Consider the following 55,030-nt stretch of genomic DNA (forward strand, 5'->3'; position numbering starts at 1 on the left):
GCCAAGAAGTTTTGCCGCCTTGCCTGTGCTTATGGTGTTTTCCATGAACACCATTATGGACTAATTTGCACTTTTTGTAATACGAGAGTTAGCTCCTTCAATCCTCATCTTCCCGCCCTCTGGCGAGCCCTTGGGCGTAAAGCCGGTTCTTGGACGCGCCAGTCAATTCCACCGCCAGCCGCACCGCCTCGCCGAACGGCACCCCGGCCTGCGTCAGGCGCGCGAGCACCCTCCGCCCCTCTTCCTCGCGCGCGGCCTGCGCCTCTCCCGGACCCAGAATGAGGACGAACTCGCCGCGCGTGCGCTCGGGGCGCTCCTCGAGCCAAGCAGGCATCTGCGCAAGTGGCAGGCGCACCGTTTCCTCGAAGCGCTTGGTGAGCTCGCGCGCAAGGAAGAGTTCGCGCGTCCCGCCCAGCACCTCCAGCATGTCGGCCACGCTCTCCCGCACCCGGTGCGGCGCCTCGTAGCACGCCACCGGCACTTCCTCGGCCGCGAGCGAAGCCAGGAGCTTGCGCCGCGCCGCCTGCTTCGGCGGCAGAAACCCGATGAAGCGAAACCCCGGCTCGACGAAACCGGCCACCGACAGCGCCGCGATCACGGCGCTCGGCCCCGGCACCGGCACCGCCGCGAAGCCGGCCGCGCGCACGGCGGCGACGATGCGCGCGCCCGGATCGCAGATGCCGGGCGTGCCCGCATCGGAAATCAGCGCCACGTGTTCGCCACGCGAAAGCCGCACCACGATCGCCTGCGCCGCGGCCTGCTCGTTGTGCTCGTGCGCCGGCAGCATCGGCGTGCGGATGCCCCAGGCATCGAGCAGCCGCTGGCTGTGGCGCGTGTCCTCGGCCGCGATACAATCGACCCCAGCAAGTACCGCGCGCGCCCGCGGACTCAGATCGGCCAGATTCCCCAAAGGGGTAGCCACCACGTAGAGCGCCGGCGCGGCCTGACGCCACGCCCCCTGCGCGATCACTTCCGGATCCATCGCTCACGCCCATGACACGAAAACCCGATTTTGCGCCCAATCCCGCCCCCGCCACAAGCGCCCGCGCCGTCGGCACCGCGTACGAGGCGCTCGCCGCCGCCTGGATCGAACGCCAAGGCGTGCGCCTGCTCGCGCGCAACGCCGCCAGCCGCCGCGGGGAGATCGACCTCATCGGCCTGCACCACGGCACGCTCGTCTTCTTCGAAGTCCGCCACCGCCGGCGCAGCGACTACGGCGGCGCCGCCGAGAGCGTCACTGCCGCAAAACAGCGGCGCATCCTCGCTGCGGCCCGCTACTGGCTCAACGGTCCCGCAGGGCGACACCATATGGACCGCCCCTGCCGCTTCGACGTGCTCGCCTTCGACGGCGAAGCGCAGATCCCCGAGTGGATCCAAGGCGCCTTCGACCTCGGCGCGGCATGGTGAGCGACACGCCATGTTAGACTAAATCGATGGATCTGATCGAACACCTCACCGAGCCCTTCCTCTTCCAGGCCGCCCTCTTGCAGGAGACGGCACCGGCGCTCGCCGCCCCCTGCGCCGCGGCCGCCGAGATTCTCGCGCAGAGCCTGCTGCAGAGCGGCCGCATCCTCGTCTGGGCCGAGGGGCCGGAACGGGCGCTCGCCGAGCTCTTCGTGCAGCGCCTGTGGCATGGGCTCGACCGCGAGCGCCCGCCGGTGGCGGCACTGCGGCTCGAAGGCGAAGGAGAGGACGTGCTTCGCCCCTTCACGGCGCTGGCGCAGCCGGGCGATACGCTCGTCTTGCTCTTCGCCCGTCCGAATCCGACCGCCACGGCGCTGCGCGAGGCCGCCCACGAAAACGGCATCGCCCTGGTCGCGCTCGGCACCGACCCCGCGGGCACATGGTTCGCCGAACTCGCCGGCAGCGACGTCCCGCTGGAGCTGCCGGAACTGCCGCCGTCGCGCCACGGCGAACTCATGCTCTTCACGCTCGATCTTCTCGTCGAAGCCCTCGACGCCGTTCTCCTCGGAGATTTCGCATGACCCGCATCCCTCTGCGTTCCACCCTCGTCCTGTTCGCGATCGCTGCCGCGACGGCGCTGCCGCTTGCCGGCTGTTTTCCCATCATGGCGGGCGGCGCGGCGGTAACCGCCTCGGTCGCCTCCGACCGGCGCACCAGCGGCGCCATGGTCGACGACGAGGCGATCGAATGGAAAGTCGGCGACAAGATCGCCCAGCGCCTGGGCGATCGCGTCCACATCAACGTCACTTCCTACAACCGCATCGTGCTGCTCACGGGCGAAGCCCCGCGCGAGACAGACAAGGCGCTGGCCGAGCAGCTCGCCCGCGAGACCGACAACGTGCGCGACGTGGTCAACGAGATCCAGATCGCCAACCCCACCTCGCTCGGCTCGCGCGCGAGCGATTCGAGCATCACGGCGCAGGTCAAGGCCCGCTTCGTCAACCAGAGCAAAGGCGCCTTCGCCGCCAACCATGTCAAAGTCGTCACCGAGAACGGCGTCGTCTACCTCATGGGGCTCGTCACCCGGCGCGAGGCCGACGCCGCCACCCAGATCGCCCGCACCACCAGCGGCGTGCGCAAGGTCGTGCGCGTCTTCGAATACATCCCCGAAGAAGAAGCCCGCCGGCTCGACCGCCAAGGCGCCGAACCCAAGGATACGCCGAAAGGCAACCCCTGATTCAGGCTTTCACGTCGAGGTGCGAGACGGTGCCGACGCTGCCCGACTCGCGCAGATAGATTCCCGTGCTGCGCAGCATCCCCAGAGCCTGGCTGCCGTCGGTCACCGTCAGCGGCGTCGCCGCCCGCGCCAGGCCGATCGCGCCGACGTCCGCCTCGGGCAGCGCGATCAAGGCATCGCGACGATACGGATGCCAGACGTAGAGCTGCGACCACGCCGGGTCGCTCTCGTCGATCCAGCCGTTGCCGTCGGTATCGAGCGCAGCGAGTTCGCCGAAGCCGTCGCCGGTGCTCGGACCGAAGAGCTCCCGTCCGTCATCGACGCGGCCATTGCCATCGCGATCGAACACGAGGAACCCCTTGCCGCTCGTCGGCAGCGGCAGATTCACCTCCGAGCCGTCGCCGTGCAGATCGAAGCGAAAGCCGAAGTCGCGCAATTCCGCCTCCGTGTCGGCGAAATCGAGCACCAGCGGATCTTGCGCCTCCGCACCGAACGCCGCCCGCACCTCGGTGGCGGTGGCGCGCGTGAGCGCCAAGCCCAGAGAAAACTCGATGCTGCGCCCGTCGGCCGTCTGCACGCGGCCACTCGCCGAGAAGGAGAGCTGCTCCACCGTCAGGGTACGCACCGTCAGCGTCCCGCCCAAACCGGTGCCGCTGCTGGCTGAACTACTGGCGGAATCTTCGGGCACGCGAGCGGCCGCCGGCACTTCCGCCGATGGCGTCTCGATCTGACGGACTTCGACCAGATCGATCGAACGCCCCAAAGCCCACTCGAGCAGGCGTTTCAACACCTGTAAAGACGGGGACAAATCCCCCTCCTCCTGCACCGGCTCGGTCGGAATCGCGGCGGAAGTCTGCATCTGCCGCCCCGCCTCCTGCAGCCGCGCGGCGGCCTCATCCCTGCTTCCGCTCGCCCCCTCCTTCCGCCACGTCAGGCGTAGCGACGCCTCTTGCCGTTGCCACGACGCAGACTGCGATTCCATCGCCACCCGTGAATCCACGATCTTCATGGCCCCTCTCCCCCGGAACGTCTTGGGTGTGTTTACGGCAAATGCCAAAAAAACTTGAGGCCATAAAGGGTTGTGTGCCAGTTCAAGCCCCCCTGCCGCGGACCCGCTCAGTACACCACGATCTCCGCCTCCAAGCTGCGCCAGAGATACCACGTCGCCGCCGTGCGCCACGGACGCCAGCGCTCGCCGGCTTCGAGCCACACCCGCCGCGGTGCCTTCTGCGGCAGCCCTGCATGGCGCACGAGCGCCCGGCGCAGACCCAGGTCGTCGATCGGCCACACGTCCGGCCGCCACAGATGGAAGATGAGGAACATCTCCGCCGTCCAGCGACCGACGCCACGCACGGCGAGCAGCGTGCGCAGGATCTCCTCGTCGCCCATCTCCCGCCAGCGCCGGGGATCGAGCCGCCCGGCGATGAAATGCTCCGCCAGACTGACGAGCCAGGACGCCTTGGCGCCGGACAGGCCCGCCTCGCGCAGGCGCGCCGCCCCCGCCTGGAGCACGGTCTGCGGTGAGATCGCCCCGAGTCCTCCTTCGAGCCGCTCCCACACCCGGCGCGCCGCCTGCACCGACAGCTGCTGCCCGACGATCGCCCGGGCGAGCGTGGCGAATGCATCGCCGGAGGGCGCCACGGCGGGCGGCCTTGACCGCGCGATCAGCGTCGCGAGCAAGGCGTCGCGCGCCCCCAGCGCCGCGCAGGCTTCTTCCCACCACTCGGGAGCCATCCCCCCTTCGCTCATGATCCTCCCTCGCGTGCGGCGAGCGCCGTGAGCAGCCGCTCGTGGATGCCCTCGAAACTGCCGTTGCTCATCACGAGGATCGCATCGCCCGGGCGCGCCTGCGCGACGATTCCGGCCACGAACGCCTCGATCTCCTCGCCCACCGTCGCCCGCACCCCGAGCGGGGCCAGCGCCTCGCGCGCATCCCAGCTCAGACCCCTGGCGTAGCAATGCACCCGATCCGCTCCGGCGAGCGCCTCGGGCAAGGCGGCGCGCATCACGCCCAGTTTCATCGTGTTCGAACGCGGCTCGAAGACCGCGATCAAGCGCCCCGGCACGCGCGGACGCAGCGCGGCGATCGTCTCGCGGATCGCCGTCGGATGATGGGCGAAATCGTCATAGACCGCCACGCCGGCCACGACCCCGCGCCGCTCCAGCCGCCGACGCACGCCGCGGAATTCGGCCAGCGCCGCGAGCCCATCCTGCGGACGCACCCCGACGTGGCGCGCCGCGGCGAGCGCCGCGAGCGCATCGAGGGCGTTGTGCCGCCCCGGCACCGGCAGTGCGATCTCGCCCAGCGGGCGCCCCTCGCAGAAGAACTCGGCCGAAGCGCCGTCTTCCGCGACCGCCACCGTCCATTCCGCATCCGGACCCGGCACCAGCCCGAAGCGCTCCACCTGCGACCAGCAGCCGCGGGCGAGCACCCGTTCGAGTGCCGCTTCGCCGGCGAGCGCCACGATGCGCCCCGAGCGCGGCATCGTGCGCACCAGATGGTGGAACTGCGTCTCGATCGCCGCCAGATCGGGGTAGATGTCCGCGTGGTCGAACTCCAGGTTGTTGAGAATCGCCGTGCGCGGCCGATAGTGCACGAATTTCGCCCGCTTGTCGCAGAAGGCCGTGTCGTACTCGTCGGCCTCGATCACAAAGAACGGCCCCGCCCCCAACTGCGATGAACGCGCGAAATTTCCCGGCACTCCACCGATGAGAAAACCCGGAGCGAGCCCGTTCGCCTCGAGAATCCAGGCGAGCATCGAACTCGTGGTCGTCTTGCCGTGCGTTCCTGCCACCGCCAGCGTCCACCGGCCGGGCAGGATGTGCTCGGCCAGCCACTGCGGCCCGGAGACGTAGGGCAGCCCCCGGTCGAGGATCTCCTCGAGCAATGGGTTGCCGCGCGAGATGGCATTGCCCACCACGAAGACATCGACCGGCAGATCCGCCTGCTCCGCCCCGTAGCCCTCGATCCAATCGATCCTCTCGGCCTCGAGCAGCTCGGACATGGGCGGATACACATTCGCGTCACAGCCGCTGACCTCGTGCCCGGCCTGCCGCGCCAAAAGCGCGAGGCTTCCCATGAAGGTGCCACCGATCCCCAGCACATGGATGCGCATCGCCTCTTACCCCTCGAGCGGAAAAACGCCGATGGTAAAATGCCCCACGATCCTGCACAACCCGTGGAACGCCCATGCCCAGCAGCCGCACCTTCGAGTCGCTCGACGCCCGCGAAGAGATCGCCGAGCTTGCCGCGCGGCTCATCTACGACGAAGGCATACGAGACTATGCGCTCGCCAAGCGCAAGGCCGTCAAGCAGCTCGGGTTGTCGCCGCGCACCATGCTGCCCACCAACGAAGCGATCGAAGAAGCGCTCGCGCGCCGCGCCGCCGAATACCAGGACGAGGACGACGCCGAGCGGCTCGGGCGCATGCGCCGCGCCGCCGCCGAAGTGATGCGCTGGCTCGAGCCCTGGAGCACCTACCTCGTGGGCCACGTGCTCGAGGGCACCGCCGGGCCGCTGTCGGTCGTCGACATCGACCTCTACGCCGAGAGCGCCAAGGAAGTCGAGATCTTCCTGCTCAACCACCCCTGGCTGCGTTTCGACGTCCACACGCCGCGCGCCGGTGGCGCCAAAGAACCCGAAACGGTCTTCGAGTTCGACTGGCACGGCGTGCCGGTGAGCCTGCGCATCTGGCCCCTGTCGAGCGAGCGCAACCTCAAGCGCAGCGAACACCGGGCGCGGCTGCCGGCCGTCCTTGCCCTGCTCGAACCGCCCGCCTCTCTTTCTCCGGCCGAGCCCGCGCGATGACCTCCGCCGACCAGGAAGAGGCATCCTCCCCATTCCTACGGCGCCGGCGGCTGCTCGCCGCCCTCGCTGCCCTGGGGTTAGGGGGAACCCTCCTGTGGCTCGCCCGCCCCCAGGGCGACCCGGCGGCGCACGCGGCGCTCTCCCGCCTCATCTATGCCAAGCTGCAAGAGCCCGACGGAACCCCCAGGCGCATCGCCACCGACTGGCGCGAGCGCGTGCGCATCGTCAATTTCTGGGCCACGTGGTGTCCTCCCTGCCGCGCCGAGCTGCCGCTGCTCGCCGCCGCGAGCCAGGCGTGGCCGGAAGAAAAAGTACAATTCCTCGGCCTCGCGCTCGACGACAAAGAGGCCGTGCGCCGCTATCTCGAACGCACCCCCTTGCCCTATCCCGTCCTCCTCGCCCCGCCCGCGCTCCTCGATCTCACCGTCCCCCTGGGCAACCGCCGCCGGGTCCTTCCCTTCACCCTGGTGATCGACCCCCACGAGGAACAGGTCGCCGCCCAGGTCGGACCCGTGACCCGCGCCAAGCTCGACGGCTGGATCCACGCCGCCCTCACGGACGACGCCGCGTCCCGTTGATTTCCAGCAATTTCCCGTTGCACCTTCTCATCCAACGCCTTGCCCGGGCGCATGCTATGATGAAAATAGACACTTTTTCCTCGGAGACTGCCATGTCCCTCTCGTTGCGGCATCTTTTTCTGTTGTTCTTCCTGTGCTTCGGCGTGAGCCTCGCCCATGCCCAGGGGACGGTCTCGTGCCCCGAGTGCGGTGTCGTCGATTCGATCCACGTCGTCAAGCGCGACTCACCGGGCGTGCTCGGCGCGATCGGCGGCGGTGTCGCCGGCGGCCTCGTGGGCAGCCAGATCGGCTCCGGCTCGGGCAAGACGGCGGCCACCGTCATTGGCGTGGTCGGCGGTGCGCTCGCCGGCCGCGAAATCGAGCGACGCCTGCGTTCCGACGAGGAATACGAGATCGTCGTGCGCATGGACGATGGAACCTACCGTTCAGTACGTACCGACAAGACCCCCACCGTTCGCGCCGGCCAAAAAGTTCGCGTCCTCGGCGATACCGTCGTGCCGCGCTGAGCCGCATCCTGCGCGTGCGCGCCGGTAGATTTTGTCGGCGATTTGCGGCAAACTTCGGGTTTCGATCACGAAACCCGGAGCGGGCACGATGCAAGATCCTTCCGGCCCCGGCACCGACGAACGCTCGGTGCCGCGCATTCTCGTCCTTCACGGCCCCAATCTCAATCTGCTCGGCGTGCGCGAGCCTCAAATCTACGGCCGCACCACGCTCTCCGACATCCACGCCCGGCTCGAAGCGCGGGCGCAGGCCGCCGGTGCCCGCCTCGAATCCTTTCAGAGCAACCACGAAGGCGAGCTCGTCGACCGCATCCAGGCGGCGATGGAAGAAGGCGTAGACTTCATCCTCATCAACCCTGGCGCCTACACCCATACCAGCGTGGCGCTGCGCGACGCCCTCGCGGCGGTGAGCATCCCTTTCATCGAAGTGCACCTCTCCAACATCCATGCCCGAGAGCCCTTCAGGCATCACTCCTACCTCTCCGACCAGGCCGTCGGCGTCCTCTGCGGCCTGGGTGCCTACGGCTACGAGGCGGCGCTCGAATACGCCTTGCGTGCACTGAACGCCGCCGACTGACCTCTCAACCTCTTCGACGCGGAAACTCCATGGACCTGCGCAAAATCAAGAAACTCATCGACCTCGTACAAGAATCGGGCATCGCGGAGCTCGAAATCACCGAAGGCGAAGAAAAGGTGCGCATCGCCAAGCACCCGCCCACCAACTTCACCATGCCCGCACCTGCCGGCCCTACGGTCGTCGCCTCTCCCGTGCCGGTGGCCCCGCAGGCCGTCGCCGCCCCCACCGAGCCGGCCCCTTCTGCCGAATCGGCACTGCCCGCAGGGCACATCGTCAAATCCCCCATGGTCGGCACTTTCTACCGCGCCCCCTCGCCCACCGCGGCGCCATTCGTCGAAGTGGGAAGCAAGGTCAAGCCGGGCGACCGCCTGTGCATCATCGAAGCGATGAAACTCATGAACGAGATCGAATCCGACGTCGCCGGCACCGTCACCGCCATCCTGGTGGAGAACGGCGAACCCGTCGAATACGGCCAGCCCCTCTTCGTGATCTCGTAAAGGATTTCTCCCCGATATGCAAGCTCCTCCTTTCAAGAAAGTGCTGATCGCCAACCGCGGCGAGATCGCGCTGCGCGTCCTGCGCGCCTGCCGCGAGCTGGGCATCCGCACCGTGGCCGTGCACTCCGAGGCCGACCGCGAAGCGAAGAACGTGCTGCTCGCCGACGAGTCCGTCTGCATCGGTCCGGCCCCTTCGGCCCAGAGCTACCTCAACATCCCGGCCATCATCGCCGCGGCCGAGGTCACCGACGCCGAGGCGATCCACCCCGGCTACGGTTTTCTCTCGGAGAACGCCGACTTCGCCCAGCGGGTCGAGGCTTCCGGCTTCGTCTTCATCGGTCCGCGGCCCGAGACCATTCGCCTGATGGGCGACAAGGTGAGCGCCAAGGCGGCGATGAAAGAAGCCGGCGTACCTTGCGTACCCGGCTCCGACGGAGCGCTCCCGGAAGACCCCGATACCATCCTTGCGCTCGCGCGGCGTATCGGCTACCCCGTCATCATCAAGGCGGCCGGCGGCGGCGGCGGACGCGGCATGCGCGTGGTGCACACCGAAGCGGCGCTCCTCAACGCCGTGGCCATGACGCGCAGCGAGGCCCAGGCGGCCTTCGGCAACCCTACCGTCTATCTCGAAAAATACCTCGAACGCCCGCGCCACATCGAGATCCAGGTACTCGCCGACGAACACGGCCACGCCGTGTGGCTGGGCGAGCGCGACTGCTCCATGCAGCGCCGCCACCAGAAAATCCTGGAAGAGGCCCCTGCACCGGGAATCGACCGCAAGAAGATCGCCGCGCTCGGCGAGCGCTGCGTCGACGCCTGCCGACGCATCGGCTACCGCGGTGCCGGCACCTTCGAATTCCTCTATGAAAACGGGGAGTTCTACTTCATCGAGATGAACACCCGTATCCAGGTCGAGCACCCGGTCACCGAGATGATCACGGGCATCGACCTGGTACAGGCGCAGATCCGGGTAGCCGCCGGCGAGAAGCTCTGGTTCCGGCAAAAGGACGTCGTCCTGCGCGGTCACGCCATCGAATGCCGCATCAACGCCGAGGACCCCTACAAATTCACCCCAAGCCCCGGGCTCATCACCCACTGGCATCCGCCCGGCGGCCCCGGCGTGCGGGTCGATTCGCACGTCTACACCGGCTATCGCGTGCCGCCGCACTACGACTCGCTCATCGGTAAGCTGATCGCGCACGCCGATACGCGCGAAGGGGCGATCGCCAAGATGCGCGGCGCGCTGCAGGAGCTCGTCATCGACGGCATCCACACCAACGCCCCGCTGCACTTCGAGCTGATGAACGACGGCCCCTTCCGCGACGGCGGCGTTTCGATCCACTATCTCGAGCAATGGCTCGAAGCGCGGCGCACCGCGGCGGAGCGCAGCCGATGAGCGCAGCCGAGCCGCGCTGGCTCAACGTCCGCCTCACTGCCCCGGCCGAGCTCGCCGAGCGGCTCTCCGAAGCCTTGCTCATCCACGGGGCGCTCTCGGTCGGCATCGAGGACGCCGACGCCGGCACGCCAGCCGAGCGGCCACAGTTCGGCGAACCCGGGCTGCACCCGGAGCGGCTGTGGGAGCGCTCGGTAGTGCTCGCCCTCTTCGAGGCCGAAGCCGACTGGCGCGCGAGCCTCGCGGCCGCCGCGCGCAGCATTGGGCTCGCCCAGGTACCCGAACCCATCGTGGAACCGCTCGCCGATGCCGACTGGGTGCGGCTCACGCAGAGCCAGTTCGACCCCATCCCCATCGACGGCCGGCTGTGGATCGTCCCCTCCTGGCACGAATCGCCCGATCCCAGTGCGATCACGCTCACCCTCGATCCGGGACTCGCCTTCGGCACCGGCTCGCACCCCACCACCCGCCTGTGCCTGCGCTGGCTGCTCGCGCACGTGCGCCCGGGCGACACGGTGCTCGACTACGGCTGCGGCTCCGGCATCCTTGGCATCGCGGCGGCCAAGCTGGGCGCGGCGCGCGTGGTTGGCGTCGACATCGACGACAAAGCGCTCGAGACGGCCCGCTACAACGCCGAGCGCAACGGCGTGGCGCTGGAACTGCACCACGCCCGCGACCTGCCGCCCGGCACCTTCGACCGGGTCGTGGCCAACATCCTCACCAAGCCGCTGTGCGTGCTCGCCCCTCTCATCGCCCAGGCCGTGCGTCCCGGAGGGGAACTCGCCCTCTCCGGCATCCTCGCCGAACAAGCCGAGGAGGTCGTGGCCGCCTACGCCCCGTGGATCGCGCTCACCGAGGGCGCCGAAGACGAAGGCTGGATCCGCCTCGAAGGGATGCGCCCCGCATGAACGCCCTGCGCCGCGTCCGCTGCCCCCATTGCCAGACCGTCTTCCGCGTCGACCCGGCCAAGCTCGAGCGCTCCCGCGGCTGGGCACGCTGCGGCCACTGCCTCGAGCCGTTCGACACCGCCCGCCATGCCCTCGATGCCGCAGCCGAACCCGCCCAACGGCTCGATTTCGACCGCCTGCTGCACACCCCCGCGCCGCCCGCCCCCGAAACCAACGCGGCGACGCTGCCCGAACTCGACCAACCGACCGTCTTTAGCCCCGCCTGGGAAGCCATTGCCAGCGGTGATCGCCAGCAGAGCGAACGGACGCCCGCAACCTCGTCCGCCGCTGCGCCCGCCAACGAACCGCACCGCGAGACGGACAGGGAGCAAGCGCCTAGTTTCCCGGCCGAACCGCTGCTGAGCGAACCGCCGCTCGTGCCCACGACCTTCCCCTTCGAGCGGCAACCCCCAGGCCCCTCCCCCTTCGCACTCCTCGCCGTGCTGCTCCTGCTCCTCGCGGCGCTCGCCCAAGTCGCCTACCTCTGGCGCCAGGAATGGATCCAGCGCTTTCCGCAGACCTTCTCCTACTGGGAACAGATCTGCCAGGAATTGGGCTGTACCGTCTCCCCGCCCGTCGACCTGCAGCAACTCGTGCTGGAGCATTCCGAGCTCATCCGCGAGCCCGCGCCGGGGCGCTGGACGCTCACGTTTGCGCTGCGCAACCGCGCTGCCTACCCCTTGCCCTGGCCCACGCTGGAACTGACGTTGAGCGACGCCATCGGCCGTACGCTCTTGCGCCGCCCCATCCCGCCGCAGGAATGGGGGGCGACGGGCCCCTACTTCCCGCCCGGAGAACGGGTGGAACGCACCCTCGCCCTGGAAACTTTCGAAGCCGGCATCGTCGGCTATGAACTCAGGCCGATCGCTCCCTGAGCCTCAGCGCGCCACCCGCGTCGTGCCGCCGTCGTTGACCACCCGCACCCGCTCGCCGACGCGAAAACCTTCGCCCTGATCTTCCTGCACCACCGCGATCACCCGTCCGTTTTCGAGGCGAACCGTCACTTCCACACCCGGTTTGCGCGTGGCCACCTCTTCCAGCGCGGCCCCGGCGAGGCCGCCGGCCACCGCGCCCACCGTCGCCCCGACGATCTCGCCGCGGCCCCCACCGACGCCGCTGCCCGCCACGCCGCCGACCACCGCCCCGGCGCCCGCCCCCAAGGGGGATTTCGTGCCTTCGAGCTGCACGGGACGGACTGCCTCGACCACGCCGTACTGCACCGTCATCATCCGGCGCGCTTCTTCCCGGCCATAGGTTCCTCCGCCCAGACCCGAAGCGCACCCGGCCGCGGCAAGCGCCGCCGCCAGCGCCAGTGCCGCCCCCAAGCCTTGCATCTTCCCGCTCACTGCCATGGCCAATCCTCCTGATAGGTTTCCTCATAACGCCGCGCGAGTTCCTCGTGCCGCAGCGTGTAATTCTGCGCTCCGCGCGAGGCGATCTTGATTGCGCCGAGCACGGCACCCAGACGCACCGCCCGGATCCAGTCGCTGCCCGAGGCGACTGCATGGAGAAGGCCGGCGCGGAAGGCATCGCCACAGCCGGTCGGATCGACCACCGCATCGGGGCGCACCGGCGGCACCTCGAAGCGCTCGCCCTCGACGAAGACCCAGGCGCCCAAAGCCCCCCGTGTCACGACGAAGGCCTCGACCCGCGCGGCCAAGGCCACCAGCGACAGACCCGTGCGCACCTCCATGAGCTGCGCCTCGTAATCATTGACGGCGCAGACCCGTGCCGGTTCCAGGCACTGCAACAACTGCTTGCCGGAAAAAAGGGGCAGGGCCTGCCCCGGATCGAAGGCAAAAGGAATGCCAGCCTCGGCGAGCGCCGCACAATGGGCGATCATCCCCTCGAGACCATCGGGGGCCACGATTGCCCACTGCCCGTTCATTTTTCCTGCCACCGGATTGCGATGCGACGAAGCCATCGCCCCCGGATGAAAGGCGGTGATCTGGTTGTCGTCGAGGTCGGTGGTGATGAAGGCCTGCGCCGTGTATTCCCCCGGCAGCACGGCGATCCCCTCACGCGAGATCCCCAGCGCCCCGAGCCGGTCGAAATACGGCTGCGCGTCCTCCCCCACGGTGGCGACGATTACCGGCTCGGAACCCAGCTGCTTCAAGCCGTAGGCGATGTTGCCGGCGCAGCCGCCGAACTCGCGCCGCAGCCTGGGTACGGTGAAGGCCACGTTCAGCATGTGGATCTTGTCCGGCAGAATGTGCTCGCGGAAACGATCCTCGAACACCATGATCGTGTCGTAAGCCATCGACCCGCACACCACGATACGCGCCATCGCCGCTCCCTTCATCGCCTTGCCGAGTAGAGGGCGATTATACGGGAGCGACGAGGATGCAGGCGGTAAATCCACCCGGGAGCGGCGCCAAAAAAACCGCCTCATGCACACCCCCTGAGCGAGGCCGGCGGAAATCCGCACGACGCCGCCACGCAGCCGCGGCGCAGCCCGTCCGCGGCGTCCCTTTATCCGCTACCATGCGCCGGTCACCCACTCGCACCGCCGATCGCCATGCCCCGTCCCGTTCCCCGACCGATCCGGGCGCTGCGCTTCGCCCTCCTCGCTCTGCATCTCGCCACCGGGCTCGCCACCATCGTCCTGCGCTTTCCTTTCGCCGATGCCGCCACCCGCGCCCTATTGCGGCGGCGCTGGTCGCAACGCCTCCTCGCCCTGTGCGGCATCGAGGTGGAGCGGCACGGCGAATTCGCCGCCGGCGCCTTGCTCGCCCTCAATCACGTCTCCTGGATCGACGTCTTCGTCGTCCTGTCGCAGACCGACGCCACCTTCATCGCCAAGGCGGAAGTGCGCCGCTGGCCGCTCATCGGTTGGCTCGCGGCGCGCAACGGCACCATTTTTTTGCGACGCGGCAGCCGGGGCCACGCCGCCGCGCTCGCCCGCGAGCTCGTGTCGCATCTGCGGCAAGGACAGAGCGTGGCCCTCTTCCCCGAAGGCACCACCACCGACGGCCTGTCGCTGCACCCCTTCCACGCCGCGCTGCTGCAGCCAGCGATCGACGCCGGCGCCCCGGTTCAGGCCGTGGCCATCCGCTACTATGACGCGAGCGGCCGACGCACCACCGCCGCGGCCTTCTACGGCCAGATGACGCTCATGCAATCGCTATGGCGCATCGTGAGCGAACCGCGGCTGCGTGCCCGCATCGACGTTTCCCTGCCCTTTTCCATCCACGGTATCGACCGCAAGGCGCTCGGCCGTGCCCTCGAAGCCTGGATCCGCGAGCGCGTGCAAGAAGACCTCGCGTGATCCCCCTCTCTTCCGCCCCCGGATCGTGCTTGGCGAGTCGGGGCAACGGAACAGACGCGGCGTTGCACTTCCCCCTCGTGTCGCCGATCCCAGGCTTTCAGGGCATAATGCGCTCCATGCGCTTCCTTGGAAAGCTCGCCATGCATGGTTCCATCCACGAGATCAAAGTCACCCTGCTGCGCCTCTTGCGTCTGCGGCAACGTGATGCGGCGCGTGGACACCCTCGCCTCGCCGTCAATACCAAAGTCATTGACGATGAGGGATTGCGCCGTCTGATGGCCGAAGGAACGCTCTCGTGGAACGGGGGCAAACCTCAACCCAAGGTGCCAGTTACGCTGTCTTCTGGCGGCACCCCCGTCAGCCAAGGGGTGATCGAGGGACGGGGGTGATCCTCTTCTGCGACACTTCTGCTCTGGTCAAACTCTACGTCGAGGAAGTTGGCAGCGCAGCGATGCTTGCCGCCGTTGCTCAGGCCCGGCTGGTTGCCGTCGTGCGCATCGCTTGGGCCGAAGCCATGGCGGCGCTGGCGCGACGCCTCCGTGAGCGTCCTGCCGATGCGGTCGCCATCGACACCGTGCGCGCCAGGCTGCGGGACGATTGGTCGAGCTACGCCATCGTCGAAGTCACGCAACCGCTCGTCGAGCTCGCCGGCACTCTTGCCGACGCGTTTGCGCTACGCGGCTACGACAGCGTCCAGTTGGCGGCCGCGCGGACGGTGCAGCAAGCCAGCAACGATGAGTTGTGTTTCGCCTGCTTCGATGCCCGGCTCACGCAAGCCGCAACACTGCTGGGCATGAGCCCGTTACGCATACGATCGTCCCAATGAGCCCTCGCCCCGAACAAGGCCAGTAATCGGCTCACGTCCCCGGCGGTGAGCCTTTCGTAGGTCCAGCAGGCGTGCTCGAGCAACCCTGTCATCAGCCTGTTACAAACCGCCTCTAGACTTCTCGCCACCGAGATCCGCCCTAGAGGAGCACCCCATGAAAGCGATGAAAGACAACGCCGCACCGCGCGAGGTACACGGCAATACCTTCGACGAAGTCATCGACCAGGCCCGCCGCCGGCTGCTCCAAGGTGCGGGTGGGGCTGCGTTCCTGGGCTTTTTCGCCTCGCCGGCGGCGCTCGCCCGCTCGCTCGATGAACCGGTTGCCGCGTCCTCGTCCTTGCTCGCCGCCTTCCCCCGCTCGATCCCTACCCACAGCGACGATCGCGTCACCGTCATGGACGGCTACGTGGTGCGCGCCATCCTGCCCTGGGGCGATCCGCTCATCGATTTCTCTGCCTACTGGCGCCCCGACGCCTCGTCCAGCGCCGAAGAGCAGGCGCGACAGATCGGCGACAATCACGACGGCATGCACTTTTTCCCTTTCGGTCCCAATGGGTTCGAGCAGGGTCTGCTCGCGCTCAACCACGAATACACCAACTATGAATACCTCTTCGGGAAGGAATACACCGAGCCCTGGACGCGCGAAAAGGCGATGAAGGCGATCAACGCCCATGGGGTGTCCATCGTCCACCTGCAGCGCGACGGTCAGAGCGGCTGGCGTCCGGTGATCCCGTCGAGATACAACCGCCGCATCACCGGCGACACCCCCATCGAGCTCACCGGACCGGCCGCCGGACATGCGCTGCTGCGCACCTCGGCCGACCCCAGCGGCACCCGGGTGCGCGGCACGCTCAACAACTGCGCCAACGGCTTCACCCCCTGGGGCACCTATCTCACCTGCGAGGAAAACTTCCACAACTACTTCGGCGGCGGCAGCAGCGATCCGCTGCACCAACGCTACGGCATCGGCAAGGACGGGGGCTATCGCTGGTTCGAGGTGATCGAGCGTTTCGACCTGCGCCGCGAACCGAACGAACCCAACCGCTTCGGCTGGGTGGTCGAGATCGATCCCTTCGACCCGCAGAGCACCCCCAAGAAACGCACGGCGCTTGGCCGCTTCAAGCATGAAAACGCTGCGGTCACGCTCGCCCCGGATGGGCGCGTCGTGGTCTATATGGGCGACGACGAGCGCTTCGAGTACCTCTACCGCTTCGTGAGCCACGGCCGCTACGACCCTGCCAACCCTGCCGCCAACCGCGATCTGCTCGATGCGGGCGATCTCTACGTCGCCCGCTTCACCGCCGAGCCCGCCGCCGACGGCACCCGTCTGCGCGGACAGTGGATTCTGCTCGACAAGGCGCGCAACCCGCTGCTCGCGGCCGACGCGCGACTCCCCACGCAGGCAGACGTCCTCATCCACGCGCGGCTCGCCGGCGACATCGTCGGCGCCACCAGGATGGACCGCCCCGAGTGGGTCGCCATCCACCCCGTCTCGGGCGAAGTCTACGTCACGCTCACCAACAACGACAAGCGCAAACCCGGGGAAGTCGACGCCGCCAACCCCCGCGCCGAGAACCGCTGGGGCCAGATCCTGCGCTGGCAGGAAGCAGGTGGCGACCCGAGCGCCGACGAATTCGCCTGGGATCTCTTCGTGCTCGCAGGCAATCCGCTCGCCTACCCCAAAGGGGATCCGCGCGCCGGCTCCGCCGCGATCACGCCGGAGAACATGTTCAACTCCCCCGACGGGCTCGGGTTCGACGCCGCCGGCCGTCTGTGGATCCTCACCGACGGCAACTACAGCAATACCGGCGCCTACCAGGGTATGGGCAACAACCAGATGCTGGTGGCCGACCCTAACGTCGGCCTCATCCGCCGTTTCCTCGTCGGGCCTTCGGGCTGCGAGATCACGGGGCTTACCTGGAGCAACGACGGGCGCACCATGTTCGTCAACGTCCAGCACCCCGGCGAGGCCGAAGGGCACCCGCGGGCACCGCGCATCCCGCCAGGGCAGGATCTCGCCACCTTCCTCGCGGCCCATCCCACGGTCTTCTCCGAATGGCCCCATTCGCAGTTCCATGAGCTGGGCGGCGGCCGACCCCGCGCAGCCACCCTGGTGATCGAGCACGCCAACGGCGAGCCCGTCTTCGCCGCGCGCTGAGGGCCAGGCATCGATGGCGCGCCCGCTTCGCTCCTTTTCCCTGTCGCTGCAGGCGCGCTACTGGACGATGGTCGCGATCGCGATCGGGCTCTTCTCGCTCGTGATCGCGCTCGCCTACCACACCATCGCCGCGCAGACCGAGACGATGCGCGCCGCCTACGCCGGCCAAGTCGCCCCCTTGGTCGATCTCGCCCAGCTCAAGCAGCTCACCGAGCGGCAGGCGAGTTTTCTCTATCGCGTCTTCGCCGACGCGAGCCAGAAAATCTCCTCCTTCGACCCGCAAGCGCTCGAGCGCACCGCCACCCAGGCCGACGCCATTCTCGCAGCCTTCGGGCAGCGCGCGATGGGCGAGGACGAACGCGCCGCCTTCGCCAAACTGGAAGAATCCGCCCACCGTTTCCGCCAAGCGGTGGACACCGCGCGCCAGACCATCGAACTCTATGGCGACGATCTCGCCGGGCTGGGCCGCGCCCAACGGGGGCTCATCGGGCAGATCGAGACCCAGCTGCGCGACGTCCACGCCGCGCTCGATGCGCTGATGGCGCTCGAGCGCGACGGCACCCGCGCCGCGTTCGAACGCAGCGCCGAGCGATCCGATCGCAACCGCCTGGCCATCGCCGCCCTGTTCGCAGGAGCAGCGCTGCTGCTCGTCGCCCTCGCCACCCTCTCCACCCGCCGCCTGCGCCACGGCATGCGCACCGTCCTCGAATTTGCCCGCGCCGTGGCCGCGCTCGACCTGCGCCACGAGCTCGACGACGCCGGGCGCGACGAGATCGGCTCGCTGGCCGCCGCTCTCAAAGAAATGCGCACCCAGCTACGCGGTTTCGTGTCCACGCTCGCCCAGGCGGCCCAGCAACTGGAAGCCTCGGTCGCCGCCGAACGCGAACGCGCCAGCCACACCGCCGGCACGGCGGCCCACCAGGCCGAATCCGCCCAGGAGATGGCCGCCGGCATCGAAGAGCTCTCCACGGCCATGGATCAGACCGCCACCGATGCCCAGCAGGCGGCCGAGCGCGTTGCCCAAGGCATCGAGCACAGCCGGGCGGCGGCCGGGCGCGTGCGCGCCCACACTCACAAGGCCGCAGCGCTCGCACAGCGGCTCGATGCGCTCGCCGAGGACGCGCGCCTCATCGACGGCGAGATGAGGTCGGTTCGCCACGTGGTCGAGCTCATTCGCGAGGTGGCCGAGCAGACCAATCTGCTCGCCCTGAACGCCGCCATCGAAGCCGCCCGCGCCGGCGAACACGGCCGTGGCTTTGCCGTGGTCGCCGACGAAGTGCGCAAGCTCTCCGAGCGCACGGCGCAGGCCACCGGCGAAATCGGCGGTACGATCCATCGCGTCGAGACTCGCGTCACGCAGATGGCGGCAGACATGGCCCAAGGAGAGGAATCCATCCAGGAGACGCTGGCCTCTGCGCACGAAGCCCTGGAAGCGATCGACGCCATCGAGCGCACCATGGACGACATCGGCGAGCAGGCCCGCGCCATCCGCGACGGCGTGCACGAGCAGGCCGGCGTCAACCGCCAGATCGCCCAGGAAGTAGCCAAGGTCGCCGGCACCGCCGAGACGCTAGCCGAGCTCGCGCGCCAAGGCCGGGACGCGGCCGGTGAGCTCGACCGGCTCACGCAGACGCTCGCCGCGCTGCTGCAGCGCTTCCGTGCCTGAATCCTCACGGCCCCCGTACCGAGAACACCGCCGCATCCTCCAGCCGCACCGCCGTGAGGAGCCCGCCGTACACGCAGCCCGTATCGATTCCCAGCACTCCGTCGCCGGCGAAGAACCCCAGCGCCGACCAGTGCCCGAACACTACCTGCAACCCCAGGGGGACGCGTCGCGGCCAACGAAACCACGGCACCGTGCCTTTGGGTGCCCGCTCCGGCGGCCCTTTCGCTTCCAGCTCCAGCGCCCCCTGACGCAGCGACACGAAGCGCATGCGCGTAAACGCATTGACGATGTAGCGGAGGCGATCCATGCCGGAGAGATCGTCGCGCCAGCGCGAGGGACGGTCGCCCTTCAAGCGCAGCAGCCAGCCGAGTTCCCCCTGCAGTTTCCCTTCCACCTCGCGTGCGCGCGCCGCTGCCTGGGCCAGCGACCACACCGGGCTCACTCCGGCATGCGCCATCGCGTAGCCCAACGCCTCGTCCACCACCAGGAGCGGCCGTGCACGCAGCCAGTCGAGCAGTTCGTCGCGATCCGGCGCCGCGAGCACCGCATCCAGCGTGTCGTCCCGCGCGCGTTTGGGGTAACCCGCCGCCCGCATCAAGAGATACAGATCGTGGTTGCCCAGCACCACCTCGACCGAATCTGGCGGCAGGGAGCGCACGAAACGCAGCACTTCCAGCGACTGGGGGCCGCGATTGACCAGATCGCCCACCAGCCACAGCCGGTCACGCGAGGGCGTAAACCCGATCACCTCGAGCAGGCGCTGCAGTGCCGTGAAGCAGCCCTGCACGTCGCCGATCGCATAGGTCGCCATCCCGCGTCCTCTCTCCCTTTCTTTTCCGGCACTTGGACGCACCGCCGCCGGACTTGCTAAACTAACACCATCGCCCACCTTCTGCGACGGCGCCCGTGTCTTTACGTTATCACATCTACGACGCCCTCTGGCGGCTCGCCTGGCCGTGGCTGCGGCTGCGCCACCGCTTGCGCCATCGCGGCGACCCCCATGAAGCGCAGCGCTGGCGCGAGCGGTTGGGTCGCATCGCGCTGCCCGAAGAGGCGCGTGACACCGTCTGGATCCACGCCGTCTCGGTGGGCGAGACGCGCGCGGCCCACCCCCTGGTACGGGCGCTGCGCCGCCGCTATCCCCGGCTGCGGCTCCTCGTCACCCACATGACGCCCACGGGGCTGGAAACCGGCCAGCGGCTCTGGGCCCACGATCCGGCCATCGTGCAGGCCTACGCCCCTTACGACCACAGCCGCTGGGTGCGACGCTTTCTCGAGCGCACGCGTCCGCGCCTGGGCATCGTGATGGAGACCGAGATCTGGCCCAACTGGTTGCGGCAGGCCAAGCGCCAGGGCGTGCCGCTCGTGCTCGCCAACGCCAGGCTCTCGGAGCGTTCCTTCCGCCGCTACCGGCGCTTTCGCTGGCTGCTGCCGCTCGAATGGAACGCCTTCGTGCAGGTCGGAGCGCAGAGCGCGGCCGATGCGCAGCGCCTGCGCGCGCTGGGGGCGCGTCAGGTCGTCGTCACCGGCAATCTCAAGTTCGACTGGAGCCCGGAACCCGCGGCGATCGCGCTGGCGCACACCTGGCGCGAGGCCATCGGCCCCCGCCCCGTCGTCGTGCTCGCCAGCAGCCGCGAAGGCGAGGAAGCCCGTTTCCTGCGCGCCTGGGAAGGGTTGCGGCAGGAATGGGCCGAACGGGAGGATTTCCTGTTCCGCGAACCGCCGCTCCTGGTGATCGTGCCGCGCCACCCCGAGCGCTTCGACGAAGTCGCCCGCCTCGTCGAGCGCCACGGCCTGCGCTACCGTCGCCGCAGCGCCTCCTTGCCGCACCCCGAAGACGACGTCTGGCTCGGCGACAGCATGGGCGAGCTCTACGCCTATTACGCGCTCGCCGACGTGGCCATCATCGGCGGCAGCTGGGAGCGCCACGGCGGACAGAATCCGCTGGAAGCGCTCGCCGCCGGTACGCCCCCCATCGTCGGGCCGCATACGGAGAATTTCGCCGAGGTCGTTTCCCTGGGCGTGGCGGCACGGGCCATCGTGCAGGTGCGCACCCCGCAGGAAGCGATCGAACTCGCCCAGCGCTGGATCGAGCAGCCCGACGAGCGCGCCGCAGTGATCGCCCACGGTGCCATCTTCCTCGCAGCGCATCGCGGCGCCACCGAACGCACGCTCGCCCTGCTCGCCCCCTGGCTCGAGCACGAGCCTGGATTCGAGCAGCGCGGCATCGATGGTCCCGTCACTCCTCGGCCAGAAGCGCATTGACCGCGGCCAGGTCCTCTTCCGACAGCCGTCCCACCGCCGCTTTCAGCCGCAGCTGCCACATCAAGGTGTCGTAACGTGCCCGTGAAAGCCGGGTGCGCGCATCGGCCACCTGCGCCATGGCGTTGAGCACATCGACGTTGATGCGCACCCCCACTTCGTAGCCCAGTTTGGTGGATGCGAGGTTCGACAAGGACGATTGCAGCGCCGCTTCCAGCGCCTTCACCTGCGCCAGCCCGCTCGTCAGACCCAGATAGGCTTGCCGCGCGCTCAGCACCGCCTGCCGCTTGGCGTATTCCTCGTCCTGCTCGGATTTGGTGAGCAGCGCCGCCCCTTCGCGCACCTGCGACTGGATGGCGCCACCAGCGTAGAGCGGCACCGTCAGCTGCACCCCGATCTGGGATGACTCCACCGTCTCGGTCTGCAACGGCGGAAAACGCGACAGATCCTTCGATTTGCCATATTGCGCCACCACGTCCACGCTGGGCAGATGCCCCGCGCGGCGCCGCTGGACTTCGCGCTGGGCGATCTCGCGGCTCACCATCGCCTGCTGTACCAGGAAGTTGTCCTTCTGTGCCGCCTCCACCCAGGGATCCATCGGCGCCGGATCGGGGCCGCGCAGTTTCACTTCCGGCCGCAAGTGGGCATACTTTTGCGGCAAGTCGACCACGATGGCCGCCAGAGCCTGCTGCGCCACGTCGAGCTGGTTCTGCGCCGCGATGAGCTGGGCATCGGCCAGATCGAAACGCGATTGGGCCTCGTCGACATCGACGATGGTAACGGTGCCGACCTCGAAGCTCTTCTTGGCAAACTGCAGCTGCTCGCCGGCGGCGCGGCGCAGCTCGTCGGCCGCCGCCACCGCTTCCTGCGCCGCGACCACGTCGAAATAGGCCTGGGCCAGGCGCAGCGCCACGTCCTGCTGCGCCTGCGCCCACTGCAGGTCGCTCAAACTCGTCTGCAGCTCGCCCTGCTTGGCCGCCGCCCAGTTCTGCAGGCGAAAGAGCGGCTGGGTGAGCCGTACCGTCCATTGGTGCGACCCGTAATCCTTGTCGAACTCGCTCGCTTCCAGGCGGTTGTGCAGCGCGTTGGCGTCGAGCGCCACGTTCGGCAAGAGCAGCGCCCGCCCCTGCACGGTCTTTTCCTGTCCGGCCATCATCGAGGCGCGCGCCGCCGCATAGCTCGGATCCTGCACCAAGGCTTGGCGGTAGAGCGCGAGCAGGTCGGCCGCCTGCGCAGCACCGGCGCCAAAGGCGGCCACGGCGCCCATACCCAAGGCGATGCGCCGCAGCAGCGTGCGGGCGGCGCCGCGCCTTCGCGCGTACGATTCGCTCATACCAACGCCGACGCTACCGGCTGCGGCACACGCAGCATCGGCACCACCGTTTCGAAGAGGTCTTCGTAGCGCACCTTACCCGGCTCGGAACAGGTGTAGAGCCGGCCGTGCATGAAGCGCTCGTCGCCGACGAAGGCGAAGAGCCGGCCTCCGGCCTTGAGCGCATCGAGCAGGAAACGCGGCACTTCCGGCACCCCGCCCGAGAGCACGATCACGTCGAAAGGGCCGGGCGCCGCGAGCGCCTTGAGTCCGTCGCCCGTGATCACCTCGACGTTGTCGAACCCTTCGGCCTCGAGGTTTGCCTGCGCGCGCGTGGCGAGCTCCGGCACGATCTCGACACTGTGCACCCACTGCCCCAGGTGCGCGAGGCAGGCGGCGAAGTAGCCCGAACCGGTACCGACCTCGAGGGCGATCTCGCCTTTCTGCAGCTGCACCGCCTGCAGCACCTTGCCTTCGATCACCGGCCGCAGCATCCGCTCCCCGAAGCCCAGCGGGATCTCCACTTCGGCGAAAGCCAGAGTCCGGTAGGACTGCGGCACGAACTGTTCGCGCCGCACCGTCATCAGCGTCTCCAGCACCCGCTGATCGAACACTTCCCAGGTGCGCACCTGCTGCTCCACCATGTTGAACCGCGCCCGCTCGAAATCCATGCTCATGCTCCCTACGACCGGAAAATGGAACGATCTTACGATTCTAGCCCATTTCGCGCCGCGGCAGGCGGTACCACAGCGCATAGAGCGCCGGCACGAAGCACAGGGTGATGAGCGTGCCTGCCATCACGCCGCCGATCAGCACGTAGGCAAGCGGCCCCCAGAAAGTATCGGTCGCGAGCGGCACGAAGGCGAGCACCGCCGCCAGCGCCGTGAGCAGCACCGGCCGCGTACGCCGCACCGCCGCCTCCACCACCGCTTCGGTCGCCGTCATTCCCGCCTCCAGATTGTCTCGTACCTGCTGCGTGAGGATGAGGGTGTTCCTCATCAGGATCCCCGCCAGGCCGATCAAACCGAGAAGCGCCACGAAGCCAAACGGCTTGCCGAAGACGAGCAGCGCCGTCGCCGCCCCGATCACGCCCAGGGGGGCGGTGGCCACGGTCATGAAGGTGCCGGCAAACTCGCGCATCTGCAGCATGATGAGGATGAGCATCACCGCCACCATCACCGGCTGCAGTTTCTGGATGGATGCATCGGCCTTGCGCGACTGCTCCACCGTGCCCCCCACCTCGAGACGGTATCCGGGCGGCAGTGCCGCGCGCAGCGGCGCGAGCGCTTCCCACAGCGCCTCGGTCACGTCCACCGCCTGCGCCCCTTCGAGTTCGCCCTGCACCGCGACGAAACGCTCCCGATCCATGCGCTTGTAGCGCACTTCCTCGTGGCGCACTTCGAGCCGCCCCACCTGCCCCAGCGGTACCCGAGCCCCATCGAGAGTGCGCAATTCGAGGCTATCGAGCCGCGCCGGGTCGCGCACCGCCGCCTCGCCGCGCACGAGCAGCGTCACGGTGCGGATGTCGCGCCGCACCTCGGTCACCGGGATGCCGTTCAAAGCGAACTGCAGCTGCCGCGCCACTTCCCGCGGCGTCAAGCCCATGGCCCGCAGGCGCTCGGCCGGCGCCTCCAGCACCAATGCCGGCGCGCGCTCGTTCCACTCCAGATGCGCGTCGCGCACGTGAGGATTCCTTGCCATCACCGCGCGCACCTCCTCACCCAGACGGCGCAGCACCTCGAGATCCGGCCCCACCACCCGAAACGCCACTGGCCAGGGCACCGGCGGACCATAGAGAAGGCGGTGCACGCGGATGCGCGCCTCGGCAAATTCCCCTGCCTGCCGGTGCTGCTCCAAGAGCGCGATCACTTTCTCGCGCGCTTCCACCCCCTGGGTCACGACCACGATCTTGGCAAAAGCCGGATCGGGCTCCTCGGGGTTGGCCGAGATGAAGAAGCGCGGCGCCCCGCGACCGACATAGGCCGACACCGAACGCACCTCTGGCAAGGGCGCGAGGATCGCCTCGATGCGCCGTGCCACCTCGTCGGTGCGTTCGATGGCCGAGCCCGCCGGCAGCCAGATCGACACCAACACCTCCGGCCGATCCGAACTGGGAAAGAACTGCTTCTGCACCGGCCCGACCATGGCGGCCACCCCCAGTGCGAGCAAGCCGAGCGTCGCCGTCACCACCGTCTTGCGCCGGTCCACGCACCAGGCGATCACCGCGCGCCAGCGGCGGTAGGCCGGGGAATCGTACACCCCATGCCCGGCCTCGCGCTTGCGGTAGGACGGCAGCAGTTTCACGCCCAGATAAGGCGTGAAAACCACCGCCACGAACCAGGAAATCACCAGGGCGTAGCCGAGCACCCAGAAGATGTTCCCGGCGTATTCCCCCACGCCCGAGCGGGCAAAGCCGATGGGCAGGAATCCTGCCACCGTCACCAGCGTGCCGAAGAGCATGGGCTTGGCCGTCACGTTCCAGGCATGGCCGGCCGCCGCGATCCGGTCCCAGCCTTCTTCGAGCTTGACGATCATCATCTCGATGGCGATGATGGCATCGTCGACCAGCAAGCCCAGGGCGAGGATCAGGGCGCCGAGCGAGACGCGGTCGAGGTCGATCCCGCTCCAGCGCATCGCAAGAAAGGTGAGCCCCAGCGTCACCGGAATGGCCACGGCCACCACCACCCCGGCGCGCCAGCCCAAGGTGAGGAAAGTCACCCCCATCACCACCGCCACCGCCACGAGGAACTTCACCTGGAAGAGATCGACGGCGTGCGCGATCGCCTCGGCCTGGTTGGTGAGCACGGAGAGCGTCATGCCGGCCGGCAAGCGGGCCTTTTCTTCGGCCACGAAGCGCGCGAGCCGCTTGCCCAGCTCGAGGCCGTTTTCCCCGCGCTGCATCACCACGCCAAGAAGGATCGCTTCCTCGCCGTGGGCCCGCACCAGGAAAGAGGGAGGATCCTCGATCCCCAGGCGCACCTTGCCCAGTTCCCCCACGGTGAGAATGCGTCCGCCCACGCGCAAGGGCACCGCGGCGATGCGCCCCACCTGCGACAGGTCCGCCCCGGGAAGCCGCACGTACACCCGCGGCCCGGCGGTGTCGATGAATCCGGCCGGCACCAGGGCGTTGTTCGCGTCGATCGCATCGAACACCGCCTGCGGCGTCAGCCCCAGCTGGATGAGGCGGTCGAGGTCGAGCTCCAGGAAAATCTGCTCGGGACGCTCGCCGATGAGCTGTGCCTTCTGCACGCCGGGCACGCGGGCGAGCCGGTCGCGCAGCGCCTCGGCCTCGCGCACCAGATCCCACGAAGGCATTCCCGGCGCCGTCAGGGCCATCAGGCTGAAATAGACGTCGGAGAAATCGTCGTTGACGACGGGGCCGATCACCCCCTTGGGCAGCGTCGGGCCTTCGTCCCACATGCGTTTTCGCACTTCATAGAACAGCCGCCCGATCTCGCGCTGCGGCACGTACTCTTCGAACTCCACCTGGATGTCGACCCGTCCCGGCTGCACCGTCGTCGTCAACCGGTAGAGGTATTCCAGCTCCTGCAGCCGTTTCTCCAGGCGGTGGGCCACCTGATCTTCCATCTGCTGCGCCGTCGCACCCGGCCACAGCGCCGACACCATGAGGATGCGCACGGTGAAGGCCGGATCCTCCGCCCGCCCCAGGCCGAGGAAGGCGTACAGCCCTGCGAGCGCCGACAGGATCAAAAAGAAGAGGGTGACGGCGCGCTCGCGCACGGCAAGCGCCGAGAGATTGGGGAAACTCACGGTGCGCGCTCCTCGACCCGCATCCCCTCGCGCAGCACGTGGGTGCCGAAAGCCACCACATGATCGCCGGCCTCGAGAGGGCCGCGCACGCGCGCCGTGGCGTTCTCGACCGCCAGCACTTCCACTGGCACCGCTTCGAGGCGCCCCTGCTTCACCCGCCAGACCCGCGGACCAGCGCCGCGCTCGTCCATCGCCCCCACCGGCACTTCCCAGCCTTCCACCGGCGGCTGCGGCAGGCGTACCTGCACCACGCTGCCCAGGGGCGGCGGCTCGGCAGTGAGCAGGCGATAGCGCGCGCGGAAGGTGCGCGACACCGGATCGGCCGCTCCGCTCACCTCGCGCAGTTCGAGCGGTACCGCTGAGCCGTCGGGCAGGACGGCCTCACCACGCGGCGGCGGCTGCCGGCCGAAGCGCTCCGGCAGCGCCACTTCCACCTCCCGCTCGCCCTTTTGTGCCAGCATGGCCACCGGCTGCCCCGCCGCCACCACCTGCCCCGGCTCGGCGCTCCATTCCATGAGCACGCCGTCGGCCGGAGCGCGCAGCTCGGTATATTCCATGGCGTGGCGCGCCTGCCGCTCCTGCGCCTGCGCCGCCTCGAGCTGCGAGCGCGCGGCCTCGAGCTGGGTGCGCGCCCGATCGAGCGCCTGCTCACCGACGAAGCGCTGCGCCGCCAGGCGCTCGGTGCGCGCGAGCTCGTTCTGCGCCAGACGCCACTGCGCCTGGGCGGCACGCTCCGCCGCCTGCGCCGCCTCGAGCTGGGCGAGCACGTCTTTCGGATCGAGCCGCGCCAGCGTCTGCCCGGCCCGCACCGTCGCCCCTGCGTCGACGAGCCGCGCCACGATGCGTCCGCCCACCTGGAAGGCGAGCGGCGACTCGTAGCGCGCCCGCACCGTGCCGGAGAGCACCAGCGGGGCTGGCTCCGCCGCCCGGACCGGTGCCGTGCGCACCACCACCGCCTGCTCCTGCTGCTGCGCCGGCGTCTCCTGCCGCCCACAGGCGGCAAGGAGCACACAGGCCGCCATCACCCATCCCCATCGCCGCACTGGCGCACTCCCCAATCTCAGGCAAAAAAGAGCGCGCGCAAAGCCGCGCCCGGGTCGGGCACGCGCATGAAGGCTTCGCCCACGAGAAAAGTCTGCACGCCGCGCGCGCGCATCGCCGCCACGTCCTCGGGCGTGCCGATGCCCGATTCCGTCACCACGATCCGGTCGGCCGGAATGCGGGGCAAGAGCGCCCAGGTGGTTTCCAACGACACGGCAAAGGTGCGCAGGTCCCGGTTGTTGATGCCCACGAGCCGCACCGGCAGGGCGAGCGCGCGCTCGAGCTCGGCCGCGTCGTGCACTTCCACCAGCACGTCCAGCCCCAGCTCCTGGGCCAAGGCGACCAGATCGCGCAGTGCCGCATCCTCGAGCGCCGCCACGATCAGCAGCACCGCATCGGCGCCGAGGGCGCAGGCTTCCCACACCTGCCATTCATCGACGAGGAAATCCTTGCGCAGCGCCGGCAGCACACAGGCCGCGCGCGCCGCCGCGAGGTATTCCGGCGATCCCTGGAAAAACTCCCGGTCGGTGAGCACCGACAGACACGCGGCACCGGCCGCTTCATAGGCGCGGGCGATCGCGGCCGGGTCGAACTCGGGCCGGATCACCCCTTTGGAGGGGCTCGCTTTCTTGATCTCGGCGATCACCGCGGGCTCACCAGCCGCAAGCCTGCGCTCGATGGCGGCAACGAACCCGCGCGGCGCATCGCGCTCGAGCCGCGCCCGCGCTGCCGCCTCCAGCTCCGTCCGGGACTTGGCCGCCCGCGCCGCGGCCACCTCTTCGCGCTTGCGTGCGAGAATGCGCTGCAAGACGTCGCTCATCGCCCCGACTCCTGCGCCAGACGGCGCGTGGCGGCGACGAATTCATCGACCTTGGCCCGCGCCGCGCCCGAGTCGATCGCCTCGCGGGCGCGCTCGATGCCCTCGGCGATCGAAGGAACGACGTTGGACGCATAGAGCGCTGCCCCGGCGTTCAAGAGCACGATGTCGCGCGCCGGCCCCGCCTCACCCTCCAGCGCCGCCAGCAGCCGCGCCCGCGATTCCTGCGCGTCGCCCACCGTGAGGTTGCGGCTCGAGGCCATCGGCAGGCCGAAATCCTCCGGATGGATGCGGTACTCGGTGATCTCGCCCTCCTTCAATTCACCCACCAGCGTATCCGCGCCCAGGGTGATTTCGTCGAGCCCGTCGAGCCCGTGCACCACCAGCACGTGCTTGGCACCGAGCCGTTGCATCACCCGCACCAGGATCCCCACCAGATCGGGGTGGAATACGCCCAGCAGCGAATTCGGCGCCCCGGCCGGGTTGGTGAGCGGCCCCAGAATGTTGAAGATGGTGCGCACGCCCATCTCGCGCCGCACCGCCGCCACGTTCTTCATGGCGCTGTGGTGCGCCGGCGCGAACATGAATCCCACTCCCACCTCGGCGATGCAGCGCGCCACCGCCTCCGGCGGCAACTCGATGTCCGCGCCCAGCGCCTCGAGCACGTCGGCGCTGCCGGACTTGGACGACACCGAGCGGTTGCCGTGCTTGGCCACCTTGCCCCCTGCCGCGGCGACGACGAAGGCGCTCGTGGTCGACACGTTGAAGGTGTGTGAAGAATCCCCCCCCGTGCCGACCACGTCCAGGAGATGATCGTGCGGCGGTGGCACTTCCACCTTGAGCGCCAGTTCGCGCATCACCTGGGCCGCGGCGGTGATCTCGCCCACCGTCTCCTTCTTCACGCGCAGCCCGGTGAGGATCGCCGCCATCATCACCGGCGAGACCTCGCCGGCCATGATCTGGCGCATCAGATCCAGCATCTCGTCGTAGAAAATCTCGCGCAGCTCGATTGTGCGCTGCAACGCCTCCCGCGGCGTGATCTTCGTTCCCACTTCAACCCCTCGTCCGATTCATCGAAAACCCCGTTCCCTTGCCGCGTTTCAGGCCGCCGCCGGCTGCGGCGCATGCTGGCGCAGGAAATTGGCCAGCATCTCGTGCCCATGCTGCGTCAGGATCGATTCCGGATGGAACTGCACCCCTTCCACCGGCAGCGTGCGGTGGCGTAAGCCCATGATCTCGCCGTCCTCGGTCCAGGCCGTCACCTCCAGGCACTCGGGCAGCGACTCGCGCTCCACCGCCAGCGAATGGTAGCGCGTGCACTCCACCGGATTGGGCAAGCCCTCGAACACCCCCTCGCCGCGATGGAACACGGGCGAAGTCTTGCCGTGCATCAGGCGCTTGGCATGGACGACGCGCCCGCCGAACGCCGCCCCGATCGCCTGATGCCCCAGGCACACCCCGAAGATGGGGATCTCGCCGGCGAAACGTTCGATCACCTCCACCGAAATGCCTGCCTCGCGCGGCGAGCACGGCCCAGGCGAGATCACCAGGTACTCCGGCCGCCAGGCCGCGATCTGCGCCGCCGTCACCTCGTCGTTGCGCACCACCTTCACCTGCGCCCCGAGCTCGCCGAAGTACTGTGCCAGATTCCACGTGAAACTGTCGTAATTGTCAATCAGCAGCAACATCGCCCTTTCTCCCAGACCGTCGGACGGTCCATTGTACACACCACCGCCGTGCTCACTCTTGCGCCGGCCGCGGCAGCCACACCCGAAAGCATCCCTTATCGACCCACTCCACTTCTGCTTGGTTCGCCTGCGCGAGCGTGCGCGCCACGTACAGCCCAAGGCCTGTGCCACCGGGCCGGGAAGACGCGAACGGTTCGAACAAGCGCTCGCGCACTTCCGGTGCCACACCCGGTCCATCGTCGCACACCTCGACGCACACCCGCTCCCCTTCGGCCCGGGCGCGCACGCGGATCGCCCCAGCGCGGCGGCTCGCAAACTGCGCCGCGTTGTCGACGAGATTGTCGAGGATGTGCCGCAAATGCAGGGGGTCGATCCAGATGCGCAAGCCCTCGCCCACCTCCAGCACCACTTCCTCCTCGCCGCGGCCGAGCCGCGCGAGCGCCTCGCGCCGCCACTCCCTCAGCCACCCAGCCAGATCGAGCACTTCTGGCTGCGGCCGTTGTCGTCGCCCCAAAGACAGGATGTCCTCCACCAGGTGCTCGATGCGCTCCGCATTGTCGAGCGCCATCGCCAGCAAGCGCTCGCGCGCCGCCGCGTTCTCCTCACCCCGCATCAGCTCCAGCGCCTGTACTACCGCCGCCAGAGGGTTGCGCACCTCGTGCGCCACCCCGCCCACCAGGGTTCCGAGCGAGGCGAGCTTGTTGCGCTCGAATTCGCGGCTCACCTCTTCCAGGTCGCTCACGAACGCCAGCCACCCGCCGCCGCGGTAGGGCACCGTCGCGCGGCAGCGCAGCCGCCGCCCCTGAACCGCCACCCAGCGCTCCCCGCCGCGTCGGGCCAGCAGCCGGTCCACTCCGGGCAGGACTTCTTCGACGCGTTCCCCCACCGGCTCCCGCCCCAACCACTGCCGCAGCGGCTGCGAGGCGTAGCGCACCACGTCTTCGTCGTCGATCACCAGCACCCCGTCGCGCAGCTCGCGTAGGATGCGATCGTTGATCTCCCGCTGCCAGGCGAGCGTCTCCTGCTGTGCCCGGATCGACGCTTCCGCCCGGCGCAGACGCTCTCCCACCGCCTGCGCCGCCAAGGCCACCGCAAAGGCTCCCGCTCCGCTCAAGCCCACGAGATAGGCATCGCTCGGCCCCCCTCCCACCCCAGTTCGCCACAGGTTTTCTCCCAGCAGGGCAAGCGCCACCAGCGCCGCGTAAAAAGCAGCAAGCCGGCGCGATACCACCAGCGAAGCCCCGCCCACCGCCAGATAAAGGAAAGGAACCAGTCCCGAGCGGAATCCGCCGCTCACCGTCATCACCCCGGTGAGCGCCGCCACGTCCAACAACACCGCCGCCGTCACCCAGGCACCGGCCCGGCGCAGGCGCAGCGGCCGCAACACCGCCAATGCCACGGCGGCGCCGAAGTAGCCCACGCTCAGCCACAGGAAGGCCGACGGCCATTCCTCGCCCAGCGACATCTGCCGCCCGCCCACCAGCAGCACGCCGGCCACGGCCACGCGCAGCAGATCGCCTAGGCGGCCGACCGTTCCCGCCATGCCGGCGATGGAAGGCTCACTCCCGCGCACGCGCGCCTTCCTGCCGATGCGCCTCGCAGCAGAAGGTCTGCCCCCCGGCGCGCACCGCCTCGGAGGCCGGCACGAACACCCCGCAGCGGGCGCACTGCACCATCGGCTCAGCCTCCGCGGAAGGCTTCCTGTGCCCCCGCCCCGACCGCGCGCTCTCCTCGCCCGGACGCGATCCCCCGCCGTCGAGAAAACGCCGCCGCACCCACCACACCACCGCCAGCAGCACCACGAACCAGAACAACCAACGCATCACCGCATCCCGAACCGGACCAAAGAAGCGATTGTAGCGCGTGCCCATGTTCCTGCCGTGCTATGATTTTCTCTGCCCGGACCGACGTTGCCTACACGATGTCATTCACTCCCCCGCTTGCCACCCTGCGCCGCGACGGCAACTCCATCGTCATTATCGATCAGACCGGACTCCCCTGGCGCGTCGTCGAGCGCCGGCTCGGCACGCTCGACGACGTGCTCGAAGCCATCGTCGCCCTGCGCGTGCGCGGCGCACCGCTCATCGGCGTTGCCGCCGCCCATGGCCTCGCGCTCGCCCTGGAGCGCGACGCAAGCGACGCCGCCCTGGAAGACGCCATCGCCCGGCTGCTTTCCACCCGCCCCACCGCGGTGAACCTGCGCCTCGCGCTGGAAGCGCAGCGCGCCGTGCTCGCGCCGCTGCCGCCCTCCGAGCGCCCCGCTGCTGCCTGGCGTGAGGCCGAACGCCAGCGCGCCGACGACGCCCAACGCTGCGAGGCCATCGGCCGCGCCGGCCTACCCTGGATCGAGGAATTGGCGTGCCGGCTCGATCGCCCCGTACGCGTGCTCACGCACTGCAACGCCGGCTGGGCCGCCACCTGCGGCGCGGGCACGGCGCTTTCCCCCCTCTACCTCGCCCACGCTGCCGGCATTGCGCCCGAAGTCTTCGTCAGCGAAACCCGCCCGCGCAACCAGGGCCTCATCACCCACTGGGAGCTCACGCAAGCCGGCGTGCCCGCCACCCTCATCGCCGACAACGCCGCCGGTCTGCTCATCGCCCAGGGCGACATCGACCTCGTGCTCGTCGGGGCTGATCGCATCGCCCGCAACGGCGACGTCGCCAACAAGATCGGCACCTACCTCAAGGCCCTCGCCGCGCACGCCCACGGCGTTCCCTTCCTCGTGGCGGCGCCCGCCACCACGTTCGATCCCACCTGTCCGAACGGCGCCGCCATCCCCATCGAGGAGCGCGCCGCCGACGAAGTCCTCACCGTCGCCGGCCTGCCGCCCGGCACGGACGAGCCCGTTCCCGTACGCCTCACGCCACTGCCGGCCCGGGTGCGCAACCCCGCCTTCGACCTCACCCCTGCGCGCTGGATCACCGCCATCCTCACCGAAACCGGCGCCTGGCCCGCACCGCTCGCCGCCGCCAAGCTCTTCCCGGAGCCCGACCGATGATCGACCCCGCCCAGGCGCTTCTTGCCGCCACCCGACGTCTGGCCGAGACCGGGCTCAACCCCGGCAGCGCCGGCAACCTCAGCGTACGCACCGTCGAAGGTTTCCTCATCACCCCTTCCGGCATCCCCCCGGAAGAACTCGGCGCCGAGATGATGGTGCCGATGACGCTCGAAGGCATCTCCTCCGGTCCCTGGCCACCGTCGAGCGAATGGCGCTTTCACCGCGACCTCTACCGCAGTCGGCCAGAGGCCGGTGCCGTCGTCCACTGCCACAGCCCGGCGGCCACGGCGCTCGCCTGCCACCGCCGCGGCCTTCCCCCCTTCCACTACATGATCCTGCGCTTCGGCGGCCCCGACGTGCGCTGCGCCCGCTACGCCCGTTTCGGCACCCAGGCGCTCTCCGACGCCGTGCTCGAAGCCCTCGAAGGCCGCCGCGCCTGCCTCATGGCCAACCACGGCATGCTCGTCCTCGGCCGCGACCTCCCCCAGGCGCTCGCCCTGGCGCAGGAGCTGGAAACCCTGTGCGAACACTACCTGAGGGCCCGCACGCTCGGCGAGCCGGTCCATCTCACAGACGAAGAGATCGCCGAAGCACAGGAGGCCATCGCCGGCTATGGCCGGCGTTGAAAGACATAAAAAAGCACCTGAACGGTGCTTTTGGTGCCCGGGAAGGGACTCGAACCCCCACGCCTTGCGGCGCCAGAACCTAAATCTGGTGCGTCTACCAATTTCGCCACCCGGGCACGGCGAACCATTATAATCGAAGCCTCCCGCTGCCAAGATCAGGACCGGAGATGACCCGCAAGATCCTCGTCACGAACGCGCTCCCCTACGCCAACGGCGACATCCACCTCGGCCACCTCGTGGGCTACGTGCAGGCCGACGTCTGGGTGCGCTACCAACGCATGTGCGGGCATACGGTCCATTACGTCTGCGCCGACGACACCCACGGCACGCCCGTGATGCTGCGCGCGGAAAAAGAAGGCATCACGCCCGAAGCGCTCATCGCCCGCGTGCAGCAGGAACACGCGCGCGATTTCGCCAACTTCCTCGTCGCCTTCGATCACTACCACAGCACGCACAGCGAGGAGAACCGCTTCTTCGCCGAAGACATCTACCGCAAGCTCAAGGCGGCGGGTCTGATCGAAGCGCGCGAGATCGAGCAGTTCTACGACCCGGTCAAAGGCATGTTCCTGCCGGACCGCTTCATCAAAGGGGAATGCCCGCGCTGCGGCGCGCCGGATCAATACGGCGACAACTGCGAGGCGTGCGGCGCAGCCTATTCCCCCACCGAACTCAAGAACCCCTATTCCGCCGTCTCCGGCGCCAAGCCCGTGCTCAAGAAGAGCGAGCACTACTTCTTCAAGCTCTCGGACCCCCGCTGCGTGGAATTCCTGCGCCGCTGGACGCGCGGTACCAACGCGCGCGGCGAACCGCACCTGAGCCTCGAAGCGGCCAACAAGATCCGGGAATGGCTCGGCGAAGAGGGCGAGAACCGTCTCTCGGACTGGGACATCACGCGCGACGCCCCCTATTTCGGCTTCGAGATCCCGGATGCCCCCGGCAAGTATTTCTACGTCTGGCTGGATGCCCCCATCGGCTATCTGGCGAGTTTCCTGGCGCTCGCCAAGCGCCGGGGCGACATCGACGTGGCCGAGTACATCGACGCGCGCCGCGCCGCCGAAGCCGGCACCGAGATGGTGCACTTCATCGGCAAGGACATCCTCTACTTCCACGCCCTCTTCTGGCCGGCGATGCTGCACTTCTCCGGCTATCGCACGCCCACGCGCGAGTACGTCAATGGATTTCTCACCGTCGACGGCGCCAAGATGAGCAAGAGCCGCGGCACTTTCATCACCGCCCGCTCCTGGCTCGAACACGGGCTCGATCCGGAATGGCTGCGCTACTACTTCGCCACCAAGTCGAACGGCACCTTCGAAGACCTCGACCTCAGCTTCGACGATCTCATCGCCAAGGTCAATAGCGACCTCGTGGGCAAGTACGTCAACATCGCCAGCCGTACCGCCCGCTTCATCGCCGATCGCTTCGAGGGCCGGCTCGGACCCGTCGATGCCGCAGCGCTCGCCCCCTTCAAGGCTGCCCACCGCGACGAGCGGCTGCATCGTGCCTTCGAAGACGCCGACTACGGTCGGGCGCTGCGCGAGGCGATGGCGCTCGCCGATGCCGCCAACCACTACATCAACGAGCACAAGCCCTGGGAATTGGCAAAGAGCGGCGAACCCGAGCGGCTGCAGCGCGTGTGTTCCACGGCGCTCACCATGTTCCGCGACCTCACCCGCATCCTCAAGCCAGTCCTGCCGCGCACCGCGGCCCGCGTCGAGCGATTCCTCGCCATCGAGCCGCTGTGCTGGGGAGAAGACTGGGCGCCCCTGCCGGCCGGGCATCGGATCGAAGCCTACGAGCACCTGCTCACCCGCATCGAGCGCAAGGCGATCGACGCGCTCATCGAAGCCAACCGCGAAGCGCTCGCTCCGGTCGCTCCTGCGCCCAAACCTGCCGAAGCGAAGCCCGAAGCGGCCGCGCCGATCACGCTTGAGCAGTTCCTCGGCGTCGACCTGCGCGTGGCGCGCGTCATCGCCGCCGAGCCAGTCGAGGGCGCCGACAAGCTGCTGCGGCTGCTGCTCGACGCCGGCGAGCGGGAGGAAGACGGCAGCGCCAAGGTGCGGCAGGTCTTCGCCGGCATCAAATCGGCCTACGATCCCGCCGCGCTCGTCGGCCGCCTGGTCGTGCTGGTGGCCAACCTCGCGCCGCGCAAGATGAAGTTCGGCCTCTCGGAGGGCATGGTGCTCGCCGCCTCCGACCCGGGCGGCACCCATCCCGGCATCTACCTCGTCTCGCCCGACGAAGGCGCAACCCCCGGCATGAGAATCAAATGAGCTTCTTCCGCCCGCGCCTCATCGAGACGCTACGCGGCTATGACCGCGGGCAGTTCCTCGCCGACCTCTCGGCTGGCGCCACCGTGGGCGTGCTGGCGCTGCCGCTCGCCATGGCGTTTGCCATCGCCAGTGGCATGTCTCCCTCGGCCGGCATCTGGACCGCCATCGTCGCCGGGTTCCTCATCTCCGCCCTGGGCGGCTCGCGGGTGCAGATCGGCGGCCCCACCGGCGCCTTCATCCCCATCGTCTACGGCATCGTCGCCGCCCACGGCGAAGCGAACCTGCTGGTGGCAACCATGCTCGCCGGCCTGCTGCTCTTCGCGCTCGGTGCGGCTCGGCTCGGCACGCTCATCCGCTTCATCCCCCTGCCGGTGGTGATCGGCTTCACCAACGGCATCGCCGTGGTGATCTTCCTCTCCCAGATCAAGGATTTCCTCGGCCTGTCGATCGACAAAGTCCCGGCCGAGTTTTTCGGCAAGATGCACGCGCTCGCCACGGCGCTGCCCACCGCGCACTGGCCTACGCTCGGCTTCGGGCTCGCCTCGCTCGCCTTCCTGCTCACCTGGAACCGCTACGCGCGCCGTCAGCGCTGGCTCGCGCGGCTGCCAGGGCCGCTGGCGGTACTGATCGTTGCCACCGCCGTGAACATGCTCTTCTCCCTGCCGCTGGAGACCATCGGCACACGCTTCGGCGGCATTCCCCAGACGATCCCCACGCCATCGCTGCCAGCCTTCGACATCACCCGCCTAGGGCAACTGCTGCCACCGGCGATCGCCATCGCGCTGCTCGGCGCCATAGAGAGCCTGCTCTCGGCCCGGGTGGCCGACAGCATGATCGACGACCGGCACGACCCGAACCAGGAGCTGATGGCGCAGGGCATCGCCAACGTCGTCGCACCCCTCTTCGGCGGCTTCGCCGCCACCGGCGCGATCGCCCGTACCGCCACCAACGTGCGCGCCGGCGGCCGCACCCCGGTGGCCGGCATCGTCCATTCCCTGACCCTGCTCGCCGTCGTACTCGTGCTCGCGCCGCTTGCCGCCCACGTGCCACTCACCTCGCTCGCCGCCATCGTGCTCGTCACTGCAGTCAATATGGGCGACTGGCACGAAATGGCCCCCGCTGCGCTCAGACGCTATAGCACCAAGTATCGCGTGATTCTGCTCACCACCTTCGCCCTCACCGTGCTCTTCGACCTCACCATCGCCGTCGAAGTCGGCATGGTGCTCGCGAGCCTCGCCTTCATCTACCAGATGGCGCGCTTCACCCACGTCGAACGGCTGCCGCTGGAGCGACGGCCCGACGCACACCGCTTCCGGCGCGAGGACGGGTCGCTGCGCGTGGCCGCCTACCGCATCTCCGGCTCGCTCTTCTTCGGCGCCATTCACAAGCTCGACGAGCTCCTCGACACCGAAGACTGGCCCGACGTGGTCGTGCTCGACCTGGGCAAGCTCGTGAGCATCGACGCTTCGGGACTCGATACGCTGCGCGCCATCGCCCGCGAGCTCAAGAAACGCGGCATCCCGCTCGTACTCGCCGAACTGAACCGCGACGTCTTCCGCACGCTGCGCAAGGCAGGCTTCATCGACGAGATCGGTCGCGAGAACCTGCGACGCAACCTCGAAGACGCTCTCGCCTGGGCCGAAGGCTTGCAGCGGAAGGAACCCGAGATTTCCTATACTTGACGCAGGTTCGGCGCCCGTCGCCAGGTCGTGCTGCGGTATACTTGATCCTTTTCCTTCAACGAGCCTCTTTCCCCAAACGCGATGGACTACCTCGGCTTTCGCCTGCGCAACAACCTCTTCGTCGCCCCGATGGCCGGAGTCACCGACCGTCCGTTCCGGCAGCTGTGCAAGCGCCTGGGTGCCGGGCTGGCGGTCTCCGAGATGGTCACCTCCAATTCGCTGCTCTACGGCAGCGCCAAGACCCTGCGCCGGGCCGATCACACCGGAGAGGTCGAACCCATCGTCGTGCAGATCGCCGGTGCCGACCCCGAGATGATGGCGCAGGCGGCGCGACACAACGTCGAGCGCGGGGCGCAGATCATCGACATCAACATGGGCTGTCCGGCGAAGAAAGTGTGCAACGTCTATGCCGGCTCGGCGCTCATGCAAGACGAAGCGCTCGCCGCCCGCATCCTGGAAGCCGTGGTGCGTGCCGTGCCCGACACGCCGGTGACACTCAAGATGCGCACCGGCTGGAACCGCGCCAACAAGAACGCCCCGCGCCTGGCGCGCATCGCCGAATCCTGCGGCATCCGGGCGCTCGCCATCCACGGCCGCACCCGGGCCGACCAGTACATGGGCGAGGCGGAATACGACACCATCGCCCTGGTGAAGACGCTCGTCTCCATTCCCGTGATCGCTAACGGCGACATCACCACGCCCGAGAAAGCCCGCGCCGTGCTGGACTACACCGGCGCAGACGGCGTGATGATCGGCCGCGCCGCCCAGGGGCGTCCCTGGCTCTTTCGCGAGATCGAACACTACCTCGCCACCGGCGAGCATCTGCCGCCGCCCTCGCCGCCCGAGATCCGCGCCCTGCTGCTGGAGCACCTCGAAGACCTCTACGCCTTCTACGGTGAAACCACGGGCGTGAAGGTCGCGCGCAAGCACATTTCCTGGTATACCAAGGGGCTCGTCGGCTCGGCCGCCTTCCGTCAGCGCATGAACCAGCTCGAGACGGTGACCGAACAGCGCGCGGCGATCGACGAGTTCTTCGGCGATCTGGCCGCCCGACGGATCGAATCCCTGGAAACGACCGCCGAGGTCTGCGCATGAAACCGGTGCCCGAATGCCGCGACGAGCTCGGCCGGGCGGTGTTCGCCACCCTCGAGCGCTATTTCCACGACCTCGAGGGCCAGACACCCACGGGGCTGCATGCCTTGGTGATGGATCGGGTCGAATGTGAACTCATCCGCTACATCCTCACGCGCGCCGGCGGCAACCAGACGCTGGCGGCGCAGATGCTCGGCATCAACCGCAACACGCTGCGGCGCAAGATCCAGCAATACCAACTCGGCTGACCTCCACGCACGGAAAACCATCATGACAGAAAGATATGCGCTCCTGAGCGTCTCGGACAAGACCGGCATCGTCGAATTCGCCCGCGGCCTCGAACGGCTGGGCCTGAGGCTGCTCTCCACCGGCGGCACGGCCCAGGCGCTGCGCGAAGCAGGGCTGAAGGTCACCGACGTGGCCGAGCACACGGGCTTTCCCGAGATGCTCGATGGCCGCGTCAAGACCCTGCACCCGCGCGTGCACGGCGGCATCCTCGCGCGGCGCGACGATGAAGCGCATCTGGCCGCACTCGCCGCCCAGGGCATCCCGCTCATCGACGTCGTGGCCGTCAACCTCTACCCCTTCGAGCAGACCGTGGCGCGCCCCGGCTGCACCCTCGAAGAAGCGATCGAGAACATCGACATCGGTGGCCCGGCCATGGTGCGCGCCGCGGCCAAGAATCACGGCAACGAACAAGGCGGCGTGGCCGTGCTCACCGACCCGGCCGACTATGCGCCGTTGCTCGACGAGATGCACGCCAACGGCGGCCGCGTGAGCTACGCCACCCGTTACCGGCTCGCCGCCAAAGCCTTCACGCACACGGCGCGCTACGACGCCGCCATCTCGCACTACCTCACCGCCCGCACCCCGGCAGGTGAGACCAGCCGCTTCCCCGCCGCCTTCCAGCCTGCTTTCGACAAGGTGCAGGACCTGCGCTACGGCGAGAACCCCCACCAGAGCGCCGCCTTCTACCGCGACCCGCGCGCGGCCGCCGGCGGCATCGCCCAGGCGCAGCAATTGCAAGGCAAGGAGCTCTCCTACAACAACCTCGCCGACGCCGACGCCGCCTGGGAATGCGTCAAGAGCTTCGAACCCGCCGCCGATGGTCCTGCCTGCGTCATCGTCAAGCACGCCAATCCCTGCGGCGTCGCGCTCGGAGAAAACCCCCTCGAAGCCTACTTGCGGGCCTTTGCCACCGACCCCACCTCCGCCTTCGGCGGCATCATCGCCTTCAACGTGCCCGTCGATGCGGCAGCGGCCCAGGCCGTGGCGGCGCAGTTCCTCGAAGTGCTCATCGCACCGGGCTACACTGCCGAGGCGCTCAAAGTGCTCGCAGCGAAGAAGAACGTGCGCGTGCTGCGCTGCCCACTGGGCGCCGATCCCGCCCAATGGGAGTACAAGCGCATCGGCGGAGGGCTCCTGGTGCAGACACCCGATGCCGTCTCCTTCGATCCGGACCAGCTTCGCGTCGTCACCCGCCGCCAGCCCACCCCCGAGGAGATGCGCGACCTCCTCTTCGTGTGGCGCGTGGCCAAATACGTCAAGTCGAACGCCATCGTCTACGGCAAGGAGCGACGCACCGTGGGCATCGGCGCCGGCCAGATGAGCCGGGTCGACTCCTCGCGCATCGCCGTCATCAAGGCGCGCAACGCCGGGCTGGAGGTGCGCGGCAGCGTGGTCGCCTCCGATGCCTTCTTCCCCTTCCGCGACGGGCTCGACGTGCTCGCCGAAGCCGGCGCCACCGCCGTCATCCAGCCCGGAGGCTCGGTGCGCGACGAAGAGGTGATCGCCGCGGCCGACGAGCATGGCCTGGCCATGGTCTTCACCGGCATCCGCCATTTCCGTCACTGACCGTCTGCCAAGAACGAGCGAACCCCCATGAAGAAACACGGCCTCACCGTGATGGTCATCGGCAGCGGCGGGCGCGAACACGCGCTCGCCTGGAAGCTTGCCCAGTCACCGCGCGTGCAGCACGTCCTCGTCGCTCCGGGCAACCCCGGCACCGCCCGCACGGAGAAATGCCGCAACCTGCCGGCAAGCACGATCGAACAATGGCTCGACGCCGCCCGGCTCGAGCACGTCGATCTCACCGTCGTCGGGCCGGAAGCGCCGCTTGCCGCCGGTATCGTCGACGCCTTCCGCGAGGCAGGGCTGACGATCTTCGGCCCGACCCAGGCCGCCGCCCAGCTCGAGGCGAGCAAGGATTTCGCCAAGCGCTTCATGCAGCGCCATGGCATCCCTACCGCCGCCTACCAGACCTTCGCCGACGCCGCGCAAGCGCACGCCTGGGTCGAAACCAAAGGGGCGCCCATCGTCGTCAAGGCCGACGGGCTCGCCGCCGGCAAGGGAGTGGTCGTGGCGCAGACGCTCGCCGAGGCGCACGAGGCGATCGACCGCATGCTCGTGGCCAACGCCATGGAAGATGCCGGCGCGCGCGTGGTCATCGAGGAATTCATGGAAGGCGAAGAGGCAAGCTTCATCGTGCTTGCCGACGGGCGCAACGCGCTTGCGTTTGCCACCAGCCAGGACCACAAGCGCCTGCTCGACGGCGACCGTGGCCCCAACACCGGCGGCATGGGCGCCTACAGCCCCGCGCCGGTGGTCACCCCCGACGTGCACGCCCGCGTCATGCGCGAGATCATCCAGCCCACGCTCGCCGGCATGGCCGCCGAGGGCACGCCCTACGCCGGCTTTCTCTATGCGGGCCTCATGATCTCGCCGCAGGGCGAACCGCGGGTGGTCGAATTCAACTGCCGCCTGGGCGACCCCGAGGCGCAACCGCTGCTCGCGCGACTCAAGACCGACCTCGTCGATCTCATCGAAGCAGCGCTCGCCGGCTCCCTGCTCGAAGTCGAAGCTCAATGGGACCGCCGCCCGGCCGTGGGCGTGGTACTTGCCGCCGCCGGTTATCCGGAAGCACCGCGCAAGGGCGACGTCATCACGGGTTTGCCCGAGGAATGCGCCCCGCTCGAACCCCAGGAACCGGTGCTCGTCTTTCACGCCGGCACCGCCGAGCGCGAAGGGCAGATCGTCACCCATGGCGGGCGAGTGCTGTGCGTCACCGCGCTCGGCGAGACGCTGCGCGAGGCGATCGCGCGCGCCTATGCCGTGGCCGACCGCATCGAGTTCGCCGGCAAACAGATGCGCCGCGACATCGGCCACCGGGCGCTTAACCGCCACCATCCATGATGCCAGACACCGCCGCGATCCGGCGCCATTTCCTCGCGCTGCAGACGCGCATCGTGGAGGCGCTCGCCGCACTCGACGGCCGCGCGTTTCGCGAAGAGCGCTGGGAACGGCCGCAGGGCGAAGCGCTCACGGGCGACGGGCTTACCTGCATCACCGAAGACGGCCCGGTGCTCGAGCGCGGTGGCGTCAATTTCTCCCACGTGCGCGGCGCGAGCCTGCCGCCTTCGGCGAGCGCCCGGCGGCCGGAACTCGCCGGGCGTGCCTTCGAGGCGCTGGGCGTGTCGCTCGTGCTGCACCCGCGCAATCCTTACTGCCCCACCGTACACCTCAACGTGCGCGCCTTCGTCGCCACCGCCGAAGGGCTGCCGCCCGTGTGGTGGTTTGGCGGCGGCATGGATCTCACGCCCTACTACCCTTTCGTCGAGGACATCGTGCACTTTCACCGCACCTGCCGCGACGCGGTGCTGGGCGCGGGCTTCGGCGAGGCGCACTATCGCCACTACAAGCGCTGGTGCGACGAGTACTTCTACCTCAAGCACCGCGAAGAACCGCGCGGCGTGGGCGGCCTCTTCTTCGACGATCTGGGGGCCGATGGCACCATCCCCTTCGAATCCGCCTGGCGGCTCGCCCAGGCCGTGGGAGATGCCTTCCTTCCAGCCTATCTCCCCATCCTCGAGCAGCGGCTCGCCCACCCCTACGGTGAGCGCGAGCGCGACTTCCAAGCCTATCGCCGCGGGCGCTACGTCGAATTCAACCTCGTGTGGGACCGCGGCACCCACTTCGGCTTGCAAAGCGGCGGGCGCACCGAAGCCATCCTCATGTCGCTGCCGCCGCTCGCGCGCTGGCGCTACGACTGGCACCCCGAGCCCGGCAGCCCCGAGGCGGCGCTCTACGAAGCGCTCAGGCCACGCGACTGGGCCGAACGCTCGGCCGAGGCTCCGCTCACCGGAACGGAATGAAAACCGGCGAGACGTCGATCGTCACGCCTGGACCGTAGTACGGCCGCGCATAGCGATACTCCACCACCCGCGGCGGCGGCGCCCAGTCGCGATAGATCACCGTCTTCTCACGCACCACCGTCACCGGCCGCCGATCCCAACCGTAATGACGCCCATGGTCATGGCGCTCGATCACCACCACGTCCGGCCGCCCTGGATGATGGCCCCATTCCCCCGGCCTTCCCGCCCACGCCGACGTCACTCCCAGCAACAGGGCTCCCAGTCCGAGCACGATCTTCTTCGTATTCATGATCCTTCCTCCGGCAAAGCTGTCTTTTTCCTGACTACAGAATAGCGTCCCTGGCGCTTCGCCAGCGTAAAAAGGTGTTTCGCCCAAAGTACGGCGGCAAAGCGCCTTCTTGCTACAATGAACGCACGCAAGCGCGTTGCGCCACCATCCGGAGTGCCCATGCCGCTACGCCACACCAAGATCGTCGCCACACTCGGCCCGGCAAGCTCCAGCGCCGAGGTGCTCGGCCGCATGATCGATGCCGGGCTCGACGTCGCCCGGCTCAACTTCTCCCACGGCAGCGCTGACGAGCACCGCGCCCGTGCCAAACTGGTGCGCGAGCTCGCCCTCGAGCGCGAAAGGCCCGTGGGACTACTCGGCGATCTGCAAGGGCCCAAGATCCGCATCGGCAAATTCGCCCAGGGAAAAATCACGCTCGAGCGCGGGCAGAAATTCGTGCTCGACGTCCACTGCCCCGTAGGCGACGAAACCCGGGTCGGGCTCGACTATCCCGATCTGCCGCGCGACGTGCGCCCCGGCGACGTGCTGCTGCTCGACGATGGCAAGATCCGGCTGCAGGTCGATTACGTCGCCGGCGATCGCATCCATACCACGGTACTGGTGGGCGGCGTACTCTCCGATCACAAGGGCATCAACCGGCAGGGCGGCGGACTCTCGGCCCCGGCGCTCACCGCCAAGGACATGGACGACATCAGGCTCGCCGCCGAGATCGGCGTCGACTTCCTCGCCGTCTCCTTCCCCAAGAACGCCGCCGACATCTACATGGCGCGCCAGCTCATGCGCGCTGCCGGCGGGCACGCGCTCATCATCGCCAAGATCGAGCGCATCGAGGCGGTGCAAAACCTCGAGGAAATCCTGCAGGCGAGCGACGGCATCATGGTCGCGCGCGGCGATCTCGCCGTCGAAGTGGGCGATGCCACGGTACCGGCGCTGCAGAAAAAGATGCTGCGGCTCGCGCGCGAGCGCAACCGGCTCGCCATCACCGCCACGCAGATGATGGAATCGATGATCGAAAGTCCCGTGCCCACGCGCGCCGAAGTCTCGGACGTGGCCAACGCCGTACTCGACGGCACCGACGCGGTCATGCTCTCGGCCGAGACCGCCAGCGGGCGCTATCCGGTCGAGACGGTGGAAGCCATGCACCGCGTCTGCCTCGAAGCCGAACGCTCGCAGGAGAGCTCGCTCGACCGGGAGCTGCTCGACCGGGTCTTCACCCGCATCGACGAAGCGATCGCCATGTCGGCCATCTGGACCGGCTGGCACCTGCGCGTCAAGGCGATCGCCGCCATGACGCAGACCGGCGCCACCGCCCTGTGGATGAGCCGCATCAACTGCGGCGTACCCATCTTCGCCCTCACCCCCGACGAGCACACGCGCAACCAGATGACGCTCTACCGCCAGGTCACCCCCATCCTCGTGTCACAGCTACACCAAGACCGCGACGAGATGCTGTGGGAGGCGGAAAAGATCCTGCTCGAGCGCGGCATCGTCGCCTACGACGATCTCATCGCGCTCACCATCGGCGAACCCATCGGCGTGCCCGGCGGCACCAACACCCTCAAGATCGTGCGCGTCGGACAGACCCTGCGGGCGAGCGTCCCGCCGGTGTAGAATCCGCCCGAACGATCCGCTCCCAAGGAGAAACGACCCATGCCTCTCGTCTCGATGCGCCAGCTGCTCGATCACGCCGCCGAACACGGCTACGGCATTCCCGCCTTCAACGTGAACAACCTCGAACAGGTGCAGGCGATCATGGAAGCCGCGGCCGAGACCGACAGCCCGGTGATCATGCAAGCCTCGGCCGGCGCACGCAAGTATGCCGGGGAGCCCTTCCTGCGCCACCTGCTGCTTGCCGCGGTCGAAGCCTACCCGCATCTGCCGGTGGTGATGCACCAGGACCACGGCCAGACCCCGGCCGTGTGCATGGCCGCCATCCGCTCCGGCTTCACCAGCGTGATGATGGACGGTTCGCTCCTGGAAGACGGCAAGACGCCCTCCTCCTACGAGTACAACGTGGCCGTCACCCAGGAAGTGGTTCGCTTCGCCCATTACATCGGCGTGACGGTGGAAGCCGAACTTGGCTGTCTGGGCTCGCTCGAGACCGGCCAGGCGGGCGAGGAAGACGGCATCGGCGCGGCCGGAACGCTCGCGCACTCGATGCTGCTCACCGACCCCGAACAGGCCGCCGACTTCGTGCGCGCCACGCAGTGCGACGCGCTGGCGATCGCCATCGGCACCAGCCACGGCGCCTACAAGTTCTCGCGCAAGCCCACCGGCGACATCCTGGCCATCGAGCGCGTGAAAGAGATCCACGCCCGGCTGCCCAACACCCACCTCGTCATGCACGGCTCCTCCAGCGTGCCGCAGGAGCTGCTCGAAGAGATCCGGCGCTACGGCGGCGACATGAAAGAGACCTATGGCGTGCCCGTCGAGGAAATTCAAACCGCCATCCGCTACGGCGTGCGCAAGATCAACATCGACACCGACATCCGCCTGGCCATGACCGGCGCCATCCGCCGCTTCTTCGCCGAGTCGCCCGACAAGTTCGACCCGCGCGAATACCTCAAACCGGCGCGCGCCGCGGCCAAGGCCGTGTGCAAGTCGCGCTACGAAGCCTTCGGCTGCGCCGGCATGGCGAGCAAGATCAAGCCGATCCCGCTCGAAAAGATGGCCGAGCGCTACCGCAAGGGTGAACTCGCCCAGCAGGTGCGCTGAAACATCGCCAGAAGCCCGCCATGTGCGGGCTTTGTCCATTCAAGGAGGAGACATCCCATGAGTGAAGAGCGTATCAGCCGCTTTCCCGTCGCCCGGCTCGACGATCTGCCCGAAGACATCCGCGCCCGCATTCTCTCGGTGCAGGAAAAGACCGGCTTCATCCCCAACGTCTTCCTCGCGCTCGCGCACCGGCCCGAGGAATTCCGCGCCTTCTTCGCCTATCACGACGCGCTCATGGAGAAGAACACCGGGCTCACCAAGGCCGAGCGCGAGATGATCGTGGTGGCCACCTCGGCGGCCAACGACTGCCTCTACTGCGTGATCGCCCACGGGGCCATCGTGCGCATCCGCAGCAAGAATCCACGCCTGTCGGATCAGCTCGCCGTCAATTACCGCCGCGCCGAGATCACCCCGCGCCAGCGCGCCATGCTCGACTACGCCATGAAAGTGGCGCTGCGCTCGGCCGAAGTCAGCGACGAAGACTTTGCCGCCCTGCGCGCCCACGGTTTCACGCTCGACGACATCTGGGACATCGGCGCCATCGCTGCTTTCTACGGCATGAGCAACCGCATCGCCAACATGAGCGCCCTGCGGCCCAACGACGAGTTCTACGCCATGGGACGGGTCTGAACGAGGCACGGGCGCACGCCATTCTAGGCTGCGCCACTTATAGCCGAGGTTTATAAACAAACCCTTCCCGCTCCCTTGGCACCGAGGGCAAGCTCTCCTATCATCGACCACCTCGACCCACAAATTGCCCGTTGAGGTGGTTTCGATGCGTTTTCCTCTTACCTCGTTTCGCTCCGTCTTGGCGATGTTCCTGCTGGCATTCGCCGCCTGCGCTGCCGCCCAGACCCAGCCTGTGCGGCCGCTGCTCACGCCGGACGAGCTCGCACCGCTGCTGCGCGACCCCAGCGTGCGCGTGCTCGACATCCGCCCCGCCGCAGAATACGCCGCTGGCCACATCCCCGGCGCGGCCAACATCCCCTATGGCGTCTTCCGCGGCCCGGCCGACAACCCTGGGGCCCTGCCTTCCGAGCAGGCGCTCACCGAGGCGCTGCGCCGCGCTGGCATCGACCACGACGTCCATGTGATCGTTGCCCATGCGGGCAAGGACGCCACCGACTTCGGCGCTGCCGCGCGCGTCTACTGGACGCTCAAGGTGGGCGGGCTCACCCGCCTGTCGGTGCTCGACGGCGGCACGCTCGGCTGGAAAGAACAGGGTGGAGCGTTGGAGACTGCCGCCGTCCAGTCGCGGCCTAGTACCTTTACCTTCCATTACGATCGCCGCTACGCCCTCTCCACCGAAGATTTGGCCGCCCAGGTGCGAAGCCCACATCCTCCCGTGCTCGTCGATGCTCGACCCGAGCCCTTCTTCCGCGGCGACGAACGCCACGGCGCCGCCGCTCGTTACGGGACGCTGCCCGGCGCCACGTCCTTGTCCTACGCGCACTTTTTCAACGCCGACGGCCGGACCCTCAAGCCGGTCGAGGAGCTGCGCACCCTCGTCGGGCGCGAAGTGCCGCCCGCGGGCAAACCGACGGTGACCTTCTGCAACACGGGGCATTGGGCCGCCATCGACTGGTTCGTCCTCTCGGAGCTCTTGGGCAGGGAAAACGTGCTGCTCTACCCCGAATCGGTAGTCGCCTGGAGCCGGCGCGACCTGCCGATGGACCACGAACCCTCCCGCCTGCAGGCGCTTGCGCGCGAAGCCAAGCGCTGGTTCGACCAATGAGGCCTATCATGCCGATCCGCCGTCTCCTCCTCATCGCCGGCGCGCTCGCGCTCGTGTTCGCCGTGACGCTGCTCGCCGGCCTGCGCCAGGGGTTGCTCACGCTGCTCGGGCTCGGTTTCGGTGCCGTGCTGCAGGGCTGCCGTTTCGGTTTCACCACCGGCTGGCGCGAGTACCTCGAGCGGCGCAATCCGCACGGGCTGTGGGCGCAGCTGCTTCTGCTCGCACTCGCCTCCAGTCTCATGCTGCCCCTGCTGGCACAGCATTCCGGCGAACTGGTCGGCGCAGTGGCCCCGCTCACCTTCAGCCTCGTGCTCGGTGCCTTCCTCTTCGGCGCGGCGATGCAGCTCACCGACGGCTGCGGCTCCGGCACGCTCTACAAGGCGGGCGCCGGGTCGCCGCTCTCGGTGGTGGTGTTGCCCACTTTCGTGCTCGGCAGCTTCCTTGGCGCCTCGCATCAGCCGGCCTGGGTCGCCCTCGGCGGGCTGCCGCCCGTCGATCTGCTGCGCTACGGCTGGCCGCTGGCGCTCGCCCTCACGCTGAGCGGCTGCGCCCTGGTGGCGCTCCTCACCCTGCCGCAGGCGCGCGCCGCCGGTCCCTGGCCGCGGCGCTGGGTGATCGGCGCCGTGCTGCTGGCGCTCCTGGCGGCGCTGCACCTGATCGTGGCCGGTCAACCCTGGGGCATCGTCTACGGCGTGGGGTTGTGGGGCGCCAAGGCCTTCGCGGCGCTGGGCTGGAATCCGGCTGCCGACCCCTTCTGGGGCGTGGCCCCGCACGCGGCGCGCCTGGCCGAACCCATCGTCTATGACGTCACCTCGGTGACCAACTTCGGGCTGCTCTACGGCGCCTATGCCGCCTCGCGCTGGCACGGCCCCGTGACCACCAACCTGCCTTCGGCACGCCGCCTGCTGGTGGCCGCCGCGGCCGGCCTGGTGCTGGGTTATTCTTCCCGAATGGCATTCGGCTGCAACGTCGGCGCCTTGCTGGGCGGTATCACCTCGGCCAGCCTGCACGGCTGGGTGTGGTTCGCCATGGCTTTTCTCGGCTCGATGGTGGGCGTGCGCCTGCGCCGGCGGATCGACGTTCCCCAAGGAGCGGTCTTCGCATGAACACGAACCTCCGTCTGCGCCGGTTCCGCCGCTTCACGGCGCTCTTCTGGCTCGGCTTTACCGTCCTGATCCTGCTTGATGCCTTCAGCAGCCGCGTCTACCGGCCCGAACCGCCCCCCATCGCCCTGGGAAGCGGCCAGGCTCCCGGCGGCGGTCACTGCTCCGGGCGCTGAACCCGCCCGCTGGCACCACCAGCGGAACGAACGGAATCGGCGAGGTCCATGCGGCAAAAAATGGCGCTATACTGCAGGGTCGATACGCAGGGGCTGCCATGTCGATCAAACACCCGATCATCGCGGTCACCGGCTCTTCCGGCGCAGGCACGAGCACCATCACCCGCACTTTCGCGCGCATCTTCGAGCGTGAAGGGGTCAATGCCGCCATCGTCGAGGGCGATGCCTTCCATGCCTTCGACCGCGCCGAAATGCACCGGCGCATCGCCGAGGAAACCGCCCGCGGCAATCCACACTTCAGCCACTTCGGCCCCGAGGCGAACCTGCTCGACGAGCTGGAAAACCTCTTTCGCTCCTATTCCGAGAGCGGCACCGGGCGCACGCGCCACTACCTGCACACCATCGAGGAAGCGGCGAAATACGGCGGGGAGCCCGGCACCTTCACGCCGTGGGAGCCGTTACCGGAGAACACCGATCTCCTCTTCTACGAAGGGTTGCACGGCGGGCTCGTCACCGAGACGCACGACATGGCGCGCTTCGTGGATCTCTTGATCGGCGTGGTGCCCATCATCAATCTGGAATGGATTCAGAAACTGTGGCGCGACCGCAGCGAGCGCGGCTATTCCACCGAGGCCGTCACCGACACCATCCTGCGCCGCATGCCCGACTACGTGCGCTACATCTGCCCGCAGTTCAGCCGCACTCACGTCAATTTCCAACGCATCCCGGTGGTCGACACCTCCAACCCCTTCATCGCCCGCGACGTGCCCACCGCCGACGAGAGCCTGGTGGTGATCCGCTTCGCCAACCCGCGCGGCATCGACTTTCCCTACCTGCTCAACATGATCGCCGACTCCTTCATGAGCCGCGCGAACACGCTGGTGATCCCCGGGGGCAAGATGGACCTGGCCATGCAGCTCATCTTCACCCCTTTCGTCTGGCGCCTGATGGAGCGGCGCCAGCGGGTGATGGGGGTGCTCTAAGCGCTCAGGCGCGCTGCGCCAGCGCCACTCGCCGCGCGGTCACCGCCTCGGCGAGGCGATCGAGCGCCGCAACCGTATCTTCCCAGCCGATGCAGGCGTCCGTAATGCTCTTGCCGTATTCGAGCGGCTTGCCCGGCACCAGATCCTGCCGCCCTTCCTTCAGATGCGACTCGATCATCACGCCGATGATGCGATCCTCGCCGCCGGCGAGCTGCTCGGCCACCGCTTCGACCACTTCGAGTTGCCGCTTGAACTGCTTGCGGCTGTTGCCGTGCGAGCAGTCGATCATCACCTTGGCCGGGATGCCGGCCGCGGCCAGGTCGCGGCAGGCCGCCTCGACGCTGTTCGCATCGTAATTGGGCTCCTTGCCGCCGCGCAAAATGACGTGGCAGTCTTCGTTGCCCGAAGTGCTGACGATGGCCGAGTGCCCGGCCTTGGTCACCGACAGGAAATGGTGCGGCGCCTGGGCCGCCTTGATGGCGTCGATGGCGATGCGCACGTTGCCGTCGGTGCCGTTCTTGAACCCGACCGGGCAGGAGAGACCCGAAGCGAGCTCGCGGTGCACCTGGCTCTCGGTGGTACGCGCCCCGATCGCGCCCCAGGCGATGAGGTCGGCGATGTACTGCGGCGTGATCATGTCGAGGAACTCGGTGGCGGCCGGCAGCCCCATCTCGGTGATCTCCCACAACAATCGACGGGCGAGGCGAATGCCGTCGTTGATGCGGTAGGAGTCGTCCAGGTAGGGATCGTTGATGAGTCCTTTCCAGCCCACCGTCGTGCGCGGTTTCTCGAAGTAGACCCGCATCACCACCAGCAGCTCGCCGCGCAGCCGGTCAGCCTGTTCCTTGAGCCGGCGGGCGTACTCCAGCGCCGCTTCCGGATCGTGGATGGAGCACGGCCCGACGATCGCGAGCAGCCGGTCGTCGGCGCCGTAGAGGATGCGATGGATCGCCTGGCGCGCGAGGAAGGTGGTCTCGGCCGAGGCCGGCGTGGCGGGAAACTCGCGCAACACGTGCGCTGGTGGCACGAGCTCCTTGATCTCCTTGATGCGCACGTCGTCGACGTGCAAACGGGTATGGGCTTTGACGGTGTTCATAGGCTTTCCTCGTTGGCTCATCCCTGAGAGGGTTTGACGGCGCTCTTGGGGCGAAACGCTGCGACGACCGCGGGATCCGTTTCCAGATAGGGCCCGCCGATGAGATCGATCGCGTAGGGAATCGCCGCGAAGATGCCGGCGTGGATCACCTTGCCGTCGGCATCGCGCAGCCCCTCCAGGGTTTCCTGAATGGACTTCGGCTGCCCCGGAAGGTTCACGATCAGGGTGCGACCGCGGATCACCGCCACCTGGCGCGACAGGATGGCGGTGGGGACGAAACGCAGGCCGATGCGCCGCATCTCTTCGCCAAAGCCGGGCAGCTCCTTCTCACCCACGGCGAGCGTCGCCTCGGGCGTGACGTCGCGCGGGGCCGGACCCGTCCCGCCGGTGGTGAAGACGAGGCAGCAGCCGAGCTCGTCGGCCAGTTCGATCAAGGTGCGCTCGATCACGGGCCGCTCGTCGGGAATCAGGCGCTTCTCCGCGCGCCAGGGCGAAACGAGCGCCCGGGAAAGCCATGCCTCCAGCGCCGGCAGGCCACGATCCTCATAGACGCCCTGGCTTGCCCGATCGCTCACCGACACGAGTCCGATCACCGCTTCCGCCTTCATTCCTCTCCCCCTTCTTCTGCGGCCGAATCCAACCTTCCCTCTGCCTCGCGCGCCTCGAAGAGCACCTTCAGCTCGCGATAGAGCGCACGATAGGACTCACCCGTCGGCTCCCCCTTCTGCCGTTCTTCCAGCACCTTGCGCCGCAGCGCACGCAGGTGCTGCACGTCGGCCTGCGGCGCCCAGGCAAGGATCTCGCCCAGCACGCGTTCGTCTTCGAGGAAACGCTCGCGCAGCCGTTCCAGCTGCGCCCGGCGCGCTTTGGCCTGCGGCGAATCGCCCTCCAGCCCGGCAAGCCGCTGTGCGATTCCCGCCGCATCGACGTCGCGCATGAGGCGGCCGACGTACTGCATCTGCCGCCGCCGCGCCTCATGCTTGCCTTCCAGACGCTTGGCTTCCAGGATGGCCCCAAGCAGAGTTTCGGGCAGATCGAGCCGCGCCAGACGCTCGCGCGACAGCGCCGTGAGCCGCTCGCCCAAATCCTGCAAGGCGAGCATCGCTTTCTTTCGCCTCGTCTTCGAGGGCGGAGCTTCGGGGCGGGACGGCGGCAGGGAGGAGGTCATCGGCAAGGATTGCTCGGGATTACGGTCAGGGAAGGATAGAATTATAAGCCAGTCCCTCAGGAGAGCCCGGAATGCCAGCGGTCGAATTTGCCTATCCCCGCGATGAACTCGCACGCATCGCCGAGGCGGCGCTCGCCCAGGCGCGCACGCTCGGCGCCGATGCGGCCGAAGTCAGCGTCTCCGAAGGCCGGGGCCTGTCGGTGACGGTGCGCCGCGGCGCGCTCGAGACGCTCGAACACCATCACGACAAGGGTTTGAGCGTCACGGTCTATGTCGGCCAGCGCCAAGGGCATGCAAGCTCGAGCGACCTGAACCCGGAGGCGATCGAACGCACCGTCGCCGCTGCCGTGGCCATCGCCCGGCTCACCGCCGAAGACGATGCGGCCGGCTTGCCCGAGGCGCAGCGCCTGGCCGACCCGCAGCGCGTTCCCGACCTCTCGCTTTTCCACCCCTGGGCGCTGGAAGCGGAAGCGGCGATCGAACTCGCCCGCGCCTGCGAGGCGGCCGCCCTCGCGGTGGATGCCCGCATCGCCAATTCCGAAGGCGCCACGGTCTCGACCCAGGCGCAGCAGTTCGTGCTCGCCAATTCGCTCGGTTTTCTCGCCGGCTACCCGACCACGGCCCACTCCCTCTCCTGCAGCGTCATCGCGCAAGACGAAGAAGGGGACATGGAGCGCGACCATTGGTGGGACTGGCGGCGCGATCCGCTCGACCTCGAACCGGCCGAGACGATCGGACGCAGCGCCGGACGGCGCGCGATCTCCCGTCTGGGGGCACGGCGTATCCCCACCGGCACCTACCCCGTCGTGTTCGACCACACCGTTTCGGGCAGTCTGCTGTCCCACTTCGTCCATGCCGCGAGCGGCGGCGCCCTCTACCGCAAAGCCTCCTTCCTGCTCGGCAAATTGGGCGAGCGCATCTTCTCCCCCCTCGTCACGGTGCTCGAAGATCCTTTCATCCCCAAGGCCCCCGGCTCGGCCCCCTTCGACGACGAAGGCGTGGCCACGGCGCGGCGCACGGTGGTAGCCGAAGGCGTCTTGCAGGGCTGGTTCCTCTCCACCTACTCCGGACGCAAACTGGGCCTGCCGAGCACCGGCAACGCCGGCGGCGCACACAACCTGCTCGTGCCCCCCACGCACGATGGCCGCGAGGCGCTGCTGCGCGAGATGGGACGGGGGCTGCTCGTCACCGAACTCATGGGGCACGGCGTCAACCCCGTCACCGGCGACTATTCCCGCGGAGCGGCCGGTTTCTGGGTGGAGGGCGGTGAAATCGTCCACCCGGTGAGCGAGATCACCATCGCCGGCAACCTGCTCGAGATGTTCGCTGCGATCCGTGGCGTGGCCGACGATACGCGCCCCTGCCACCGCTACCGCATCGGATCCACCCTGATCGAAGCGATGCAGGTGGCCGGGGACTGAAGCCCCGCGCGCTCGGCACACGCGAGCCGGTTTTTACGCTACCATCGCAACGGCGTTTCGGCGCATCGTCCATTCTTCAACCACACAAAGGGAGACCCACCATGCAACGACGCAAGTTCCTCCAGGGGGCGGGGATCGCGGGCATCCTCGCCAGCGGCACCGCTCCGGCCATCGTCATGGCGCAGCAGAACATCCGCTGGCGCCTCGCCTCGAGCTTTCCCAAGTCGCTCGACACCATCTACGGGGCGGCCGAAGAACTGAGCAAGTCCATCAACGAGCTCTCCGAAGGCAAATTCCAGATCGATGTCTTCGCCGCCGGTGAGCTGGTGCCGGCCTTTGGCGTGTTCGACGCGGTGCAACAAGGCACGGTCGAGATGGCGCACTCCGCCTCGTACTACTACGTCGGCAAGAACGATGCCCTCGCCTTCGACTGCGCCATCCCCTTCGGCCTCAACGCCCGCATGATCAACGCCTGGATGTACGACGCCGGCGGCCTGCAACTGATGCGCGAGCTCTTCGCCCGCTACGACATCGTCAACTTCCCTCTGGGCAATACTGGCGCGCAGTGGGGCGGCTGGTACCGCAAGGAGATCAAATCGGTCGAGGACATGAAAGGGCTGAAGATCCGCATCAGCAACCTCGCCGGCCGCGTGCTCACCAAGCTCGGCGCCGTGCCTCAGGCCATCCCCGGCGGCGAACTCTACCAGGCGCTGGAGAAAGGCACGATCGATGCGGTGGAATGGACCACCGTCTATGACGATTACAAACTCGGGTTCCACAAGGTGGCACCCTACGGCTACTACCCCGCATGGTGGGAAGGCGGCGCCCAGCTCTCGCTCTATGTCAATAAGAAAGCCTACGATGGACTGCCGAAGCGCTATCAAGAGCTCATCCGCGTCGCCGCGAGCGATGCGCACACCCGCATGCTTGCCAAATACGATGCGCGCAACCCGGAGACGATCCGCAAGTTGATCGCCGAAGGAGCGAAGGTCAACCGCTTCCCCAAAGACATGATGGATGCCTCGTTCAAGGCCCGCAACGAGCTCTTCGCCGAGCTCAACGACACCAACCCGGACTGGAAGAAGATCTACGCGCACTACGAGAAATTCCTGCGCGACGAGTATTCCTGGTTCCGGCTCTCGGAAATGAGCTACGACCAGTACATGACGAGCATCAAGCTCTGAGTCGGCCAAGATTCTTGGCAGCAAAGGACGGCCCCGCGGGGCCGTTCCTCATTGCGCCGGCGGTTCGTCCAACCCCGCTTCAGCCATCTCGGCGGCCTTGAGCATGGCGCGCGCCTTGTTGCGCGTCTCCTCCCATTCGGCCTTCGGGTTGGAATCGGCAACGATGCCCGCGCCCGCCTGGACGTGGATGGTCTCGTCCTTGATGACGGCGGTGCGGATGGCGATCGCCAGATCCATTTCCCCATGAAAGCCGATGTAGCCCACCGCCCCGGCGTAGATGCCGCGCTTCACCGGTTCGAGTTCGTCGATGATCTCCATCGCCCGCACCTTGGGTGCGCCGCTCACCGTCCCGGCGGGGAAGGCGGCACGCAGCACCGACAGGGGCGTCTCGCGTTCGCCAAGCTCACCCTCGACCTGCGAGACGATGTGCATCACGTGGGAATAGCGCTCGATGGCGAACGACTCAGTCACTTTCACCGAACCGATTCTCGCCACGCGCCCGACGTCGTTGCGCCCCAGATCGAGCAATTGCACGTGCTCGGCGCGCTCCTTCTCGTCGGCGAGAAGCTCCCGCTCCAGCGCCTGATC

Annotated in this window: 56 protein-coding genes and 1 tRNA gene (1 of these 57 cut by a window edge); 35 read left to right on the forward strand and 22 right to left on the reverse strand. The window is 68.3% G+C overall.

Annotation, left to right across the window (positions count from 1 at the left end; all coding sequences use genetic code 11):
* Positions 1-97: 97 nt before the first annotated feature.
* Positions 98-982 (reverse strand): 16S rRNA (cytidine(1402)-2'-O)-methyltransferase, encoded by an 885-nt coding sequence (gene rsmI, locus OA56_RS07430; RefSeq protein ID WP_461584405.1) that lies wholly within the window; start codon positions 980-982, stop codon positions 98-100.
* A gap of 11 nt (positions 983-993) precedes the next feature.
* Between rsmI and OA56_RS07435 the strand changes: the two genes are divergently transcribed.
* Genes OA56_RS07435 through OA56_RS07445 form a run of 3 tightly spaced genes read left to right on the forward strand, consistent with a single transcriptional unit; the run spans position 994 to position 2,641 of the window.
* Positions 994-1,407 carry a YraN family protein gene (locus OA56_RS07435; protein WP_055422619.1) on the forward strand — a complete coding sequence of 138 codons (414 nt, stop codon included), beginning with the start codon at positions 994-996 and terminating at the stop codon, positions 1,405-1,407.
* A 26-nt stretch (positions 1,408-1,433) separates the two neighbouring features.
* A complete protein-coding gene (locus OA56_RS07440) occupies positions 1,434-1,985 on the forward strand; it encodes a phosphoheptose isomerase family protein (protein ID WP_055422618.1) in 552 nt (183 codons plus the stop codon).
* Positions 1,982-2,641 (forward strand): BON domain-containing protein, encoded by a 660-nt coding sequence (locus OA56_RS07445; protein ID WP_461584408.1) that lies wholly within the window; start codon positions 1,982-1,984, stop codon positions 2,639-2,641. The genes OA56_RS07440 and OA56_RS07445 overlap by 4 nt, the downstream gene beginning before the upstream one ends.
* Position 2,642: 1 nt before the next feature.
* Here the strand turns inward: OA56_RS07445 and OA56_RS07450 are convergent, their stop codons facing one another.
* The 3 genes from OA56_RS07450 to mpl form a co-directional block, all read right to left on the reverse strand.
* On the reverse strand, positions 2,643-3,650 hold the full coding sequence (locus tag OA56_RS07450) for a hypothetical protein (RefSeq protein ID WP_461584410.1): 1,008 nt from the start codon (positions 3,648-3,650) through the stop codon (positions 2,643-2,645).
* A gap of 107 nt (positions 3,651-3,757) precedes the next feature.
* On the reverse strand, positions 3,758-4,390 hold the full coding sequence (locus OA56_RS07455; RefSeq protein ID WP_461584412.1) for a DNA-3-methyladenine glycosylase family protein: 633 nt from the start codon (positions 4,388-4,390) through the stop codon (positions 3,758-3,760).
* Positions 4,387-5,757 carry a UDP-N-acetylmuramate:L-alanyl-gamma-D-glutamyl-meso-diaminopimelate ligase gene (gene mpl / locus OA56_RS07460; protein WP_461584414.1) on the reverse strand — a complete coding sequence of 457 codons (1,371 nt, stop codon included), beginning with the start codon at positions 5,755-5,757 and terminating at the stop codon, positions 4,387-4,389. The genes OA56_RS07455 and mpl overlap by 4 nt, the downstream gene beginning before the upstream one ends.
* Before the next feature lie 74 nt (positions 5,758-5,831).
* Between mpl and OA56_RS07465 the strand changes: the two genes are divergently transcribed.
* The 8 genes from OA56_RS07465 to OA56_RS07500 all read left to right on the forward strand — a co-directional run bounded on the left by OA56_RS07465 (position 5,832) and on the right by OA56_RS07500 (position 11,819).
* Positions 5,832-6,449 carry a hypothetical protein gene (locus OA56_RS07465; protein WP_055422614.1) on the forward strand — a complete coding sequence of 206 codons (618 nt, stop codon included), beginning with the start codon at positions 5,832-5,834 and terminating at the stop codon, positions 6,447-6,449.
* Positions 6,446-7,027 (forward strand): TlpA family protein disulfide reductase, encoded by a 582-nt coding sequence (locus OA56_RS07470; RefSeq protein ID WP_461584416.1) that lies wholly within the window; start codon positions 6,446-6,448, stop codon positions 7,025-7,027. The genes OA56_RS07465 and OA56_RS07470 overlap by 4 nt, the downstream gene beginning before the upstream one ends.
* A gap of 92 nt (positions 7,028-7,119) precedes the next feature.
* Positions 7,120-7,533 carry an outer membrane lipoprotein gene (locus tag OA56_RS07475; protein ID WP_461584418.1) on the forward strand — a complete coding sequence of 138 codons (414 nt, stop codon included), beginning with the start codon at positions 7,120-7,122 and terminating at the stop codon, positions 7,531-7,533.
* Positions 7,534-7,621: 88 nt separating this feature from the next.
* Complete coding sequence (gene aroQ, locus OA56_RS07480; RefSeq protein ID WP_055422611.1) at positions 7,622-8,107, forward strand: type II 3-dehydroquinate dehydratase; 486 nt, start codon at positions 7,622-7,624, stop codon at positions 8,105-8,107.
* 29 nt (positions 8,108-8,136) lie between these two features.
* On the forward strand, positions 8,137-8,604 hold the full coding sequence (gene accB / locus OA56_RS07485; RefSeq protein ID WP_055422610.1) for an acetyl-CoA carboxylase biotin carboxyl carrier protein: 468 nt from the start codon (positions 8,137-8,139) through the stop codon (positions 8,602-8,604).
* Positions 8,605-8,620: 16 nt separating this feature from the next.
* Positions 8,621-10,000: an acetyl-CoA carboxylase biotin carboxylase subunit gene (gene accC / locus OA56_RS07490; protein ID WP_461584421.1), complete on the forward strand. Its 1,380-nt coding sequence runs from the start codon at positions 8,621-8,623 to the stop codon at positions 9,998-10,000.
* The gene (gene prmA / locus OA56_RS07495; RefSeq protein ID WP_461584423.1) at positions 9,997-10,905 is read left to right on the forward strand and encodes a 50S ribosomal protein L11 methyltransferase; all 909 of its coding nucleotides are present in this window, start codon (positions 9,997-9,999) and stop codon (positions 10,903-10,905) included. Before accC ends, prmA begins: the two co-directional genes overlap by 4 nt.
* Complete coding sequence (locus OA56_RS07500; RefSeq protein ID WP_461584425.1) at positions 10,902-11,819, forward strand: DUF3426 domain-containing protein; 918 nt, start codon at positions 10,902-10,904, stop codon at positions 11,817-11,819. The genes prmA and OA56_RS07500 overlap by 4 nt, the downstream gene beginning before the upstream one ends.
* Before the next feature lie 3 nt (positions 11,820-11,822).
* On the opposite strand, the gene OA56_RS07505 is transcribed toward OA56_RS07500, so the two are convergent.
* The gene (locus OA56_RS07505) at positions 11,823-12,296 is read right to left on the reverse strand and encodes an outer membrane lipoprotein (protein WP_461584427.1); all 474 of its coding nucleotides are present in this window, start codon (positions 12,294-12,296) and stop codon (positions 11,823-11,825) included.
* On the reverse strand, positions 12,287-13,231 hold the full coding sequence (locus OA56_RS07510; RefSeq protein WP_461584429.1) for a carbohydrate kinase family protein: 945 nt from the start codon (positions 13,229-13,231) through the stop codon (positions 12,287-12,289). The genes OA56_RS07505 and OA56_RS07510 overlap by 10 nt, the downstream gene beginning before the upstream one ends.
* A 231-nt stretch (positions 13,232-13,462) precedes the next feature.
* Between OA56_RS07510 and OA56_RS07515 the strand changes: the two genes are divergently transcribed.
* The 5 genes from OA56_RS07515 to OA56_RS07535 all read left to right on the forward strand — a co-directional run bounded on the left by OA56_RS07515 (position 13,463) and on the right by OA56_RS07535 (position 18,862).
* Positions 13,463-14,212, forward strand: a complete 750-nt coding sequence (locus OA56_RS07515; protein ID WP_461584431.1) for a lysophospholipid acyltransferase family protein — start codon at positions 13,463-13,465, stop codon at positions 14,210-14,212.
* A gap of 140 nt (positions 14,213-14,352) precedes the next feature.
* Positions 14,353-14,601, forward strand: coding sequence for a hypothetical protein (locus OA56_RS07520; protein ID WP_072247883.1), 249 nt, complete (start codon positions 14,353-14,355; stop codon positions 14,599-14,601).
* Positions 14,598-15,038, forward strand: a complete 441-nt coding sequence (locus OA56_RS07525) for a type II toxin-antitoxin system VapC family toxin (protein WP_055422602.1) — start codon at positions 14,598-14,600, stop codon at positions 15,036-15,038. The genes OA56_RS07520 and OA56_RS07525 overlap by 4 nt, the downstream gene beginning before the upstream one ends.
* Positions 15,039-15,192: 154 nt before the next feature.
* On the forward strand, positions 15,193-17,196 hold the full coding sequence (locus tag OA56_RS07530) for a PhoX family protein (protein WP_461584434.1): 2,004 nt from the start codon (positions 15,193-15,195) through the stop codon (positions 17,194-17,196).
* A 13-nt stretch (positions 17,197-17,209) separates the two neighbouring features.
* The gene (locus OA56_RS07535) at positions 17,210-18,862 is read left to right on the forward strand and encodes a methyl-accepting chemotaxis protein (RefSeq protein WP_461584436.1); all 1,653 of its coding nucleotides are present in this window, start codon (positions 17,210-17,212) and stop codon (positions 18,860-18,862) included.
* Positions 18,863-18,866: 4 nt separating this feature from the next.
* Here the strand turns inward: OA56_RS07535 and OA56_RS07540 are convergent, their stop codons facing one another.
* Complete coding sequence (locus OA56_RS07540; RefSeq protein WP_055422599.1) at positions 18,867-19,673, reverse strand: symmetrical bis(5'-nucleosyl)-tetraphosphatase; 807 nt, start codon at positions 19,671-19,673, stop codon at positions 18,867-18,869.
* 95 nt (positions 19,674-19,768) lie between these two features.
* On the opposite strand from OA56_RS07540, the gene OA56_RS07545 reads away from it, so the two are divergent.
* Complete coding sequence (locus OA56_RS07545; RefSeq protein WP_461584439.1) at positions 19,769-21,127, forward strand: 3-deoxy-D-manno-octulosonic acid transferase; 1,359 nt, start codon at positions 19,769-19,771, stop codon at positions 21,125-21,127.
* Here the strand turns inward: OA56_RS07545 and OA56_RS07550 are convergent.
* The 9 genes from OA56_RS07550 to OA56_RS07590 are packed head-to-tail and all read right to left on the reverse strand — an operon-like array spanning position 21,102 to position 31,576.
* Positions 21,102-22,457 carry a TolC family outer membrane protein gene (locus tag OA56_RS07550; RefSeq protein ID WP_461584441.1) on the reverse strand — a complete coding sequence of 452 codons (1,356 nt, stop codon included), beginning with the start codon at positions 22,455-22,457 and terminating at the stop codon, positions 21,102-21,104. The two genes, OA56_RS07545 and OA56_RS07550, sit on opposite strands and share 26 nt — an antisense overlap.
* The gene (locus OA56_RS07555) at positions 22,454-23,107 is read right to left on the reverse strand and encodes a protein-L-isoaspartate O-methyltransferase family protein (protein WP_141054290.1); all 654 of its coding nucleotides are present in this window, start codon (positions 23,105-23,107) and stop codon (positions 22,454-22,456) included. Before OA56_RS07555 ends, OA56_RS07550 begins: the two co-directional genes overlap by 4 nt.
* Positions 23,108-23,150: 43 nt before the next feature.
* On the reverse strand, positions 23,151-26,207 hold the full coding sequence (locus OA56_RS07560; protein WP_461584443.1) for an efflux RND transporter permease subunit: 3,057 nt from the start codon (positions 26,205-26,207) through the stop codon (positions 23,151-23,153).
* Positions 26,204-27,229 carry an efflux RND transporter periplasmic adaptor subunit gene (locus tag OA56_RS07565; RefSeq protein ID WP_072247875.1) on the reverse strand — a complete coding sequence of 342 codons (1,026 nt, stop codon included), beginning with the start codon at positions 27,227-27,229 and terminating at the stop codon, positions 26,204-26,206. Before OA56_RS07565 ends, OA56_RS07560 begins: the two co-directional genes overlap by 4 nt.
* A 38-nt stretch (positions 27,230-27,267) precedes the next feature.
* On the reverse strand, positions 27,268-28,068 hold the full coding sequence (gene trpC, locus OA56_RS07570) for an indole-3-glycerol phosphate synthase TrpC (RefSeq protein WP_461584445.1): 801 nt from the start codon (positions 28,066-28,068) through the stop codon (positions 27,268-27,270).
* Positions 28,065-29,117, reverse strand: coding sequence for an anthranilate phosphoribosyltransferase (gene trpD / locus OA56_RS07575; RefSeq protein WP_055422595.1), 1,053 nt, complete (start codon positions 29,115-29,117; stop codon positions 28,065-28,067). Before trpD ends, trpC begins: the two co-directional genes overlap by 4 nt.
* A 48-nt stretch (positions 29,118-29,165) precedes the next feature.
* On the reverse strand, positions 29,166-29,753 hold the full coding sequence (locus OA56_RS07580; protein ID WP_055422594.1) for an anthranilate synthase component II: 588 nt from the start codon (positions 29,751-29,753) through the stop codon (positions 29,166-29,168).
* A 52-nt stretch (positions 29,754-29,805) separates the two neighbouring features.
* Positions 29,806-31,326 (reverse strand): two-component system sensor histidine kinase NtrB, encoded by a 1,521-nt coding sequence (locus OA56_RS07585; RefSeq protein ID WP_461584448.1) that lies wholly within the window; start codon positions 31,324-31,326, stop codon positions 29,806-29,808.
* Entirely contained in the window at positions 31,313-31,576 is a 264-nt protein-coding gene (locus OA56_RS07590; RefSeq protein WP_072247882.1) for a PP0621 family protein, read from the reverse strand. The genes OA56_RS07585 and OA56_RS07590 overlap by 14 nt, the downstream gene beginning before the upstream one ends.
* A 98-nt stretch (positions 31,577-31,674) precedes the next feature.
* Here OA56_RS07590 and mtnA point away from each other — a divergent pair, with 98 nt between their 5' ends.
* Together mtnA and OA56_RS07600 are read left to right on the forward strand one after the other, a co-directional pair.
* Positions 31,675-32,751 carry an S-methyl-5-thioribose-1-phosphate isomerase gene (gene mtnA / locus OA56_RS07595; protein WP_461584450.1) on the forward strand — a complete coding sequence of 359 codons (1,077 nt, stop codon included), beginning with the start codon at positions 31,675-31,677 and terminating at the stop codon, positions 32,749-32,751.
* A complete protein-coding gene (locus OA56_RS07600; RefSeq protein WP_055422591.1) occupies positions 32,748-33,377 on the forward strand; it encodes a class II aldolase/adducin family protein in 630 nt (209 codons plus the stop codon). The genes mtnA and OA56_RS07600 overlap by 4 nt, the downstream gene beginning before the upstream one ends.
* A 31-nt stretch (positions 33,378-33,408) precedes the next feature.
* Here the strand turns inward: OA56_RS07600 and OA56_RS07605 are convergent.
* Positions 33,409-33,493: transfer RNA gene (locus OA56_RS07605), tRNA-Leu, on the reverse strand.
* A 51-nt stretch (positions 33,494-33,544) separates the two neighbouring features.
* Between OA56_RS07605 and metG the strand changes: the two genes are divergently transcribed.
* From metG to hemF, 7 genes are all read left to right on the forward strand, one after another.
* Positions 33,545-35,647: a methionine--tRNA ligase gene (metG, locus tag OA56_RS07610; RefSeq protein ID WP_461584452.1), complete on the forward strand. Its 2,103-nt coding sequence runs from the start codon at positions 33,545-33,547 to the stop codon at positions 35,645-35,647.
* Positions 35,644-37,329, forward strand: coding sequence for a SulP family inorganic anion transporter (locus OA56_RS07615; protein WP_141054315.1), 1,686 nt, complete (start codon positions 35,644-35,646; stop codon positions 37,327-37,329). Before metG ends, OA56_RS07615 begins: the two co-directional genes overlap by 4 nt.
* 81 nt (positions 37,330-37,410) lie before the next feature.
* Positions 37,411-38,424: a tRNA dihydrouridine synthase DusB gene (gene dusB / locus OA56_RS07620; protein WP_055422588.1), complete on the forward strand. Its 1,014-nt coding sequence runs from the start codon at positions 37,411-37,413 to the stop codon at positions 38,422-38,424.
* Positions 38,421-38,669, forward strand: coding sequence for a helix-turn-helix domain-containing protein (locus tag OA56_RS07625; RefSeq protein WP_055422587.1), 249 nt, complete (start codon positions 38,421-38,423; stop codon positions 38,667-38,669). Before dusB ends, OA56_RS07625 begins: the two co-directional genes overlap by 4 nt.
* A gap of 22 nt (positions 38,670-38,691) precedes the next feature.
* Positions 38,692-40,275, forward strand: coding sequence for a bifunctional phosphoribosylaminoimidazolecarboxamide formyltransferase/IMP cyclohydrolase (gene purH, locus OA56_RS07630; protein WP_055422586.1), 1,584 nt, complete (start codon positions 38,692-38,694; stop codon positions 40,273-40,275).
* Positions 40,276-40,302: 27 nt separating this feature from the next.
* On the forward strand, positions 40,303-41,613 hold the full coding sequence (gene purD, locus OA56_RS07635; RefSeq protein ID WP_461584456.1) for a phosphoribosylamine--glycine ligase: 1,311 nt from the start codon (positions 40,303-40,305) through the stop codon (positions 41,611-41,613).
* A complete protein-coding gene (hemF, locus tag OA56_RS07640; RefSeq protein ID WP_461584458.1) occupies positions 41,610-42,572 on the forward strand; it encodes an oxygen-dependent coproporphyrinogen oxidase in 963 nt (320 codons plus the stop codon). The genes purD and hemF overlap by 4 nt, the downstream gene beginning before the upstream one ends.
* Here the strand turns inward: hemF and OA56_RS07645 are convergent.
* Complete coding sequence (locus OA56_RS07645; RefSeq protein WP_055422583.1) at positions 42,556-42,861, reverse strand: hypothetical protein; 306 nt, start codon at positions 42,859-42,861, stop codon at positions 42,556-42,558. The two genes, hemF and OA56_RS07645, sit on opposite strands and share 17 nt — an antisense overlap.
* A gap of 159 nt (positions 42,862-43,020) precedes the next feature.
* On the opposite strand from OA56_RS07645, the gene pyk reads away from it, so the two are divergent.
* The 7 genes from pyk to OA56_RS07680 all read left to right on the forward strand — a co-directional run bounded on the left by pyk (position 43,021) and on the right by OA56_RS07680 (position 49,573).
* Complete coding sequence (pyk, locus tag OA56_RS07650; protein WP_461584461.1) at positions 43,021-44,472, forward strand: pyruvate kinase; 1,452 nt, start codon at positions 43,021-43,023, stop codon at positions 44,470-44,472.
* 39 nt (positions 44,473-44,511) lie between these two features.
* Complete coding sequence (gene fba, locus OA56_RS07655) at positions 44,512-45,576, forward strand: class II fructose-bisphosphate aldolase (protein ID WP_055422581.1); 1,065 nt, start codon at positions 44,512-44,514, stop codon at positions 45,574-45,576.
* Between the two features lie 57 nt (positions 45,577-45,633).
* On the forward strand, positions 45,634-46,206 hold the full coding sequence (locus OA56_RS07660) for a peroxidase-related enzyme (protein ID WP_461584463.1): 573 nt from the start codon (positions 45,634-45,636) through the stop codon (positions 46,204-46,206).
* 145 nt (positions 46,207-46,351) lie between these two features.
* Positions 46,352-47,311: a sulfurtransferase gene (locus tag OA56_RS07665; protein WP_461584465.1), complete on the forward strand. Its 960-nt coding sequence runs from the start codon at positions 46,352-46,354 to the stop codon at positions 47,309-47,311.
* 8 nt (positions 47,312-47,319) lie between these two features.
* Positions 47,320-48,417: a YeeE/YedE thiosulfate transporter family protein gene (locus tag OA56_RS07670; protein WP_037989253.1), complete on the forward strand. Its 1,098-nt coding sequence runs from the start codon at positions 47,320-47,322 to the stop codon at positions 48,415-48,417.
* Complete coding sequence (locus OA56_RS07675) at positions 48,414-48,590, forward strand: hypothetical protein (protein ID WP_157287441.1); 177 nt, start codon at positions 48,414-48,416, stop codon at positions 48,588-48,590. Before OA56_RS07670 ends, OA56_RS07675 begins: the two co-directional genes overlap by 4 nt.
* Positions 48,591-48,688: 98 nt before the next feature.
* Positions 48,689-49,573 carry a phosphoribulokinase gene (locus OA56_RS07680; RefSeq protein ID WP_028874129.1) on the forward strand — a complete coding sequence of 295 codons (885 nt, stop codon included), beginning with the start codon at positions 48,689-48,691 and terminating at the stop codon, positions 49,571-49,573.
* A gap of 4 nt (positions 49,574-49,577) precedes the next feature.
* Here the strand turns inward: OA56_RS07680 and aroG are convergent, their stop codons facing one another.
* The 3 genes from aroG to yjgA are packed head-to-tail and all read right to left on the reverse strand — an operon-like array spanning position 49,578 to position 51,837.
* Positions 49,578-50,669 carry a 3-deoxy-7-phosphoheptulonate synthase AroG gene (gene aroG, locus OA56_RS07685; RefSeq protein ID WP_037989251.1) on the reverse strand — a complete coding sequence of 364 codons (1,092 nt, stop codon included), beginning with the start codon at positions 50,667-50,669 and terminating at the stop codon, positions 49,578-49,580.
* 17 nt (positions 50,670-50,686) lie between these two features.
* Complete coding sequence (gene mog / locus OA56_RS07690) at positions 50,687-51,277, reverse strand: molybdopterin adenylyltransferase (protein ID WP_055422578.1); 591 nt, start codon at positions 51,275-51,277, stop codon at positions 50,687-50,689.
* Positions 51,274-51,837, reverse strand: a complete 564-nt coding sequence (gene yjgA, locus OA56_RS07695) for a ribosome biogenesis factor YjgA (protein WP_072247874.1) — start codon at positions 51,835-51,837, stop codon at positions 51,274-51,276. Before yjgA ends, mog begins: the two co-directional genes overlap by 4 nt.
* Before the next feature lie 71 nt (positions 51,838-51,908).
* Here yjgA and pmbA point away from each other — a divergent pair, with 71 nt between their 5' ends.
* Together pmbA and OA56_RS07705 are read left to right on the forward strand one after the other, a co-directional pair.
* Positions 51,909-53,258, forward strand: coding sequence for a metalloprotease PmbA (gene pmbA, locus OA56_RS07700; protein WP_461584469.1), 1,350 nt, complete (start codon positions 51,909-51,911; stop codon positions 53,256-53,258).
* 101 nt (positions 53,259-53,359) lie between these two features.
* Positions 53,360-54,442, forward strand: coding sequence for a TRAP transporter substrate-binding protein (locus OA56_RS07705; protein ID WP_461584471.1), 1,083 nt, complete (start codon positions 53,360-53,362; stop codon positions 54,440-54,442).
* A gap of 48 nt (positions 54,443-54,490) precedes the next feature.
* Here the strand turns inward: OA56_RS07705 and trpE are convergent, their stop codons facing one another.
* Positions 54,491-55,030 carry the 3' portion of an anthranilate synthase component I gene (trpE, locus tag OA56_RS07710; protein WP_461584473.1) on the reverse strand. It continues 951 nt past the right edge of the window, so the window shows 540 of its 1,491 coding nt (coding positions 952-1,491); the start codon falls outside the window, past its right edge; it ends in the stop codon at positions 54,491-54,493.

The sequence above is a fragment of the Tepidiphilus sp. HLB4 genome (genome assembly GCF_054823945.1).

What these genes read in the sequence shown, in the direction of transcription:
- rsmI (WP_461584405.1), bottom strand. Translation starts at nt 982, where the DNA reads ATGGATCCGGAAGTGATCGCGCAGGGGGCGTGGCGTCAGGCCGCGCCG.
- OA56_RS07435 (WP_055422619.1), top strand. Translation starts at nt 994, where the DNA reads ATGACACGAAAACCCGATTTTGCGCCCAATCCCGCCCCCGCCACAAGC.
- OA56_RS07440 (WP_055422618.1), top strand. Translation starts at nt 1,434, where the DNA reads ATGGATCTGATCGAACACCTCACCGAGCCCTTCCTCTTCCAGGCCGCC.
- OA56_RS07445 (WP_461584408.1), top strand. Translation starts at nt 1,982, where the DNA reads ATGACCCGCATCCCTCTGCGTTCCACCCTCGTCCTGTTCGCGATCGCT.
- OA56_RS07450 (WP_461584410.1), bottom strand. Translation starts at nt 3,650, where the DNA reads ATGAAGATCGTGGATTCACGGGTGGCGATGGAATCGCAGTCTGCGTCG.
- OA56_RS07455 (WP_461584412.1), bottom strand. Translation starts at nt 4,390, where the DNA reads ATGAGCGAAGGGGGGATGGCTCCCGAGTGGTGGGAAGAAGCCTGCGCG.
- mpl (WP_461584414.1), bottom strand. Translation starts at nt 5,757, where the DNA reads ATGCGCATCCATGTGCTGGGGATCGGTGGCACCTTCATGGGAAGCCTC.
- OA56_RS07465 (WP_055422614.1), top strand. Translation starts at nt 5,832, where the DNA reads ATGCCCAGCAGCCGCACCTTCGAGTCGCTCGACGCCCGCGAAGAGATC.
- OA56_RS07470 (WP_461584416.1), top strand. Translation starts at nt 6,446, where the DNA reads ATGACCTCCGCCGACCAGGAAGAGGCATCCTCCCCATTCCTACGGCGC.
- OA56_RS07475 (WP_461584418.1), top strand. Translation starts at nt 7,120, where the DNA reads ATGTCCCTCTCGTTGCGGCATCTTTTTCTGTTGTTCTTCCTGTGCTTC.
- aroQ (WP_055422611.1), top strand. Translation starts at nt 7,622, where the DNA reads ATGCAAGATCCTTCCGGCCCCGGCACCGACGAACGCTCGGTGCCGCGC.
- accB (WP_055422610.1), top strand. Translation starts at nt 8,137, where the DNA reads ATGGACCTGCGCAAAATCAAGAAACTCATCGACCTCGTACAAGAATCG.
- accC (WP_461584421.1), top strand. Translation starts at nt 8,621, where the DNA reads ATGCAAGCTCCTCCTTTCAAGAAAGTGCTGATCGCCAACCGCGGCGAG.
- prmA (WP_461584423.1), top strand. Translation starts at nt 9,997, where the DNA reads ATGAGCGCAGCCGAGCCGCGCTGGCTCAACGTCCGCCTCACTGCCCCG.
- OA56_RS07500 (WP_461584425.1), top strand. Translation starts at nt 10,902, where the DNA reads ATGAACGCCCTGCGCCGCGTCCGCTGCCCCCATTGCCAGACCGTCTTC.
- OA56_RS07505 (WP_461584427.1), bottom strand. Translation starts at nt 12,296, where the DNA reads ATGGCAGTGAGCGGGAAGATGCAAGGCTTGGGGGCGGCACTGGCGCTG.
- OA56_RS07510 (WP_461584429.1), bottom strand. Translation starts at nt 13,231, where the DNA reads ATGGCGCGTATCGTGGTGTGCGGGTCGATGGCTTACGACACGATCATG.
- OA56_RS07515 (WP_461584431.1), top strand. Translation starts at nt 13,463, where the DNA reads ATGCCCCGTCCCGTTCCCCGACCGATCCGGGCGCTGCGCTTCGCCCTC.
- OA56_RS07520 (WP_072247883.1), top strand. Translation starts at nt 14,353, where the DNA reads ATGCATGGTTCCATCCACGAGATCAAAGTCACCCTGCTGCGCCTCTTG.
- OA56_RS07530 (WP_461584434.1), top strand. Translation starts at nt 15,193, where the DNA reads ATGAAAGCGATGAAAGACAACGCCGCACCGCGCGAGGTACACGGCAAT.
- OA56_RS07535 (WP_461584436.1), top strand. Translation starts at nt 17,210, where the DNA reads ATGGCGCGCCCGCTTCGCTCCTTTTCCCTGTCGCTGCAGGCGCGCTAC.
- OA56_RS07540 (WP_055422599.1), bottom strand. Translation starts at nt 19,673, where the DNA reads ATGGCGACCTATGCGATCGGCGACGTGCAGGGCTGCTTCACGGCACTG.
- OA56_RS07550 (WP_461584441.1), bottom strand. Translation starts at nt 22,457, where the DNA reads ATGAGCGAATCGTACGCGCGAAGGCGCGGCGCCGCCCGCACGCTGCTG.
- OA56_RS07555 (WP_141054290.1), bottom strand. Translation starts at nt 23,107, where the DNA reads ATGGATTTCGAGCGGGCGCGGTTCAACATGGTGGAGCAGCAGGTGCGC.
- OA56_RS07565 (WP_072247875.1), bottom strand. Translation starts at nt 27,229, where the DNA reads ATGGCGGCCTGTGTGCTCCTTGCCGCCTGTGGGCGGCAGGAGACGCCG.
- trpC (WP_461584445.1), bottom strand. Translation starts at nt 28,068, where the DNA reads ATGAGCGACGTCTTGCAGCGCATTCTCGCACGCAAGCGCGAAGAGGTG.
- OA56_RS07580 (WP_055422594.1), bottom strand. Translation starts at nt 29,753, where the DNA reads ATGTTGCTGCTGATTGACAATTACGACAGTTTCACGTGGAATCTGGCA.
- OA56_RS07590 (WP_072247882.1), bottom strand. Translation starts at nt 31,576, where the DNA reads ATGCGTTGGTTGTTCTGGTTCGTGGTGCTGCTGGCGGTGGTGTGGTGG.
- mtnA (WP_461584450.1), top strand. Translation starts at nt 31,675, where the DNA reads ATGTCATTCACTCCCCCGCTTGCCACCCTGCGCCGCGACGGCAACTCC.
- OA56_RS07600 (WP_055422591.1), top strand. Translation starts at nt 32,748, where the DNA reads ATGATCGACCCCGCCCAGGCGCTTCTTGCCGCCACCCGACGTCTGGCC.
- metG (WP_461584452.1), top strand. Translation starts at nt 33,545, where the DNA reads ATGACCCGCAAGATCCTCGTCACGAACGCGCTCCCCTACGCCAACGGC.
- OA56_RS07615 (WP_141054315.1), top strand. Translation starts at nt 35,644, where the DNA reads ATGAGCTTCTTCCGCCCGCGCCTCATCGAGACGCTACGCGGCTATGAC.
- dusB (WP_055422588.1), top strand. Translation starts at nt 37,411, where the DNA reads ATGGACTACCTCGGCTTTCGCCTGCGCAACAACCTCTTCGTCGCCCCG.
- OA56_RS07625 (WP_055422587.1), top strand. Translation starts at nt 38,421, where the DNA reads ATGAAACCGGTGCCCGAATGCCGCGACGAGCTCGGCCGGGCGGTGTTC.
- purH (WP_055422586.1), top strand. Translation starts at nt 38,692, where the DNA reads ATGACAGAAAGATATGCGCTCCTGAGCGTCTCGGACAAGACCGGCATC.
- purD (WP_461584456.1), top strand. Translation starts at nt 40,303, where the DNA reads ATGAAGAAACACGGCCTCACCGTGATGGTCATCGGCAGCGGCGGGCGC.
- hemF (WP_461584458.1), top strand. Translation starts at nt 41,610, where the DNA reads ATGATGCCAGACACCGCCGCGATCCGGCGCCATTTCCTCGCGCTGCAG.
- OA56_RS07645 (WP_055422583.1), bottom strand. Translation starts at nt 42,861, where the DNA reads ATGAATACGAAGAAGATCGTGCTCGGACTGGGAGCCCTGTTGCTGGGA.
- pyk (WP_461584461.1), top strand. Translation starts at nt 43,021, where the DNA reads ATGCCGCTACGCCACACCAAGATCGTCGCCACACTCGGCCCGGCAAGC.
- fba (WP_055422581.1), top strand. Translation starts at nt 44,512, where the DNA reads ATGCCTCTCGTCTCGATGCGCCAGCTGCTCGATCACGCCGCCGAACAC.
- OA56_RS07660 (WP_461584463.1), top strand. Translation starts at nt 45,634, where the DNA reads ATGAGTGAAGAGCGTATCAGCCGCTTTCCCGTCGCCCGGCTCGACGAT.
- OA56_RS07665 (WP_461584465.1), top strand. Translation starts at nt 46,352, where the DNA reads ATGCGTTTTCCTCTTACCTCGTTTCGCTCCGTCTTGGCGATGTTCCTG.
- OA56_RS07670 (WP_037989253.1), top strand. Translation starts at nt 47,320, where the DNA reads ATGCCGATCCGCCGTCTCCTCCTCATCGCCGGCGCGCTCGCGCTCGTG.
- OA56_RS07675 (WP_157287441.1), top strand. Translation starts at nt 48,414, where the DNA reads ATGAACACGAACCTCCGTCTGCGCCGGTTCCGCCGCTTCACGGCGCTC.
- OA56_RS07680 (WP_028874129.1), top strand. Translation starts at nt 48,689, where the DNA reads ATGTCGATCAAACACCCGATCATCGCGGTCACCGGCTCTTCCGGCGCA.
- aroG (WP_037989251.1), bottom strand. Translation starts at nt 50,669, where the DNA reads ATGAACACCGTCAAAGCCCATACCCGTTTGCACGTCGACGACGTGCGC.
- mog (WP_055422578.1), bottom strand. Translation starts at nt 51,277, where the DNA reads ATGAAGGCGGAAGCGGTGATCGGACTCGTGTCGGTGAGCGATCGGGCA.
- yjgA (WP_072247874.1), bottom strand. Translation starts at nt 51,837, where the DNA reads ATGACCTCCTCCCTGCCGCCGTCCCGCCCCGAAGCTCCGCCCTCGAAG.
- pmbA (WP_461584469.1), top strand. Translation starts at nt 51,909, where the DNA reads ATGCCAGCGGTCGAATTTGCCTATCCCCGCGATGAACTCGCACGCATC.
- OA56_RS07705 (WP_461584471.1), top strand. Translation starts at nt 53,360, where the DNA reads ATGCAACGACGCAAGTTCCTCCAGGGGGCGGGGATCGCGGGCATCCTC.